This is a genomic window from Paenibacillus sp. J22P51 (assembly GCF_059692215.1).
Window position 1 is genome coordinate 172382 of the sequence record NZ_JCAUAZ010000009.1, and the last position, 51261, is coordinate 223642.

45 protein-coding genes, 9 tRNA genes, 1 other RNA gene and 1 pseudogene (1 of these 56 running past the window's edge) are annotated in these 51261 nt (G+C 46.6%); 8 read left to right on the top strand and 48 right to left on the bottom strand.

Going from position 1 to position 51261, the window contains the following annotated elements:
• Positions 1-2295 carry the 5' portion of a P-loop NTPase gene (locus tag AC58QC_RS19930; protein ID WP_497416845.1) on the bottom strand. Its footprint begins 1359 nt before the window's first position, so 2295 of the gene's 3654 nt are visible here — the first part of the coding sequence; it begins with the start codon at positions 2293-2295; its stop codon lies off the left edge, out of view.
• A gap of 63 nt (positions 2296-2358) precedes the next feature.
• Here AC58QC_RS19930 and AC58QC_RS19935 point away from each other — a divergent pair, with 63 nt between their 5' ends.
• On the top strand, positions 2359-2520 hold the full coding sequence (locus AC58QC_RS19935) for a hypothetical protein (protein WP_497416846.1): 162 nt from the start codon (positions 2359-2361) through the stop codon (positions 2518-2520).
• Between the two features lie 2 nt (positions 2521-2522).
• On the opposite strand, the gene AC58QC_RS19940 is transcribed toward AC58QC_RS19935, so the two are convergent.
• Together AC58QC_RS19940 and AC58QC_RS19945 are read right to left on the bottom strand one after the other, a co-directional pair.
• Positions 2523-4283, bottom strand: coding sequence for a hypothetical protein (locus AC58QC_RS19940; protein ID WP_497416847.1), 1761 nt, complete (start codon positions 4281-4283; stop codon positions 2523-2525).
• 269 nt (positions 4284-4552) lie between these two features.
• Positions 4553-6208: an acyltransferase gene (locus tag AC58QC_RS19945; protein ID WP_497416848.1), complete on the bottom strand. Its 1656-nt coding sequence runs from the start codon at positions 6206-6208 to the stop codon at positions 4553-4555.
• Positions 6209-6367: 159 nt separating this feature from the next.
• Between AC58QC_RS19945 and AC58QC_RS19950 the strand changes: the two genes are divergently transcribed.
• Positions 6368-7201, top strand: coding sequence for a helix-turn-helix domain-containing protein (locus tag AC58QC_RS19950; RefSeq protein ID WP_497416849.1), 834 nt, complete (start codon positions 6368-6370; stop codon positions 7199-7201).
• 52 nt (positions 7202-7253) lie between these two features.
• Positions 7254-7559: pseudogene (locus tag AC58QC_RS19955) on the top strand (DUF8487 domain-containing protein); the annotation flags it as partial.
• 168 nt (positions 7560-7727) lie between these two features.
• On the opposite strand, the gene ssrA reads toward AC58QC_RS19955, so the two are convergent.
• The 12 genes from ssrA to AC58QC_RS20015 form a co-directional block, all read right to left on the bottom strand.
• Positions 7728-8092, bottom strand: a transfer-messenger RNA (tmRNA) gene (gene ssrA / locus AC58QC_RS19960).
• A 164-nt stretch (positions 8093-8256) separates the two neighbouring features.
• On the bottom strand, positions 8257-8739 hold the full coding sequence (smpB, locus tag AC58QC_RS19965) for an SsrA-binding protein SmpB (protein WP_497349404.1): 483 nt from the start codon (positions 8737-8739) through the stop codon (positions 8257-8259).
• A gap of 96 nt (positions 8740-8835) precedes the next feature.
• On the bottom strand, positions 8836-11820 hold the full coding sequence (gene rnr, locus AC58QC_RS19970) for a ribonuclease R (RefSeq protein ID WP_497416850.1): 2985 nt from the start codon (positions 11818-11820) through the stop codon (positions 8836-8838).
• A gap of 27 nt (positions 11821-11847) precedes the next feature.
• The gene (locus AC58QC_RS19975; RefSeq protein ID WP_497416886.1) at positions 11848-12648 is read right to left on the bottom strand and encodes an alpha/beta hydrolase; all 801 of its coding nucleotides are present in this window, start codon (positions 12646-12648) and stop codon (positions 11848-11850) included.
• An 82-nt stretch (positions 12649-12730) separates the two neighbouring features.
• A complete protein-coding gene (secG, locus tag AC58QC_RS19980; protein WP_056611230.1) occupies positions 12731-12967 on the bottom strand; it encodes a preprotein translocase subunit SecG in 237 nt (78 codons plus the stop codon).
• A gap of 105 nt (positions 12968-13072) precedes the next feature.
• Positions 13073-13783 carry a M50 family metallopeptidase gene (locus AC58QC_RS19985; protein ID WP_497416851.1) on the bottom strand — a complete coding sequence of 237 codons (711 nt, stop codon included), beginning with the start codon at positions 13781-13783 and terminating at the stop codon, positions 13073-13075.
• A gap of 124 nt (positions 13784-13907) precedes the next feature.
• The gene (eno, locus tag AC58QC_RS19990; RefSeq protein ID WP_497366059.1) at positions 13908-15200 is read right to left on the bottom strand and encodes a phosphopyruvate hydratase; all 1293 of its coding nucleotides are present in this window, start codon (positions 15198-15200) and stop codon (positions 13908-13910) included.
• A 37-nt stretch (positions 15201-15237) separates the two neighbouring features.
• Positions 15238-16776 carry a 2,3-bisphosphoglycerate-independent phosphoglycerate mutase gene (gene gpmI, locus AC58QC_RS19995; RefSeq protein WP_497416852.1) on the bottom strand — a complete coding sequence of 513 codons (1539 nt, stop codon included), beginning with the start codon at positions 16774-16776 and terminating at the stop codon, positions 15238-15240.
• A 1-nt stretch (position 16777) separates the two neighbouring features.
• Complete coding sequence (gene tpiA / locus AC58QC_RS20000; RefSeq protein ID WP_497416853.1) at positions 16778-17530, bottom strand: triose-phosphate isomerase; 753 nt, start codon at positions 17528-17530, stop codon at positions 16778-16780.
• Between the two features lie 32 nt (positions 17531-17562).
• Positions 17563-18744: a phosphoglycerate kinase gene (locus AC58QC_RS20005; protein WP_497416854.1), complete on the bottom strand. Its 1182-nt coding sequence runs from the start codon at positions 18742-18744 to the stop codon at positions 17563-17565.
• 166 nt (positions 18745-18910) lie between these two features.
• Entirely contained in the window at positions 18911-19918 is a 1008-nt protein-coding gene (gene gap / locus AC58QC_RS20010; protein WP_497416855.1) for a type I glyceraldehyde-3-phosphate dehydrogenase, read from the bottom strand.
• A gap of 82 nt (positions 19919-20000) precedes the next feature.
• Positions 20001-21023, bottom strand: coding sequence for a sugar-binding transcriptional regulator (locus AC58QC_RS20015; RefSeq protein ID WP_497416856.1), 1023 nt, complete (start codon positions 21021-21023; stop codon positions 20001-20003).
• A gap of 265 nt (positions 21024-21288) precedes the next feature.
• Here AC58QC_RS20015 and AC58QC_RS20020 point away from each other — a divergent pair.
• Together AC58QC_RS20020 and clpP are read left to right on the top strand one after the other, a co-directional pair.
• Positions 21289-21360: transfer RNA gene (locus AC58QC_RS20020), tRNA-Arg, on the top strand.
• A 165-nt stretch (positions 21361-21525) separates the two neighbouring features.
• On the top strand, positions 21526-22107 hold the full coding sequence (gene clpP, locus AC58QC_RS20025) for an ATP-dependent Clp endopeptidase proteolytic subunit ClpP (protein WP_065851305.1): 582 nt from the start codon (positions 21526-21528) through the stop codon (positions 22105-22107).
• A gap of 73 nt (positions 22108-22180) precedes the next feature.
• On the opposite strand, the gene AC58QC_RS20030 is transcribed toward clpP, so the two are convergent.
• The 25 genes from AC58QC_RS20030 to AC58QC_RS20150 form a co-directional block, all read right to left on the bottom strand.
• On the bottom strand, positions 22181-23944 hold the full coding sequence (locus AC58QC_RS20030) for a copper amine oxidase N-terminal domain-containing protein (RefSeq protein WP_497416857.1): 1764 nt from the start codon (positions 23942-23944) through the stop codon (positions 22181-22183).
• A 212-nt stretch (positions 23945-24156) separates the two neighbouring features.
• The gene (locus AC58QC_RS20035) at positions 24157-24426 is read right to left on the bottom strand and encodes an HPr family phosphocarrier protein (RefSeq protein WP_028555561.1); all 270 of its coding nucleotides are present in this window, start codon (positions 24424-24426) and stop codon (positions 24157-24159) included.
• A gap of 147 nt (positions 24427-24573) precedes the next feature.
• Complete coding sequence (whiA, locus tag AC58QC_RS20040) at positions 24574-25506, bottom strand: DNA-binding protein WhiA (protein ID WP_065851303.1); 933 nt, start codon at positions 25504-25506, stop codon at positions 24574-24576.
• Between the two features lie 5 nt (positions 25507-25511).
• Complete coding sequence (locus AC58QC_RS20045; protein WP_497416858.1) at positions 25512-26495, bottom strand: gluconeogenesis factor YvcK family protein; 984 nt, start codon at positions 26493-26495, stop codon at positions 25512-25514.
• A gap of 31 nt (positions 26496-26526) precedes the next feature.
• On the bottom strand, positions 26527-27414 hold the full coding sequence (gene rapZ / locus AC58QC_RS20050; RefSeq protein ID WP_497416859.1) for an RNase adapter RapZ: 888 nt from the start codon (positions 27412-27414) through the stop codon (positions 26527-26529).
• Between the two features lie 73 nt (positions 27415-27487).
• A complete protein-coding gene (locus AC58QC_RS20055; RefSeq protein ID WP_497416860.1) occupies positions 27488-28435 on the bottom strand; it encodes an ROK family glucokinase in 948 nt (315 codons plus the stop codon).
• Between the two features lie 160 nt (positions 28436-28595).
• Positions 28596-29543 (bottom strand): thioredoxin-disulfide reductase, encoded by a 948-nt coding sequence (trxB, locus tag AC58QC_RS20060; RefSeq protein ID WP_497246645.1) that lies wholly within the window; start codon positions 29541-29543, stop codon positions 28596-28598.
• Between the two features lie 136 nt (positions 29544-29679).
• On the bottom strand, positions 29680-31416 hold the full coding sequence (locus AC58QC_RS20065) for a tetratricopeptide repeat protein (RefSeq protein WP_497416861.1): 1737 nt from the start codon (positions 31414-31416) through the stop codon (positions 29680-29682).
• Positions 31417-31725: 309 nt separating this feature from the next.
• Entirely contained in the window at positions 31726-32676 is a 951-nt protein-coding gene (locus AC58QC_RS20070) for a ribose-phosphate diphosphokinase (RefSeq protein ID WP_497271841.1), read from the bottom strand.
• A gap of 74 nt (positions 32677-32750) precedes the next feature.
• The gene (hisJ, locus tag AC58QC_RS20075) at positions 32751-33557 is read right to left on the bottom strand and encodes a histidinol-phosphatase HisJ (protein ID WP_497416862.1); all 807 of its coding nucleotides are present in this window, start codon (positions 33555-33557) and stop codon (positions 32751-32753) included.
• A 26-nt stretch (positions 33558-33583) separates the two neighbouring features.
• On the bottom strand, positions 33584-34240 hold the full coding sequence (hisIE, locus tag AC58QC_RS20080; protein WP_497416863.1) for a bifunctional phosphoribosyl-AMP cyclohydrolase/phosphoribosyl-ATP diphosphatase HisIE: 657 nt from the start codon (positions 34238-34240) through the stop codon (positions 33584-33586).
• Positions 34237-34995 (bottom strand): imidazole glycerol phosphate synthase subunit HisF, encoded by a 759-nt coding sequence (gene hisF, locus AC58QC_RS20085; RefSeq protein ID WP_497416864.1) that lies wholly within the window; start codon positions 34993-34995, stop codon positions 34237-34239. Before hisF ends, hisIE begins: the two co-directional genes overlap by 4 nt.
• Positions 34996-35024: 29 nt before the next feature.
• Positions 35025-35630 (bottom strand): imidazole glycerol phosphate synthase subunit HisH, encoded by a 606-nt coding sequence (gene hisH, locus AC58QC_RS20090; RefSeq protein WP_497416865.1) that lies wholly within the window; start codon positions 35628-35630, stop codon positions 35025-35027.
• Between the two features lie 2 nt (positions 35631-35632).
• Positions 35633-36241, bottom strand: a complete 609-nt coding sequence (gene hisB, locus AC58QC_RS20095; RefSeq protein WP_497416866.1) for an imidazoleglycerol-phosphate dehydratase HisB — start codon at positions 36239-36241, stop codon at positions 35633-35635.
• Positions 36242-37528: a histidinol dehydrogenase gene (gene hisD, locus AC58QC_RS20100; protein WP_497416867.1), complete on the bottom strand. Its 1287-nt coding sequence runs from the start codon at positions 37526-37528 to the stop codon at positions 36242-36244. It abuts the gene before it with no gap.
• A 39-nt stretch (positions 37529-37567) separates the two neighbouring features.
• Positions 37568-38203 (bottom strand): ATP phosphoribosyltransferase, encoded by a 636-nt coding sequence (hisG, locus tag AC58QC_RS20105; RefSeq protein ID WP_497271829.1) that lies wholly within the window; start codon positions 38201-38203, stop codon positions 37568-37570.
• A 41-nt stretch (positions 38204-38244) separates the two neighbouring features.
• Positions 38245-39420 carry an ATP phosphoribosyltransferase regulatory subunit gene (locus tag AC58QC_RS20110; RefSeq protein ID WP_497416868.1) on the bottom strand — a complete coding sequence of 392 codons (1176 nt, stop codon included), beginning with the start codon at positions 39418-39420 and terminating at the stop codon, positions 38245-38247.
• Positions 39421-39727: 307 nt separating this feature from the next.
• A complete protein-coding gene (locus AC58QC_RS20115) occupies positions 39728-40675 on the bottom strand; it encodes a peptidoglycan-binding domain-containing protein (protein WP_497416869.1) in 948 nt (315 codons plus the stop codon).
• A 163-nt stretch (positions 40676-40838) separates the two neighbouring features.
• Complete coding sequence (locus AC58QC_RS20120) at positions 40839-41327, bottom strand: acyltransferase (protein WP_497416870.1); 489 nt, start codon at positions 41325-41327, stop codon at positions 40839-40841.
• Complete coding sequence (ppaX, locus tag AC58QC_RS20125) at positions 41324-41983, bottom strand: pyrophosphatase PpaX (protein WP_497416871.1); 660 nt, start codon at positions 41981-41983, stop codon at positions 41324-41326. The genes AC58QC_RS20120 and ppaX overlap by 4 nt, the downstream gene beginning before the upstream one ends.
• Positions 41961-42935, bottom strand: coding sequence for a prolipoprotein diacylglyceryl transferase (gene lgt / locus AC58QC_RS20130; RefSeq protein WP_497416872.1), 975 nt, complete (start codon positions 42933-42935; stop codon positions 41961-41963). The genes ppaX and lgt overlap by 23 nt, the downstream gene beginning before the upstream one ends.
• A 37-nt stretch (positions 42936-42972) precedes the next feature.
• On the bottom strand, positions 42973-43914 hold the full coding sequence (gene hprK / locus AC58QC_RS20135; protein WP_477593196.1) for an HPr(Ser) kinase/phosphatase: 942 nt from the start codon (positions 43912-43914) through the stop codon (positions 42973-42975).
• A gap of 157 nt (positions 43915-44071) precedes the next feature.
• A complete protein-coding gene (locus AC58QC_RS20140; protein ID WP_497246621.1) occupies positions 44072-45202 on the bottom strand; it encodes an ABC transporter ATP-binding protein in 1131 nt (376 codons plus the stop codon).
• 112 nt (positions 45203-45314) lie between these two features.
• On the bottom strand, positions 45315-46430 hold the full coding sequence (locus AC58QC_RS20145) for a PucR family transcriptional regulator (RefSeq protein ID WP_497416873.1): 1116 nt from the start codon (positions 46428-46430) through the stop codon (positions 45315-45317).
• Between the two features lie 132 nt (positions 46431-46562).
• The gene (locus tag AC58QC_RS20150) at positions 46563-47414 is read right to left on the bottom strand and encodes an NlpC/P60 family protein (RefSeq protein WP_497416874.1); all 852 of its coding nucleotides are present in this window, start codon (positions 47412-47414) and stop codon (positions 46563-46565) included.
• 292 nt (positions 47415-47706) lie between these two features.
• Between AC58QC_RS20150 and AC58QC_RS20155 the strand changes: the two genes are divergently transcribed.
• From AC58QC_RS20155 to AC58QC_RS20165, 3 genes are read left to right on the top strand one after another with little or no spacing between them, the layout of a single operon-like run.
• Positions 47707-48303 carry a gluconate 2-dehydrogenase subunit 3 family protein gene (locus AC58QC_RS20155; protein WP_497416875.1) on the top strand — a complete coding sequence of 199 codons (597 nt, stop codon included), beginning with the start codon at positions 47707-47709 and terminating at the stop codon, positions 48301-48303.
• Entirely contained in the window at positions 48300-49862 is a 1563-nt protein-coding gene (locus AC58QC_RS20160) for a GMC family oxidoreductase (RefSeq protein ID WP_497416876.1), read from the top strand. Before AC58QC_RS20155 ends, AC58QC_RS20160 begins: the two co-directional genes overlap by 4 nt.
• Before the next feature lie 51 nt (positions 49863-49913).
• On the top strand, positions 49914-50213 hold the full coding sequence (locus AC58QC_RS20165; RefSeq protein WP_497416877.1) for an MTH1187 family thiamine-binding protein: 300 nt from the start codon (positions 49914-49916) through the stop codon (positions 50211-50213).
• Between the two features lie 95 nt (positions 50214-50308).
• Here AC58QC_RS20165 and AC58QC_RS20170 read toward each other — a convergent pair.
• From AC58QC_RS20170 to AC58QC_RS20205, 8 genes are all read right to left on the bottom strand, one after another.
• Positions 50309-50381 (bottom strand) — tRNA-Lys (locus AC58QC_RS20170).
• Between the two features lie 10 nt (positions 50382-50391).
• A tRNA-Tyr gene (locus tag AC58QC_RS20175) sits at positions 50392-50473 on the bottom strand.
• Positions 50474-50517: 44 nt separating this feature from the next.
• Positions 50518-50590: transfer RNA gene (locus AC58QC_RS20180), tRNA-Phe, on the bottom strand.
• 44 nt (positions 50591-50634) lie between these two features.
• A tRNA-Asp gene (locus AC58QC_RS20185) sits at positions 50635-50711 on the bottom strand.
• Between the two features lie 27 nt (positions 50712-50738).
• A tRNA-Thr gene (locus AC58QC_RS20190) sits at positions 50739-50814 on the bottom strand.
• 7 nt (positions 50815-50821) lie between these two features.
• Positions 50822-50897 (bottom strand) — tRNA-Val (locus AC58QC_RS20195).
• 19 nt (positions 50898-50916) lie between these two features.
• Positions 50917-50993: transfer RNA gene (locus tag AC58QC_RS20200), tRNA-Met, on the bottom strand.
• A gap of 27 nt (positions 50994-51020) precedes the next feature.
• Positions 51021-51112 (bottom strand) — tRNA-Ser (locus AC58QC_RS20205).
• Positions 51113-51261 lie beyond the last annotated feature (149 nt).

A 51261-nucleotide genomic window follows, 5' to 3' on the forward strand; every position in this document is an offset into this window, starting at 1 on the left:
CTCGAATTTCGCCCAGAGACACCAGAGCAGACCTGCATTCGGATTAAGTATTGCGCCTTCTTTGGCTATCCAAGCGGCAGTGTAAGGTGTATTTCTGTCTCCAATATTATTTCGATTCTGCTCGATATCCGCCCAGCGGTACCACAGCCCTGCATTATGCTTAAAGTATCGATTGCATGCTTCATGACACAGTTGCACGGCACTTCCCGGCGTATCGGTATCACCAATAAGCTTATTTTTCAGTTGAACCTTGATATAATCAGTCCAAGACTTCAGTCTAAGCAGATTCTGTCGTAAGGCAACTTCATAATATCCAATGGCCGTTTCATATCCTTTCGTCTCATAGATGTATTCGGGAAGTAATGATAGAAGTTTCGACTCGAAGCTGTCCAGTTGAAGGATAGAGATTTCACCTGCTGCATACAGCAACCGCTTGTAGATATAACCTACATCTACCTCGTACTTGTCGGATGATTCTAGTAAGATCTCATACATAATCGTTGAGATTCGTTCGTGTCGAGTGCTAATCGTGTCCTTCAACGTCTCAAAAAATACTTCACCCGACAAAGCCTTTTTATACTTCGGAATATCGCGTTCATCAACGCCGAGGATCTTTGAGAAGAGCCGGGTTGTGCAGGCGTAGGCTCTATTCTTCCTGGCTCCGATGGTCTCGATCAACGACACTACCGCTAACGCGTTGATCATGTTATCACCATTTTCGAAGCCTTTAATCTTATCCATTACGGTCCGAATAATGGTCTCGAGATCCTTCCCCTGCGTTGTCTTCAACATGCCGGCTAGCAAAAAACCATTCGTGTCCCGATACAGCCCTTCCGACACCTCGGCTACACTTGCCTGCTCGGCTACCGCCCCGTTCTGAACTAGGAGTTCCGCGATGCCTTGTGCCTCGCTTCTTGCCAATTTCTTTATAGGGAACTCCCTCATGTAGCGCATGTACTCATTAGACAGCTTAATTGCACTACCATTACTTGCGGAAAGCCATTCGTTTATTCTGGCTGTCATTAGTAGTTTGATCGGCACCTTGCAATTAATGAAAAACCGAAACACAACTCCAAAGTTCGTGACTTCGGATGCATCATCAATCAGAAAGACGGAAGGCGTCTTCGGGTCGAATCGCAATTCAACCTTATTACTACGGATGTTGGATTCTTCGTTCCATTCTTTGTTGAACTCATAGATCGAATAACCCTGCTCTCGCAGTGCAAGCGCAACCTGATACATGATTGTAGTCTTCCCTTCGCCGCCTGGACCGGTGATGAGAGCCGCTTGGAAGAAACTTGGCTTGAGATGTGCGATAATCTCTTGCGTAAGTGCGCGCTCGGCAGTATATCCATGGCATACGAGATTCCACTGCACAGGTCGTCCCTCGTAGTAAGCTTGGATCAGCTCCGGCGAAGGTGCGTCCAATAAATCGTCCGTGATTTGCCGCCAATCATCGGCGGAACGCTGATCACGCTCGTACCTATCGACCAACATATCCTTAATGTCCGTTAACTTCCCGTCAAGGAGCGCAACGCCATCCTTAAGTTCGCCCTGAATGCCAACAGCAATTTCCCGGATGCCATCTAACTTTTGATAAAGAGAATCACACGTATCCATTAAATGCTGAAGGGTAACCCTTGTATCAACGATATACTCAGCATGCAGTTTATTCGCGACCTGCTGATTATCCTTAATCTCGCCAGCGAAGAATCGAGTTGTATAATCGAAGCACCTTGCCCTTACCGCTTCTCGGTATTCCGGCGAATCGATCGTCAAGTGGGAAGGCAACTCTGTAAGCACATTTTCAACCTGAATACTTGCAAGAAGATCTGCATCTGGCTTAATTAGAGTACCGATCCCCTCGAGCGAGCGGATTGGGAACCCTGGATTCGGGTCAGTCTCGATTTCCCTCAGACATCGCTGAAGACGCGCCGCTTGATCTTCGAGCATCCCTGGCAGATACGGGTCACGATACTCACCCCCATTGGATGCCACGCTGCTTCTCAACTCGCTTGTTATTCTTAATAGGGCCTTATAATAAGAGCGGCATAAAGCTCTTGCAATATCATGATTCATAAAATGTTGTTCATTCAACACGCGTGCTCGGCGATTAGCTGTCAGCTTCTCAGACAAAAATTCGGAAACCGGCTCCCCAGTGAATTTTTCAACCACTTTGTCTGTGACTTTCTCCAATATTTTGCCGACTATAAGCGTAACTGTAATAGACATTTCGCTCCCCCCAATGCAACACCTTGTAAATAGACGTTCGGTTTCATAACCATTATCCACCATTTTTTGTATGTTGGCCAGATGTAACCTAATATTGCTCTTCCATAAAGGAGCCCCCCTATTAGCATGGGATTACTTGCGTCATTTATGAAAAGGTTCACCCCATATGATCTTGAAAAAGAAAAAAGCACCCTCAACGGATGCTTTTTCTTTCTGTATGGAGGTAAGCCGTGGCTTGCCAAATCCACAATTCGCCGCCGCGTGATGGGATCCCCGGATATTTTATGAAATCACCTATCTTCTGATAATTTGGAATAGGATAAATGATGAATTTCTGATATAAACAAATGAATGACGCGCGGCATGCCAAAAATCACAAACCCCAAACTAATTAATGGTTCAAGTGCCATCGACTCGCTTGCTTCACCAGCTTGGGTAAAAAATAGTTGTTGGGCAACAAACCATGTAACATATCCCCAATAGAGGAAAAGCCGTCCCACTCGATCAAACCGTCCTACCGATTCAGCTCCCCCCATACGCTCTTCAGATAATAAGAGGTCCCATAAAAGAGCTACCGCAATGACCAATTTTTCAATCAGATTCGCCATATCATCTGGAATGCTCAAGTTCCACACGTTCTGAACCACGATACCAGCTACCAAAAGCAATAGAAGATACCCCGGCCATGCGTGCTTCGTCTTGATCATAAACTGACGAATAAAAAGATAAATCGTCGCCTGTAGAAACAAGTAAACATCAGCAACGGCAATATGTTGGTTCATCAGTTGATCTAGAATAAATCCACAACTAAAAAAGAAAGTCGCTATAAGCGCAAGCGATATAAATCTTGAAGTTTGTCGTTTAATGAATAGATAAATACTCCATATGGCGAAGAGGACCGCCATTCCGGCGTCCAACTCTCGTAAACCAACGCCCTGCCACTGATGTCCCAACACCAGTTGACTTAAGGGTGCAATGCCTATGCTTAGTAGTATCCAGCTTCCGGATAGTGCTGCAAAGAATGCAAAATCATATGCTTTTGAAAAAAGTGACAGCACTGCAGCCGAAATAAGCCAAATTGGACCTATGGAACCTAGGAGAATCTCTCCTATTATTCTCCCATCGATAGGTCTACCAGTAATTCCTATAGTAATGATCGCAAAAGTGGGAAGAAGCAGTATAAGTCCAGCGAGGAAAAACCAATGCTTAAATTGAGGCGAGAAATCAAGTATTCGTCTGGGGATGAACTTAACAAAACAAATAAGAACAATAAGGAAAAGAACCAAGGCAATCCAACTACTATTCAGAATGAGTTCACCCTTCCAACTCCTCCAAACATAAAACCCCACTTTCACTAAAGAAGCAGCCAAAAGAACAATGACAGCCGCTCGATCACCTATTTTTGTAATGGTTGCACTGAGCTTGCTGGAGATAGTCTCGGATACTTCTGCAAGATCCAATCCGGATAGCAATAGTAGAGGTACTGTCAAAAAAGTAGTTAGTACAATTAACTGAGTACCGAGGGCGTATAACCCCCGAAAGTTGCCCAAGCCTAGAAATCGTATTTCGAATACTGCAGCCAAGAACCAAGTAGCAAGTACGCTAAGGGAAATAATCAAAACATCCTTATATCCAGGATATTGCGGCTTCGGTTTTATTCCGCGCCATAACACGTATCCAGATCCAAGCAATAAAGGAATAAGTGCCCACCTTATTTCCCAGCTCAATTCCAAAAGAATCCCCAAGATTACTGCTACTAAGCATAGCCGCAGCCAGATCTTACAGCGCATTACTCCCGCTAAGATATAGATTATTGCGCTGATTAACAAATTTGTGATCAGCAGGATAATTACAGGTGAGTGACTAATTTCATGATTCTCGCTCGATAATGAAAGGGAAATTCGTTCTTCGGCTAATCCAAAAAAAGCGGAAATAATTATGCATAACACTACCTGAATGAGCCCGTAAATCAAAAGTAAACGATGATGACTATGCAAGGAAAACAAATTAAGCAAACGCGAGCTTCCTTCCTTAGGTGAATCCTGACCCATATTAACCTCCCGCCCCAACAACGGTATTTCTTATTTTTTCATCCCGATACAATTAAGTTCAATAAACTAATATTCGATTAGAAGGAAAAAAATGCGTCAGTACCGTCAAGGCGTCACCAAGACGCAACTATCTGTACTGACGCATTAATGATAAGAAGCTTGGTTTAGATTACAAGCGTGTCGAACCCCTCTCGACTAACGGGCAGCATAGTTCAATTAGAGGATAAAATCACATGTCGTAATCATTCTATTAGAGGTGAATTCTGCTATTAGGATATAGGCATAGGAGCTTCTATTCGATGAACGCCCTTAGGTCGATATCCTAAATGTTGGCTGATGCCGCATACGTCTGCTAGTAAATAGATGATGCTAAGCCACATTTCTGTACCTTGCAGTCCTGTTGATTCCTGCTTAACTAGTTGAAAACTAAATCCACGTTCATCAACCCAGAAATCCAGAACCTTCTCCAGATGACACATTGCCCATTCTTTAATTTCCTCTTTGCGATAATCCGTTTGTTTGATACAAAGCCATAATGGATGAATAACGTCGAGTACATTACATGCGTTCAGATGGTCAAAGCGGAAAAATTGTTGATTTCTACTATGAGCTAGAACGGTGTCTATTGTCTTATCCGGGTAGGGCAACGGGATATCGAACTGGGCGAAGGTGGCGCGTGTTAAGCGGTAGAAGCCGTTAACCGGTTGGAGCCAAGTTTCTTCATCAGTTGGTGATCCCCACAAACCTGAGGTTCGACTAACATGAGTCTGCAGCCATCCGAACAGATCATCTGGCCGTTTTTTTGAATCAAAATGTTTAAGATTCAGGTATAATCCAGTTGCGTAACAGTCAATCCAGTCACCGCAATGCCATGCCTCTTTGTCCCACGGTAGAGTGTCCAATTTTGCATATAATTGTTCTGTGCTCATTTTTTCAACGACATAAACGGGATGAAGTAGGCTTGCACCAAGGAGCTCTAATGCATATCCCACCGCTAGCAAATGATAACGAGAAAGATGGTCAGAGAGTAAATGCGGCTCATTCGAAACAACATCGGGCGGTGACCAAGGGTCAGGTAGTAGTCCAGTACTTACATCTTGAAAACCTTGTAATTTTACAATGAGTTCCTCTTTACTCCAATCTGGTGGTAGTGTGTTAAACATAGCTGCAATTTCAACAGCATCACAATAGGCTCGTACGGTTCGTTTAAATCCTGGACGGTCATGAAAAAATGTTTCATTGGGTGTAGAAACTAAGTAGTGACTAAGTAAGGAATCAAGTTGCTCCTTCACTTTATTACCGAAATTCTGCAATCTTTGCTCGATCGGTTGTTTGTCCTTATTCGATGCTCCTCCGTTGTTAAGCCTGCTGCGAATGACCTTAGCTGGGTTCCCCCCGACGATACTATATGCGGGTACATCCTTTGTCACGATAGCACCTGCGGCAATAATGGAATGGGATCCAATTCGTACTCCATCGAGAATGACCACATTCGCTCCTACCCAAACATCATCTTCAATACGAATACCTTTCGAAGTACAAGGTTGCTTGAAAATAGGTTGGTCAATGGCTTCGTAACCATGATTAAATCCATAAATACTTGCATGCGATGCAATTCTTACACCGTCGCCCATAGAGACTTTACCTGATAGAATTGCATAGGAGTTAATGCTGCAATCCGCTCCCATCTTAAGGGAAGAAGTACGGATGATAGCTCCTCCAGCAATGTAACTACGATCTCCCATGTGAATTTCATCCGGATAAAAGATCGCCTGTGGTGAAACGAAGCAATCGTTACCAAAGATATAGGAGAAAGACTCTGCCAAACGTTGTTGTAATTGTTCTTGCTCGTGACTCTCTATTTCGGTTTTTGATATCCAAGGCATATAATCTAATTTACGACGGGTTTCTTGATTCGGCTCCATGTAAGTTCCTCCGGATTGGTCTCATTTGTCAAACTGACCTTCAGTTTATCATCAAGTTAGATCCATAAACATGGAAATTAAGCGTATGAAACTTGTCAAAATCGCCTTTATATCCTATGCTCAGACTAACACTAATTTACTGGACAATAGGGAGCCAATATGGAATCTAAGTTAAGTGATATGGCAATCCGGATTCATTGGATTATGGACAAGCAGACGTTTCCTGGCTGGAATGACGTGCGGAAAACCGTTGGAGTTCATAGCTTTTATTGGATTCATGAGGGGAAAGGGACATTCCGAACGGAACAGGATATTTCGGTTGAATCGGGCATGTTGTTATATCTAAAACCAGGTCTAGATATGGTCATGGAGGGTGATCGAAGTGATCCACTGCGAATAACAATGGTATTGTTATCGCTTATTTCCGTTACCTTGAATGCTCAAGGAGCATATGAGGCAACGGAAATTACTGAATTAGACTTGCCATTTATGATGAAATATGAGGACAGTATGGCCCAAAAATATGACTTCGCATTCAAAGAGTTAGTGGAGCGATATGTTCCTGGGCAACTTGATAGTGAGCTTCTGACCAAATCATTACTATTTAATATTCTGAGTGAATTACATAAACATAGAAACGCCAACCTTATAAGCAAAACATCTGCCATGGGCATTTATTTGAAAGTAAAGGATGAATTGGAGAGGAACTACAAAGAAGAAATTAAATTACATGAACTAGCTGATCGATACCAAATTTCAATTTCATATCTTCGCAGTCTTTTCCAAAAACATACAGGGAAGAGCCCAAAAAACTACTTGAAAGATGTACGTAACGAACATGCAAAAAAGCAATTACGCTATACAGAGCTGACGGTAAAAGAGATTGCTGAATACTGCGGATATGCGGATGAGTTTCATTTTAGCAAAAGCTTCAAGCAATCCAATGGGATACCGCCAAAGCAATATCGAAATAAAAGAGAGCACCGAGTGTAATGCCAGTAAACAGCTAGGCTTTGTATTCGAAGCCTAGCTTGGCAAAGGAAAGCTACTGGTGTGCAGTATGGACCTGTTGAAGCAGACGAATCGTCCCGAAGCGAATCAACTTTTCCATAGTATATTGGCGTATATGGATTCCGCAGTGTTTGAACCATCAGTTTCTGTAACCGTCGTTGTGCTACAACACAAGGGCTACCACTTAGCTAGCTCCCTACGCTCACGCTCCGGTCCGCGCGGACTGAACCCTCGAGGGGTTCTTCTCCCTGCCTTCAACCATACAAAAGAAAAAAGCACCCTCAACGGGTGCTTTTTCTTTCTGTATGGAGGTGAGGGGAGTATTGAAATGTCCATTTAACTTACTAACGAAGCCTAATCACCGATGACTACCCTAGCGGTACATTTCAATGCCGTGCTCCCTCTGCTCACGCTCCGGTCCGCGCGGACTGAACCCTCGAGGGGTTCTTCTCCCTGCCTTCACCCCTACAAAAGAAAAAAGCACCCTCAACGGGTGCTTTTTCTTTCTGTATGGAGGTGAGGGGAGTCGAACCCCTGTCCGAAAATATTGCCACACAGGCATCTACGGGTGTAGTCACAGTTTTGATGTCACCCGAGCATCGCCCCGTAACCGGCTATGCGTTGGGTCAGCCTGATTGTCTTCCTACGTTCGACCCCAGGCGGAGACCAAACGTCGTATCCCACTATAGTTGAGCCCCTATCCCAGTCACATGGGCGATGCTGAGTAGAAGCACGCTAACAGGTTATTAAGCTGCTAAAGCGTAGTTGTTTTGTGTTTTGCCATTTAATAGGCTTTAGCGTTTTATAGTGGACGCGGCCCCACTACCCGCAACCCGCGCTCAAACTATCCCCGTCGAATCCAAGAACACCCCCGGATTGCCTTCGGAACCGCCATAGACGGTGAAGGTTAAAGGACAAGCATTAGAGCCAAGTTACACTTGAAATCTCTTCGTTACAGTTATTAGTATACCATAAGTAATAGAAATATGAACCCTAGATTCATGGAAGACAAGGTGTTACCTTCCAATACTCCCAAGCTATCTAGCAATCTTCTGCTTCTCACGCAAAGCACGTTGGATATCGCGTTGTGCGTCTTTCTTAGCAGCGGACTCACGCTTGTCGTATTGTTTCTTCCCTTTACCAATGCCAATGAGAAGCTTGGCGTAGCCGTTCCGGATGTACACTTTCAAAGGAACGAGTGTATACCCTTCTTGCTTCGCTTGGCCTAGCATTTTGGCGATTTGCACCTTCTTCAGAAGCAACTTCCGCGTCCGAGTTGGATCATCCGGATTGCTGCGATTGCCTTGATCGAAAGGACTAATATGCATATTGTGTACAAAAGCTTCGCCATTTCGAATCGTCGAAAAGCTGTCGCCGATGTTGGCTTTACCTGCCCGTAAGGATTTGATCTCCGTGCCGGTCAGGACAAGACCGCATTCATACGTATCTTCAATGAAATAATCGTGTGAAGCCTTTTTATTCTGGGCGAGTAGTTTGCCATCGGCCTTCTTAGTTGCCACGTGAGATCCTCCTCCCGCACGCTAAATGCAGGTAAATCTTGCTACAATGTGCAACCTATTGTAGCAAGATCAAGCCCGAAAAGCAAGAACCGGCGACTATCTCCGCCGCTTCTTGCTGCCATCGCCGTCGTCACTCCGACGACGGCCGCCCTTGGCGAGCGCGTTCACGCCGCTCGCCCAATCCATGCCGCTGCGCTCCGCAGCAGCGCCACCGCCACCGCCCGCTTGGGCTTCGCCCCCAAGCGAAACACCGCGCTTGCCTTCGCCGCCGCGGCTAACCCCGCTGTCGGTCCGCCCTGCGCCGACTGCCTGCAACCGTTGGCTCAAGCTGCCGCCTTCGCCAATCTTACCGCCTTTGCCGCGCTTGTCGCTCCAAGGCTTACTGCCACCCTTGCCGCGGCGCGACTTCCCTTGACCTGCTGCATTTCCTTGGAAGGCCCCGCCTTGGCCTTCCCCAATACCTGCAATATTCTCTGCTTTGCCATCGCCTCCAGCAAAGCCATCAGCTCTACCTTGTCCTTGGCCTTGGCCTTGACCTCTGCCTCTGGATCTTCTACGGCCTTGCTCTGTTCCTGCCGTTCCTTCTGCAGCACCAGCACCCTCAGATTTCCCGCGAGCTGCCATCTCAATCCGGCGAGCAGCACCATTATCGGCACGCCCCCGCTTTTTCCCTTGATTTCCTGTCGTTTGATTGCCAGCAGCATCGCCCTGATTCGCAACCCCGCCTTGCCCAACCACAGGCTGTGCCTTCGCAAAGCCGCCTTTCCCTTTGTAACCGCCCTTGCCTTTTTCCGTTCTACCTCGGCCTTTATCGGATCCACCCTTATCAGATCTGCCGTTATCCGACTTGCCACGGAAGCCTTTAAACCCGCCTGCGCCGTTGAACTTACCACCACCACCACCGCCACCGCCGCGGCTATATCCACCCTCTTTACGAGGCTTCATATCCAGCAATTCAAAATCAATCGTATGATCATCCATATTCACGCGAGCGACCCGCACCTTGATGCTGTCACCGAGTCGATAAATTTTGGATGTGCGTTCACCAATTAACGCATGCTGCTTCTCGTGATGATTGTAGTAATCATCGGTCAAATCACTCAAACGAATTAAGCCTTCTACCGTGTTGTCCAGCTCGATGAACATTCCAAAGCCCGTTACGCTTGAGATAATACCCTCGAACTCTTCGCCGACTTTATCCATCATATACTGTGCTTTCTTCAGCGCCTCTGTCTCGCGCTCCGCATCAACAGCAATACGCTCCCGTTCAGAGGATTGCTGCGCGATATCATTCATTCGCGAAGCCAAATAATCGTGACGTTGATCAGACAACGTACCGCCATTCTCCAGCACTTCACGAATAACACGATGAATAATCAAATCCGGATATCGACGAATCGGTGAGGTGAAATGAGAATAATACTCCGCAGCAAGGCCGAAATGTCCCAAGCTTTGCGCATCATACTTAGCCTGCTTCATCGAGCGCAACATCACTTTGCTAATCACCGTTTCCTCTGGTGATCCCTTGATATCTTCTAATAACGCCTGCAAGGAACGCGCATGGATCGCTCCTCCCTTGCCTCCCCGCATCGTATAGCCGAACGTTGTTACAAACTCCATGAAATTCATCAATTTCTCGGAATCCGGATCTTCATGCACACGATATAGGAAAGGAACTTTTAGCCAAGTGAAATGCTCCGCAACGGTCTCATTCGCGGCTAGCATGAACTCTTCGATCATCATTTCCGCGACAGAACGCTCTCTTTTCACAATATCGGTAGGCTTACCGTCAGCATCTACAAGGATTTTCGACTCTTCAAAATCAAAATCAATCGCTCCACGCTTCATCCGTCTGGAACGCAGCCTGGCTGCGAGTTCTTCCATGCGTTTGAAGTCTTCCATCAAATACGCATATTTCTCCACGATTTCTGGCTCTGCCTCACCTGTCAGCAGTTTGCGTACGTTCGTATAGGTCATCCGTTCACTTGTTTTGATCACACTGGTGAAAATCTCATGATTAACAACCTTCAAATCCTGGTCAAATTCCATCTCACAAGACATCGTTAAGCGGTCAACACGCGGGTTCAAGGAACAGATCCCGTTGGAGAGACGGTGCGGCAGCATCGGAATCACACGATCGGTCAAATATACGGAGCATCCGCGGTTATACGCTTCAATATCAAGCGCGGTACCTTCCCGCACGTAGTAGCTCACATCGGCAATATGCACGCCAAGTCGAACGTTGCCATTCTCCAAAAGCTCCACATTAACAGCATCATCCAAATCCTTGGCATCTTCACCGTCGATCGTCACAATGGTTTTCGCACGAAGATCACGACGACCTTGGCCGATGATCTCTTCTTCCGTAATCGAATCTGGTGCCGCGTCTGCTTCCGCCAGAACTTCCGGTTGGAAAGCCTCAGGCAATTGATGTTTTCGTATAATGGCCAAAATATCTACACCCGGATCATCCTTATGACCCAGAATCTCAATAACTTCACCTTCTGCCGCGGAACGGCCTTCTGGATAGTTCACGATCTTCACAACAACCTTCTGGCCCGAGACGGCTCCCATAAAAGCATGCTGCGGAATGAAAATATCACGATTCATCCTTTTATCATCTGCAATGACGAAGGCGTACGTTTCTTGGCTTTGGAAAACACCCACAACTTGCGTATTTGCCCGCGTGATAACACGCACAACTTCGCCCTCTAGACGGCCGCCGCCTTGGCTTCGCGCTGTAACCTTTACGAAAACAATATCACCGTTCATCGCCGTATTCAGGTCGTTTGCATTAATGTACACGTCTGGGTGCTCGCGGTCTTCAGGGATTAAGAACGCAAAGCCCTTCGCATGGGCCTGCAACTTGCCTCGCACCAAATTCATACGTTCCGGAACGCCATAACGATCATTGGGGCTCCTTACAATATGGCCGCTTTCTTCTAATTTATTAAGCATTTTGATAAAATCTTTAAACTCATTTGCGCTTCCAATCCCAAAATGCTTCTCAAGCTCTTTATAGGACATAGGCTTATACGCCTCTTCTTGCATTAAACTTACAATTTCATTCTCTTTTATCATAAATCCATTCACCTTCTTGTTGTTGTTCTAGTCCGCCGTTCTCAAGTCCCTTACTCCATAGTATGCCACTTGCAGCGAAAGGATAAACGCAGAAATATCCGCATAAATCTGCTCCCGCTCTTGATCCAGCAATAAACCATGGGAGGATTCCTTATAAAAACGCAGTTCCGATACCTGTGATCCTACGCTATTCTGTATAAACGCAGCGCTGCTAGGATGGACGACTCCATCCTTAATTCCTTGCCCGATCCAGATCGGGGCATCAACCCGCGGCAGCAACTTCTTTACTTCCTTAACTAGCTTTCTTAAGCTGACGACACAGCGAATCGGCGTTTTGGTATATGCACATGACTCGTCTAACAATGTGGAGATCTTCTTGGGTTTCTTCTTTATGTATGGCATTACATACTGCATAACCCCAGCTAGCGCCAATTTCCTTGTCGTAAAGAAAAATGGTGTAGCCAGTGAGATGATGCCCGCCGCAGCGCGTTCTCCCCCCAACTTCAAAGCGAGCAGTCCGCCCATGGAATGTCCCATGATAACAACTCGCTTACAACGAGCGGCAAGCTCATCGTAACTCTCCAGCACATGCCCATACCAATCCGTCCATCCGGTGCGTCTCATATCCTCAGGCGAAGTGCCATGCCCTGGCAATCTGACCGCTTGAATCGTGTACCCCTCATCTCGCAAGGTGTAGCCAATTCTTCTGAATTCCGATGGAGAGCCTGTGAAGCCATGAATCATCAAAATGCCAGTTCCTTGCTTCTCGCCATGACCTTTCCAATAGAAGGGCTCTGTCGACTTATAAATCCGTTCTTCGATAATGATGACTCATCCTTTCACCAACACTTGTACAAAAATGAAAAAACAGCAGGAGTATAGTTCCCCTGCTGTTATCGTTTTATGTGTGTTAGCTTTTCACTACGTAGGCTACGACAATGGAAAGAATAAAGAATGCAGCAGCAAGACCCATTGTTGCGCGCGACAAAAATAGTTCCAAACCACGAGCTTTTTGTTTACCAAATAAGTGTTCTGCGCCACCGGAAATGGCACCGGACAAGCCTGCGCTTTTCCCTTTTTGTAAAAGGACAATCGCGATTAATCCAACCGAAGCTATGATTAACAAAATTTTCATAAAGATTAACATATTAGCACCCCAATTGCCTATTCTTTGCCTTATACAACTAGCATGAGTATTTTAACATAGTTCGTCCACGAATACAACCAAAAGGCCTAAACGATGCATTCGTTACTAATCGCGATAAGATCCCAACGTAGTAGGTCCACTTGCACGTCTAGCTCTCTTGCTTCGCCCTAAGAAGGCACTCACCGCTCGCTTCGCACACCACAGCGCGAATAACGTAAACCCGATCGCCCACACAATGGCAGGTATCCCCGTGTGGTTGGCCAAATTAGTCGCATCACCAGCGCTCCGGCTGTTTTGCACCGCATATACGATCAAAGAAGCTGGACCAAACACCGACTCCTCCAAACATAAGAATGCAAGCAGCAGATAGTAGAAGTCACGCAGCCATTTCGGTGTAATGGCTAGAACCACAACAGTCAGAACAATAAACCCGACTAAGAACATGATACCATACCCATTACGCACGAATAGCACCAAGGACAGAATAGACAAAACAGCCATTACTTGTAAGCCAAGTCGCTGTTTCCCTCTTGCGTAGGCCGAGAATAAAAACCAAGCAAACACCGAGGCCGTCATATAACCCGCCAGTGACACAGGGATGATCGACCAAGACTTCGTTATCGTCGATAAGGTGACACCGCTTTGATTACTGTACAGCTCGATATACATGACTTTACCGGACAAAGCCAATGTAACTGCCGCGTGCCCGAACTCGTGTACCATCGTGTCGATGTTCCGAAAAAAGGAAGAAGGGAGCCAGTGCGTGAGCACCGCAGAACCTATCAGAAATAAAATAGTTTTCAACCAGTTGCTCATACAGCCGACGCCCCCTTGATTACATAAACGAGCAGGTGACTGAATCACCTGCTCGCTAATGGTCTTATTTAATTAGTATACGCTATAGCAGCGAGACTTTGAACTACGTTCAAAAATCTATGACTTACTTGAAGTTTCTCAAGTTGTAGAATGCTTTTTTACCAGCGTATTGAGCTACAGTGAACAACTCGTCTTCGATACGAAGAAGTTGGTTGTATTTCGCTACACGGTCCGTACGGGACGGAGCACCTGTTTTGATTTGACCAGCGTTCGTAGCAACCGCGATATCAGCGATTGTGCTGTCTTCGCTCTCACCGGAACGGTGGGAGATAACTGCTGTGTAACCAGCGCGTTTTGCCATTTCGATCGCATCAAAAGTCTCAGTAAGCGTACCGATTTGGTTAACTTTAACCAAGATGGAGTTACCGATGTTTTCTTCGATCCCTCTGGATAGACGCTCAGTGTTCGTAACGAACAGATCGTCACCAACGAGTTGAACTTTGTTACCCAATTTCTCAGTAAGCAACTTCCAACCTTCCCAATCGTCTTCGGAACAACCGTCTTCAACTGTGATGATTGGGTATTTATCAACCCAAGCCGCAAGGAAGTCAACCCACTCAGCGGATGTGAAGGATTTGCCTTCGCCTTCAAGGTGGTATTTACCATCTTTGAAGAACTCCGTGGAAGCAACGTCCATACCCAAGAATACGTCAACACCTGGTGTGAAACCAGCTTTTTCGATCGCAGCAAGGATTGTTGTGATTGCTTCTTCATTGGATGCGAAGTTAGGAGCGAATCCGCCTTCGTCGCCAACAGCTGTGTTAAGACCTTTTTCTTTCAATACGGATTTCAAGCTATGGAAAATCTCAGCGCCGATGCGAAGAGCTTCTTTGAAAGTTGGAGCGCCAACTGGCAGAACCATGAACTCTTGAACGTCAACGTTGTTGTCGGCATGTGCCCCACCGTTGATGATGTTCATCATTGGAACTGGAAGTGTTTTGGCATTGAATCCACCAAGGTAAACGTACAATGGCACGTCCAAAGCGTCAGCAGCTGCGCGAGCAACAGCCATGGAAACAGCTAGAATCGCGTTAGCGCCTAGTTTAGCTTTGTTAGGAGTACCGTCAAGCTCGATCATTTTGTTGTCGATGCCAACTTGATCAAGAGCGTCTAGACCGATGATTTCAGGAGCGATGATTTCATTTACGTTCTCAACGGCTTTCAGAACGCCTTTACCAAGGTAACGGCCTTTGTCACCATCACGAAGCTCAACAGCCTCATATGCGCCTGTGGAAGCGCCTGAAGGGACGATAGCACGGCCGAATGCGCCGGACTCTAGGTATACTTCTACTTCAACAGTTGGGTTACCGCGGGAATCCAATACTTCGCGTGCGTAAACATCAGAAATAATTGTCATTGTGATAAACACTCCTTTAATAATATGAATTTAGTTATTACTTGTTTAGGATTGTTGCACCAGTCATTTGCTCCGGTTGCTTCACTTCTAAGAAGTCTAGCATTGTTGGTGCAATATCTGCCAGAATACCGCCATCTCTTAGTGTAACAGATTTGTCTGTCACAATAAAAGGAACCGGATTCGTTGTATGTGCTGTGTTGCGTGAGCCATCTGCATTCGTAACCACATCTGCGTTGCCGTGATCTGCTGTGATGCAGACTACGCCGCCTTTGGCTAGGATCGCTTCTACCACTTTACCAAGACACTCGTCTGTCGCTTCGATCGCTTTTACCGTTGGCTCAAGCAATCCAGAGTGACCTACCATGTCAGGGTTGGCAAAGTTCAAAATAATCACATCATGACGCTCTGCTTCTACTTCTTTTACCACCGCGTCCGCTAATTCGTAAGCGCTCATCTCTGGTTTCAAATCATACGTCGCAACCTTCGGTGAAGGAATCAGCAAGCGAGTTTCGCCTGGCAATTCAGCATCTCGACCACCGCTGAAGAAGAACGTTACGTGCGGATACTTCTCTGTTTCCGCTGCGCGAAGCTGTTTCAGACCGTTCTGAGCCAGCACCTCGCCAAGCGTGTTATCCAGATTCTTCGGTTTGTACGCTACGAACCCATCTACGGATTCGCTGAACAGCGTCAGACACACGTAGTAGAGGTTCTTAGCCACTTTAGGACCACGATCAAACCCGCGGAAGTCTTCATTCGTGAAGACTTGGGAAAGTTGAATCGCACGGTCAGGACGGAAGTTGAAGAAGATCACCGCATCGCCTGATTCTACAAGTCCTACCGGCTTGTCGTCTTCACCCACGATAACCGTTGGCATAACGAACTCATCATAGACGGATTTCTCGTAGGATTCAACGATCGCTTTCATCGGATCCGTGTAGGTTGGACCGTCGCCATACACCATGGCGCGGTAGGATTTCTCCGTACGCTCCCAGCGTTTGTCGCGATCCATTGCATAATAGCGGCCTTGTACAGTCGCGATTTTGCCTACGCCGATTTCTTCGATTTTGTTCAGAAGGCTTTCCATATACCCTTTAGCAGAATCTGGAGCCACGTCGCGGCCGTCCAGGAATGCGTGGATGTAAACGTCATTGAACTCTTCTTTTTTCGCCAATTCCAATAGAGCAAACAAATGCTCAATATGACTGTGTACGCCGCCGTCAGAAAGCAAGCCGTACAGGTGAAGCTTCTTACCGTTATCTTTGGCATGACGAAGTGCGCCGACAATCGTTTCATTATCGAAAAATTCGCCGTCACGAATCGATTTCGAAATCCGCGTCAGATCCTGATACACAGTACGGCCTGCGCCAATGTTCAGGTGTCCTACTTCAGAATTCCCCATCTGACCTTCTGGCAAACCTACAGCCTCACCGCAAGCGGTGAGGGTTGTGTGAGGGAACGTCGACCAGTAACGGTCGTAGTTCGGCTTATTCGCATGAGCAACCGCATTCCCCTGCTCTTCTGAGCGGAGTCCGAAGCCATCGAGAATGATGAGTGCTACCGGTTTCGGTCTGGACATGTTACTTCGCCCCCTGGACGAGCTGAATGTAGGAAGCGGACTCTAAGCTCGCTCCGCCTACAAGCGCACCGTCGATGTCAGGCTGTGCCATGTACTCAGCAATGTTGTTCGGCTTCACGCTGCCGCCGTACTGGATGCGAACGACATCAGCAACCGCTGCACCGTAAAGACCGCTCACCAGTGTACGAATATAACCGATCACGTCTTGTGCATCTTCAGCAGTGGAAGATTTACCAGTACCGATTGCCCAGATTGGCTCATATGCGATAACGACTTGTGCCGCTTGCTCTGCGCTAAGACCAGCAAAAGCTGCTTCTGTCTGTACTTTACAAACGTCTTTCGTTTGACCCACTTCACGCTCTTCCAACTTCTCGCCTACGCAAAGAATTGGTTTCAAGCCGTGTTTGAAAGCCGCAACGACTTTCTTGTTTACGATTTCGTCGGACTCAGCGAAGTATGCTCTACGCTCGGAGTGACCGATGATCACATACTCAACGCCAAGGTCTTTCAACATAACGCCGCTGATTTCACCTGTGAACGCGCCATTATCTTCAAAGTGAAGGTTTTGTGCGCCAACATGAACGTCTGTACCTTTTGTAGCTTCAACAAGTGCAGGTAGGTTCGTGAATGGGGAACAAATTACGCTCTCCACTCCATCAACTGTGCTGCCTTTTACTTCGTTCACGAAGCTGATCGCTTCGGAAACGGTTTTGAACATTTTCCAGTTACCTGCGATAATCGGTGTTCTGCTCATAGTTAGACTCCTTTTTATGAAAAAATAATTTCTTATTTATCGTTTAATGCTACTACGCCTGGCAATGCTTTACCTTCCATGAACTCCAAGGAAGCTCCGCCGCCTGTGGACATGTGGTTCATTTGCTCAGCCAAGTGGAATTTCTCAGTTGCTGCTGCGGAATCGCCACCGCCGATAACTGTGTAACCTTCAGTCGTTGCACAAGCTTGCGCTACAGCGCGAGTACCATGGGAGAAAGGCTCGATTTCGAACACACCCATCGGTCCGTTCCAAACAACGAGCTTGGATTTCGCGATAACGTCTGCATAAAGCTCACGTGTTTTCGCTCCGATGTCAATGCCTTCCCAATCTGCAGGAATGCTGTCGATATCAACGATTTGCGTGTTCGCATCTGCGCTGAACTTATCCGTAACAACGATATCTACTGGAAGCAGGAAGTTCACACCTTTTTCTTTTGCTTTCGCAATAAAGCTAAGCGCTAAATCAAGCTTCGAGTTGTCCAGAAGCGATTTACCGATTTCATAGCCTTGTGCTTTCAAGAATGTATAGGACAGACCGCCACCAATCAAGACGTTGTCTGCAATGTTCAGGAGGTTTTCAATCACGGCAATTTTGTCTTTTACTTTGGATCCGCCAACGATCGCTGTGAAAGGACGCTCTGGGTTGTTCAACGCTTTCCCTAGAACATCAAGCTCTTTCTCCATCAATAGACCGGAAACAGCTGGAATATACGCTGCGATGCCTGAAGTCGAAGCATGTGCACGGTGAGCAGCACCGAAAGCATCATTCACGAACAGATCAGCTAGATCAGCGAAAGCTTTGGACAACTCAGGATCATTCTTCTCTTCACCTTCGTTGAAACGAACGTTTTCAAGCAAGAGTACATCACCATTTTCAAGCGCATCCACTTGGGCTTTCACGATTTCACCAACGGATTGATCCGCTTTCATCACGTTTTGACCAAGAAGCTCAGCCAATTTCGCAGCAACTGGCGTTAACCGAAGCTCTTCAACCACTTGTCCGTTTGGACGACCAAAATGGGCAGCGAGAATAACTTTTGCGCCTTGCTCTACTAAGAATTTAATCGTAGGAAGCGTTTCTCTGATACGTGTATCGTCGGTGATTTGACCGTTTTCTACAGGTACGTTGAAATCAACGCGAACAAATACTCTTTTACCAGCTACTTCAACATCGCGAACACTTTTCTTATTCATCGTAAAAGCCTCCTAAAAGTTTTCGTCAGAAAACTGACTTCGTAAGCATAAGCTCTCTGGCATGTATGGTTATCTTCCGGTTCTATCCTTTTATAGGGTAAATCGCACATAAAGAGGAGAATCGCTTCTCCCCTTCATGTGGTTTTCCAGTTGATGCTTTATGAAATTACAGACCTTTTTTCGCGATGAAAGCTACCAAGTCAACAACGCGGTTGGAGTAGCCCCACTCGTTATCGTACCAGGAAACAACTTTCAACATGTTGTCGCCAACTACCATTGTGGACAAAGCGTCGATTGTGGAAGAAGCTGGGTCACCATTGAAGTCGCTGGATACAAGTGCATCTTCTGTGTAGTTCAAAATGCCTTTAAGAGGGCCTTCAGAAGCTTGTTTCAAAGCTGCGTTTACTTCGTCAACTGTTACGTTAACTTTAAGCTCAACTACCAAATCTGTTACGGATACGTTAGGTGTAGGAACACGCATAGCCATACCGTTCAATTTGCCTTTAAGCTCAGGAAGAACTAGACCGATTGCTTTAGCTGCGCCAGTGCTGGAAGGAATGATGTTCTCAGCTGCTGCACGAGCACGACGAAGGTCTTTATGTGGAACGTCAAGAACGGATTGGTCATTTGTGTACGAGTGAACAGTTGTCATCATACCTTTTACGATTCCGAAGCTATCGTTGATAACTTTCGCGAAAGGAGCTAGACAGTTCGTTGTACAAGAAGCATTGGAGATGATTGTGTGTGCAGCTGGATCGTATTTGTCTTCGTTAACACCAAGTACGATTGTGATATCTTCGTCGGAAGCAGGAGCGGAAATGATAACTTTCTTAGCTCCACCTTTCAAGTGAAGTGCTGCTTTTTCTTTCGCTGTGAAAATACCAGTGGACTCGATTACGATTTCAGCGCCTACAGAAGCCCATGGCAGGTTCCCAGGGTCACGCTCAGCAAAAACCTTGATGGAACGACCGTTAACGATCAATTCACCTTCACCAGCTTCAACTGTAGCGTCTAGTTTACCGTGAGTAGTGTCATATTTGAGCAAGTGTGCCAAAGTTTTAACGTCTGTCAAATCGTTTACTGCTACGATTTGTACATCTTTGTTGTTCAATGCTGCGCGGAATACGTTACGACCAATACGTCCGAAACCGTTAATACCTACTTTTGTTGTCATAGTCATTTCCTCCTAAGATTACATAAATATTATATTTCAAAACGCAGCCATGAAAGGCATACGTTATGATGGCAACTTTCAGCTATACATGCTTCATGATTTCTAGGGCTGCTGCCTCATCTGTGACAAGCACATCTTCTTGCCCATGCCGCAGTACAGAAGCGATCGCTTCACCCTTGCTCTTCCCGCCAGCAACACCAATCACAACCTCAACACGCTGCAGATCTTCCAGCCGTAATCCGACTGTCGGCATCTTATGAACCACATTTCCTTGACGGTCAAAATAATACCCAAGCGCCTCAGCAAGTGCTCCATCTGCTCTCAGACTGCTCGTAGTCTCGCTATCTACTTTACGTCTGCGTGCCATGACCATAGCATCTCCGATACCATGTACAACAATGCGACAACTCCGCACCGCGTTCACAACTTCCTGAATTTGCGGGTCCTGAATGAGCGATTGATACGCCTCTTCTCCCAGATGATCCGGGACATGCAGCAGTCTGTATTTCCCGCCTGTTTTCTTGGCCATAATGGAAGCAATGGTGTTCGCTTGCATATCCACACTTTCACCAAGTCCACCGCGTGCAGGGACGAACCAGCTGCCTTTCATCGAAGAAGATATCGCCAAGTTATTGGCAATCTGCGCCATGGTCGATCCACCCGTTACCGCGATGATATCATCTTTGGCGACATATTTACGTAAGGCGGCCGCACCAGCGCGTCCAAGCTCCTTCTTCGTAAATACCGAAGTGTCGGAATCTCCAGGAACGATAATCACATGCGAGAGGTGAAAAGCCTTAGCAATACTGTCTTCCAAATCCGTCAGACCAAACGCCATCTTAATGATGGGCTGCATATCCTCCAGCAGCTGACGACCAGACTCGCTGATCTTCATACCGCTTGCGTCAGATTCCAGAAGCCCAAGCTCCTTCAGGAAATCGACTTCACCGCGGAGTACGCGTTCCGTCATGTCGAGTGAGGACGCTAGCGTCCTTCGTCCGACAACGCCGGATACCAAGATGTGTTGCAGAATCGAGTAGCGTTTCTTCATGATGTCCATTAGATCAGGCATGAGCTGTTTCTGAATATCTAGAATCTCTCTCATAGGACGACTTCTAACGCTCCCGATCCTTTGTAGGACGTTTTGTGTCCCGGGTATACATTTTGCGTCCCACCCGGGCGAAAAAAAAGTTCCTTGCACAAGTCGTAATTTTTGTTTCACATTTACAATTCTTATTATAACCATTCTTTTCTCAACATTCAACATTTGTTCAAACATTTTTCTCCAATTCGGGCTGAAAGGGCTTACCATCTTGCTTTTTCTGGATAGCTGACTTATAATAACCCTTGCTTCTCTTTTTTTAAACTATGCGCCCGTGGTCCAATGGATATGACGTAGGCCTCCGAAGCCTGAGATAAAGGTTCGATTCCTTTCGGGCGCGTCCAGTACATTTAGAAGTTATTCATACGTAGTAACCCTAAATCAGCATCGCAGCTGATTTTTTTTGCGTTTAGTTTGACCTTTCTTGACCTTCAGACGTTTTTTCGTTATCATACTTGTAGATACTGTAAATAGTATGTAACCCAACCCCAAGGAGGTCATTCTCATGAGTTTTATTCCTATGGTCGTCGAACAGGACGCGCGCGGTGAAAGAGGATATGACATCTACTCTCGCTTGCTGAAGGACCGCATTATATTCTTAGGCACGGGTGTCAACGATGTTGTGGCGAATTCCATCATTGCTCAGTTGCTCTTCTTAGCCGCTCAAGATCCTGATAAAGATATCTCGCTTTACATTAACAGCCCAGGCGGCTCTATCACAGCCGGTATGGCGATCTTCGACACGATGCAATTTATCAAACCAGACGTATCCACGATCTGTGTAGGTATGGCCGCTTCGATGGGCGCTTTCTTACTAACAGCAGGTGCCAAAGGCAAGCGTTACGCGCTTCCGAACAGCGAAGTCATGATTCACCAGCCGCTTGGCGGCGCAGAGGGTCAAGCCTCCGACATCGAAATTCGTGCGAAGCGTATTTTGAAAATGAGAGACAACCTGAACACCATCCTTGCAGAGCGCACTGGACAATCGTTCGAGCGCATCGAAAAGGATACTGACCGTGATAACTTCATGAGTGCTAAAGAAGCAGCCGAATACGGACTCATCGATAAAGTCATCGAGCGCGTCTAATTTTATACAAGAAAAACCAGCCTGATCTTCATGCTCACCTGAGCGCCGAAGATCGGCTGGTTTTTTATTTTACTTATTTCTTATCTTCCAATGGGTAGAAAATCAAATCAATCGGAAACGCCGAGCCCGCTGGAGGCGTGAACTCGATATCTAAGGCATCTTCGGTACCGGTCGTGCGTGCTAGTACTTGATACCCATCGAAAGCCGTAATGACACCGGAATACGGTACAGGAATGATCTCGCCGTTGATTTTAAATGGCCCCTTGAACACGCCGCCTCTAGCCATGATCATCACAGCCATTTTGCGCGGTTTATCCGCATGGATTTTGTAGACTACGCCATAATTCCCGCCATTCTCCACATTCATCTTTCGCATCACATCGTAGCCTTTGACGAACGGATCCGTCTTATTGTCACCGATCGTTAATACGGAAGATTTGGTGAAACTCGTGGCATCAATTTTCCACTGAATTTCTGAAACTGGGAATGTCCCTCGAACATGGCCGTTAAAGGCGAGTAAAGGCAACTCCTTCACCGTCGTTGGCGTCAGCATTTTGTCCGTTGCGATAAAGGACATTTGTAACTCGCCGTCCGTTTCGACATCATAGAACAAATTCACACCTTGACCTGGATAGAATTCAGGTAGTTTCGCATACACATAGCTTGCATGAGGCAGAACCGTCATCTCTTCTGAGTACACGTTGTTTAGAAGGAAATCAACCGACGCTTCGCTGCCAATCAAGTTCGCATAAACGGAAGGATATACCTCACCTTTATTCGTCGTTTTGATCGTAACCGGTTTATCTGTGTTATTCGTTGCGAAGATCGCCATCGTCATCTTCTTTTGCGTACCATTGATATGGTCCGCGTACAAGCGCGCTTTGCCATTAATATTATCTTGATACAAAATACCGCTCGATGTGAACTCTTCCGGGCTGTCACTCACAAGCAGCGTGCGCCCTTGCACTTCTTTGACTTCCTTCGGAAGCATAGGTAATTCATTGAAATGCGACCAAATGGTCGACCAGTTCGATTTGATAAAACCACCAACTGGCTTCATATAAATCGGATACTCGACTTCGGATAAATACGGTTCATTTACGACAGTCACGAAGCTTTTGAACAACTTACTCACATGACCATGACGATCCTTTACAGTTAACGTAACCGGATAGGAACCTGCTTTGAAGAAAGCTTCTTGCTTCCCTGTCCAATCGTACGAGGCAATCCCTTCAGCATCTGGATCATAGCTCAGATCTAAATATTTAACAGGCTCACCGAGCCTGTAAGTAGGCTTCGCAGTACTAAATTTGGCAACAGGACGAGAATTACTATCTTGATCAATGTAGATGCCCTCAGGCGCCTTAAAATGCACAATCTCTACACGTCGCAATTCACTGTTATATGTGTACTTTGCACCCATGTAATCAGCTAACCAAGTCAGCTTCACCAGCAACTTACCATTCACGATAGCGGCTACTGAATTAAAGGGTACATCCACCCCATTCGTTGTTACTGTCTTGTGATCGGAATCAAGGACAATATTATAACCTGGAGGCGCCATTTGAATCGTACGTGATAAATCATTCCACTCGACTTGGAAGCCTAATGTATCACCTAAGAACTTGGCTGGAACGAAAGTGCTTCCATCAATAATGGTAGATGGGGATTCGAGATGAACTTGCTCCTGATTCACGAAAGCTTCTGACTTATCGATATAAAGTAGAATAAAGGACGAGCTTGTTGATACCGCATGCGCGGCTGGTGCTGTTATCGTACTGACTAGAAATACGAGTAACGCCAGTAGGGCAATCATTTCTTTCTTTACTACACTCATTTCACTTCGACTCCTTCTTCAAGCTTTGGATAGAATCACTACTTAGAAATACAAATAGCCTTATCCATCATGACCACGTTTATTAGACGTAGCCAAGCGAAAAAGGTTGCCCCATGCCACTAAATGTTAACAATTTTGACACTTTTAGATGGATTGTGATTTACTTCGATAAACTGCAAAAAAGCCCCCTCGAAAGGTAGGCTTTTAAAGAATTATTGGTTTTCCAATTCTTCCTTACTGACTAATGTGACTAAAGCGTTTACAGCCTGCTCTGCATCCGAACCTTCTGCACTTATGAAGACTTCGGTCCCTGTGCTGATCGCAAGACTCATAATTCCCATGATGCTTTTCGCATTCACTTTCTTCTCATCTTTCTCAACAAAGATCTCAGATGAAAACTTATTCGCCTCTTGAACAAACAATGCCGCAGGTCTGGCATGAAGTCCTGTTCTCAACTTCACAACGACTGGACGTCTGGACATGGAACTAATTCCCCCTAGTGTGGAGCTTATATGGATTACTATTAATAACAGCGTTTACCTTATGTTTTAATATTATAGCATTTTTCCTTCAAGTACACTAGAAAAAATGCGAAAAACTTATACAAACGTTGTGCAGCTCTAATTTTTCTACGAATTTCGGTGTTTTTCAGCCAATTCGTCTATTTTCCGTAGGCGATGATTCACACCTGACTTACTGACACTACCCGAAAGCATGTCTCCAACTTCCTTCAAATTCAAGTCAGGATGCTGAAGTCTAATCTCGGCAACCTCTCTCAACTTCTCAGGTAAGCTATCAAGACCGATCTCCCGCTGCAGCAATCGAATATTTTCGATTTGTCTGACAGCTGCTCCGATCGTTTTGTTCAAGTTCGCCGTTTCACAGTTCACGATGCGATTAACGGAATTCCTCATATCCTTCATAATCCGGACATCCTCGAAGCGCAGCAGCGCCTGATGAGCCCCAATGATATTGAGAAACTCGATAATTTTCTCGCCTTCCTTGATGTACAGCACGAACCCTTTCTTGCGTTCAATGAAACGGGCGTTCAAGTCAAACTTGTTCGCAAGCTGCGTCAATGCTTTGCAGTGCTCTTCATAAATCGAAGCGATTTCCAAATGATAGGAAGATCCCTCCGGATTATTGACAGAACCGCCAGCCATGAAGGCCCCCCGGAGATAAGCACGCTTACAGCAATTGCCGCGAATAATGTCCTTATTAATACCCGTCGTGAAAATAAAACCCTCAGAGACGATTTTCAAATCACTGAGCAGCTCCTGTACTTGACCGGGCACCCTAACAATGTACACATTATTCTTCTTAAGACGCATTTTCTTACGTACGAGCAGCTCCGTATGTGTATTATACGTCTTCTTGATCAGCGAGTAAATTCGCCGTGCAATCGCTGCATTCTCCGTTGATACGTCCAACACGACACGCTGACTCGTTAGCTGAACAGCGCCATTCATTCGAATGAGGGCTGATAGCTCCGCTTTTTCACAACACGGCTCCGAATCATTGATTAAGGTTAATTCTTTTTTGGTTGTTGCCGCAAAGGACAAGGGACTCACTTCTTCCTTAACAGCCAGCTTTCGACGAGCTGATAGATATGGTCACTCAATTTCTCTGCATCATGACGAAGATAGGTACGGAATAGGACAAGTCGATCCGCTATGACCCGATATCCTCTTTTCGTCACTTCATCCAAATCTAAATGGACCGCTTTCGAACCTTTTTCCGCGTATTTGGCTTGCACCTGCGGTGGAATTTCACCATTATTCACGATTACATAATCAAACAAATGCTGACCTAAGTGATCGTAAATCGCATCCAGATGATCACTGACAGAATAATCATCGGTTTCACCTGGCTGTGTCATGACATTACAGATAAACATTTTCACAGCATGAGATGCAACAATCTCCTCAGCAATCCCTGGAACAAGCAGATTCGGCAGCAAACTTGTATATAAACTGCCCGGACCACACAAGATGGCATCTGCCTCGCGTATAGCTTGAACAGCTTCTGTGAGTGGTGTCACACCTGCTGGTTCAATGAACACTTGCTTGATCCGTCCATCGGCCTTCGGTATTTTGGACTCTCCAACAACTAAAGTCCCGTCCTCCATAATGGCTTTCAACACAATGGCTTGATTCGAAGCTGGAAGCACTCTCCCGCGAACTGCGAATACGCGATTCATTTCTTGCACGGCGGTAACAAAATCACCTGTAATATCTGTCAGTGCAGCTAATATTAGATTTCCCAGACTATGCCCGGCTAAACCTGTACCGTTTTGAAATCGATACTGAAGCATTAAAGACAATAAGGGCTCAACATCAGCTAATGATGTTAACACATTTCGAATATCTCCCGGAGGCGGCATCTGCAGCTCACTTCGCAAGATGCCGGAACTCCCTCCATCGTCTGCAACCGTCACGATAGCTGTGATATCAACCGGCTTTTCTTTCAGTCCTCTCAGCATGACCGAGAGCCCTGTTCCACCGCCAATAACGACTATTCTGGGCTTACGTTGTAATTGACCAAGATCCATACTTCTTTCACCCTCTTAATCGCATAGCCGCCTATAAGCGGTCCCGCTCGGCATCCCGATGACTTAGTCGCACGGTCTCGGTCTCGCTGTTCCCCATGACCTTACCTAGATATTCCGTAATCGCAACCGATCTATGTTTGCCTCCTGTACAGCCAATGCCAACAACAACCTGGCTCTTGCCTTCCTTCTTATACTGAGGCATTAAGAAATTCAGCATATCCAACAGCTTCGTCAAGAATTCTTGCGTCTCCGTCCACTTCATCACGTAGTCATACACATCTGGATCTTGACCCGTTTGTGGACGAAGTTGCTCAACATAGTGGGGATTAGGCAAGAAACGCACATCAAAGATGAGATCAGCGTCAATAGGAACACCATACTTGAACCCGAAGGAGATTACATTTATAGATATGCGATTAGTTTCTAGATTGGTGAACCGGGAAATGATTCTTTCCTTCAATTGCACTGGCTTCAAGCTGCTGGTATCAATCACCTGCGTAGCCAGACCCTTGAGTTCTTCAAGCAACTTGCGTTCAAGTCCTATTCCTTCAAGCGGTGCCCCGTCGGGTGCCAATGGATGGCGACGACGGCTCTCCTTGTAACGTTGAACGAGCGTCCCGTCCGTAGCGTCCAAGAACAAAATTTCATAGCTTAGCGTGTAATTTTCTTGGATATAACGCAAGGATTCTTGGAGCGCAGTGAAAAATTCACGTCCGCGCAAATCAATAACCAAGGCGACTTTACCGATTTTCCCCATCGATTGCACGATTAATTCGGCAAACTTCGGAATCAGGACGGGAGGTAAGTTGTCAACGCAGAAGAATCCTAAATCCTCCATGCTTTGAACAGCAATTGTCTTGCCAGCACCCGACATCCCTGTAATAATGACCAGTTTCGCTAAAGGGTGGTTTTCTTCCATGAATGACACCTTCCTTTGGGGTGCTTTCGCAGATCAGATCTCTTCTGTTCATCTGCGAACCCGGTCTATCCTTCTATCGCAAATTCAGACCTGCCGCTCCTACAACGCCTGCATCATTGCCCAATGTAGCAGCAACAATTTCAACACCTTCAGCAGCTGCTTCTGGTGTGAACTTGATAAACGTTTCACGAATAGGCTGGAATAGAATTTCTCCGGCCTTCGATACACCACCGCCGATAATAAAACGCTTCGGGTTAATAACAACAGCCAATGCTGCCATCGAGCGACCGATATAGTAAGCCGCACGATTCACGATACGCAAAGCGACTTCATCGCCACTTTTCGCATCATCAAACACATGCTTAGCTTCAATTTTCTCATGAAGGGCTAGTGATGTACGCTCTCCGCGTTCAACCGCTTCCTTCGCCATACGAACGATGCCTGTCGCGGAGGAAACTGTTTCAAGACAGCCCATTTGACCGCATCCACACTGAATCGCTTCAATGTCAGGAACGATGGACATATGTCCAAGCTCTCCAGCCATACCAGCAGAACCCTGATAAATTTTACCGTTAATAATGATTCCGCCGCCAACACCCGTGCCAAGTGTATAGCACACACAGTTCGGAATGCCCGCTCCAGCGCCTGACCAAGCTTCGCCTAGCGCAGCTACATTTGCATCGTTATCAATTTTAACTTGTTTACCCAGAAGTGCTTCAAGCGTCTTTTTCGCTGGAACGTTATGCCATTGCAGATTAGGAGAGAATTTCACAAAGCCTTCTGGAATATCCATAAATCCAGCTAACCCAGCGCCAATCCCAGCTACTTGCTCCCACGCATAATCAGATTCTTCGACAATTTGACGTACATACTGCGCAATACGCTCTAGAACTGACTCTGCACCAAGTTCAGGTGAAGTAGGTCCTTCTAACGTCTTGAGCAGTTTACCTTGCTCGTCACAAATACCTACTTTAATATTCGTGCCGCCTAGATCTACACCGATATAAATTTGATTGGACATTACAAGGTCACCTCATGAATAATCATAAAATTTTCGGGCATATGCTCCTGTTCCCACTATAAGACAAGCCTGCTGGGAGGTCAAGATTCATCAGCACCCTGTCTAAATGAGAAAACGTGGAAAGCGTAGCCCTCCACGTTAACTGAAATGCCATTACGATTTACAACGAAATACTCCAGTCGTGTACGCTGTTACCTTCAAGGAACTTCTCTGCTTCCAACGCTGCAGCACAACCGCTTCCAGCAGCTGTGATAGCTTGACGATACTTCGTATCTTGCACGTCACCACAAGCGAATACGCCTGGGATGTTCGTTTCTGTTGTACCTGGCTTCACGATGATGTAGCCATGTTCATCTGTGTCGATTTGTCCACCGAGAAACTTCGTATTCGGCGTATGACCGATGGCTACGAAGATGCCGTCTGTTTCAAGGATTTCATCTTCACCTGTTTGGTTGTTTTTCACTTTAAGGCCGGTAACACCTTTATCGCCCGCTACAACTTCTAACGGCGTGTTATTCAGAGACCACTTTACCTTCTCGTTTCCACGAGCGCGATCCTGCATAATTTTCGAGGCGCGAAGCTCATCGCGGCGATGAACCAAACGTACTTCCGTCGCGAAGCGAGTAAGGAAGTTAGCCTCTTCCATAGCAGAGTCACCGCCACCAACGACGATAATCTTTTTACCACGGAAGAAGAAGCCATCACACGTTGCACACGTACTTACGCCGCGTCCGATGTTTTCTTTCTCATTCGTGATACCAAGCAATCTAGCTGATGCACCTGTTGAAATGATCAGTGTTTCTGTTTCGATCTCGCCTAGACCTTCTACTTGCAGTTTAAACGGGCGGTTCGTCAATTCGACCGAATTAACCCAACCTGTTTTGAATTCAGCGCCAAAGCGTTCTGCCTGCTTGCGCATGTTTTCCATTAATTCAGGTCCCATAATCCCTTCGGGAAATCCTGGAAAATTCTCTACTTCGGTAGTTGTGGTCAACTGTCCGCCTGGTTCTGGTCCTTCAATAACAAGTGGGCTTAGGTTCGCGCGCGCCAAGTAAATAGCCGCTGTAAGACCGGATGGTCCTGTTCCTACTACAACTGATTTGTACATATGATTTCCCTCCTAGGTGCTTTCCTGAGGAAAGCTATCTTTAATAATCTTGATTGTTCCTCAGTCTATCGGGGAAGCAATCAGTTCATCTATATGTATGAAAGCCGAGACTTTCATGATGCAACAAGCTCGGCTATCAAAGACTCGTAAACTTATTGAAAATCGCATCCATTTTCTCACGCAATCCACAGGTGTCGTCGATCAACTTCACATGCCGACTGACCGTGGAAACCGTGACGCCATAGCGTGTAGCTACTTCCTGATAGGAAATCGTACGGCGATGCATTTTGGCAATCAAATATTCTAACGCTGCTGCCCAGCCTTCAGATTTGTGAATCTTAGGCACATTCGGGTACACCTTCGTCAGAAATTCAACCCAAAGAATTTCTAAGTCATACTGTTGAACCATATCGTAACGCTTGTGCATATGCGATAGCGCCGTTTCCATTACTCGCTGCCAGCTTGCATCCCATACGGGAAGATGAGGCGAGTACGGAGAAGCCTCTACCATGATGTCCTTATTTTCGAGATAGGCTGGAAGGGACTCGCGAATGCCCATGCTTCGCAGAACGAAGATGGCAACCTTCTTCAAGTAGTCATCCTCTTTAGGATCCAGAATGAAATCCTGAAGGGCATCTCTCACTTCGTTGTCTGCAATCAAGCCAAAGGCTTGAATGACTTGAAGCTTCGTCTCCACATCGCCATGGCGTAACGCCCAGAAGAAGGATGACCGCACAAGCGGGTCTTTCTTCAATTGATCCGGAATCCCTTGCGTAGATTTCTCAAGCGCGCGGAACTGCTCTTCAAACGGCAAATGATAGTGATAGCTCCAAGTAAGCGGAAGAGCTGACTTCTCTCTTACACGCAACTGCTCTAAGTAGAACTTAGAAATTTCAGCACCTGGATCCAGCTTCTGAACCTGCTTCCATAAGCGGTGCGCTTCAGCGAAACGACCGATATGGCACGCAGCAACAGCCGCATAATGATACAGACAAGGATCTGTGCCTCCGTCACCCGCCTTCAGCAGACGCTTAAACAAATGGTACGCTTTCTCATGCTGAGCAAGAATACCCATGGTCGTTGCCAGCTTGAAGACATGCTCCTGCTGGAACGGAAACGTCTTGCCTAGAAGCGAGGTAAGCTCAGCAAGTTCCTTCTTATTGCCGAAATGCTGATGGAAAATCGCCATATTACAGAGTGCATGCAGATTACCAGGATCGATAACCAGCACTTCTCGTATCGTTTCCATCGCCTTTTCGAATTGACCCATATAATAATAAGCCAAAGCTAGATTGTTCCGAGCGGCTGTGAAATCAGGCTGATTCTTCACCAACTTCTCCAGCTGCCTTACAGCTTCTGCAAACTTACCTTCCTCCAGCAACGCACGCGCTTTATCATGCTCGAACAGCCCTTCTCGACTCTTGATGCTAGTGAGAGGGGCGGGACGATCAAGCTCGTAGCTCAGCATTTCCATCATTTCTTCGGATTCGTCCATGAATTGCCCTGTCGGGTCATTCTCCAAATACCGAACCAATGCTTGTTCTGCCTGCTCGAAGTTTTCCATGTTGGCATAGTTGTTTGCCATATAAAAGTGACATTCTGTCATCTCGGGATCAATGGTTTCAAGGATATGCTGCAAAATTTGGTTCGACTCGTCATAATTGCCCACTTCGGAGAGAACACCTGCGAGATTGCAGTGATTTACAGGATTATCCTGTTCATACTCTGCAGCCCGCCGGAAATATTTCAATGCCTTATCATAATGAAACCGATCCAAAGATTGAACCGCTCTCTCGAAAAAGAATGCGGCATCCATGTTAATTGAAATAACTTTTGGTTTTGGCGCTTCGGATATGCGCTTTTTCTTTTCCATAGCAAGACACCTCCGGCAATTTGATTACCATCAAATTATACCATAGATCTCCTAGAAGCCAAAAACATTATCCGAAGGTAAGATTTGGTCTTGAAGTTACTCTTGATCTTGGCCTTTGATTCTATTCAAATCGAGGCTTAAAAAGTCGCCTTTCAAAACCGAGAAGGTTGGACGATAATCCGTGGAACGAGGAACGGAGCGTAGGCGAGCCTACGTGAGTACCGCAGTTCCCGGATTTCGTTCAAGATTCGACGCCGAATATGCTTCCCCGAATAATCCACGTTTTCAAAGTCAGCTTGTAAAGCTTCCTTATACGCCACCGTATTTGAATAGGGAGGATAGGGAACCACCATCGGTAATAATACGAATTGCATCGGACAACAAAGGTGCTACTGAGAGCACATTAAACTTAGGGGAATGATCCTCTGGAATTGCAATGGAATCCGTAATAATAACTTCCTTAATGCTCGGGTGATCCAAGCGCTGCAATGCTGGGCCAGAGAATACAGGATGCGTAGCACAGATGTAAACATCAAGCGCACCGCGTTCTTTGAGACTTTCCACGACGTTAACGATCGTAGTCCCTGTATCGATCAGATCCTCGATAATAATCGGCGTACGTCCAGCGACATCACCAATCACGTGAGTAATCACGGATTCGTTGTGCTCTGGGCGTTTCTTAATCATCATCGCGAATGGCGCATCGAGAATGTTAGCCATTTTCTCAGCTGTAGTTGCGCGACCTGCATCTGGAGATACGATGATTGGGTTTGGCAAATTCTTTCTTTTGATGCAATCACTAATCAGATCTAGCGCTGTCAAGTGATCCACCGGGATATTAAAGAAGCCTTGTATCGCTGGCGCATGAAGGTCAATCGTAACAACACGAGTTGCACCTGCTGCACCGAACAAGTCCGCGACTAATTTAGCTGAAATCGGCTCACGCGGAGCTGCTTTACGTTCTTGACGAGAATAACCATAGTAAGGGATGACAAGGTTGATCGTTTTTGCAGATGCTCTTTTCGCCGCATCCATCATGACGAGAAGCTCCATCATATGCTCATTAATCGGATGGGAGAAGGTTTGTACCAGAAACACGTCACAGTTACGAATGGTTTCTTCGTAAAGGCAATAAATTTCTCCGCTTTTAAAACGCGATAATTTAATTTGTCCTAGCGGCTGGCCGAGCTCTTTACAAATACTTTCCGCAAGCTTCGGATTCGAAGATCCGGAAAAAATTTTAACATTGTCGCTATGCATGGTTAATGGTTACCTCCGAAGGTTCATTAAATAGATTATATAGTCCTACTCATTATACATGATATGTGTCGAATTTAAAAAGTCACAAGATGTCGTTTTCGTGCAGAAAATGTGGCTATTTCGTTAAATCCAATCGTTTTTAATAGCTCTCTTGCCTCATCCAAATACTGAGACAACCGTTCCGGCTGATGCGCGTCCGATCCAAGTGTCACTGGAATTCCCACCTTATGGCAATATTCCAACATGCGGCGGCTCGGAAACATCTCTTTACACGGATGACGCAGGCCCGATGCATTCAGCTCGATCGCAAGCCCATACTCTTTCACGGTATCCAACGCAGACTTCTCTAGTTCCCACGTATCGCGATCCGGCACGTAACCAAATCGTTTGATCATATCGATATGACCGATATAGTCATACAGTCCGGTTCGGACTGCTTTCTTCACTGCCTCGTAGTATTGGGTATAAACAGCAAAAATATCCTTACCTTCCCAACCTGCCAGCTGTCTAAAATCAGAAATATCCCATTCACCTAGGAAATGCACCGAACCGATCACATAATCCCATGGGTAAGCGTTAATGATGGCTGCAATCTCCGACTCGTAGCCCTCAATATAGTCGCCCTCCAGACCCACACGAATATCGATCTGCTCCTTGTACTTCTCCTTGAGATGAAGACATTCTTCCACGTAACGAGGAAGCTCCTCCATCGGCATTGCCATTTCCGGCCAATACGTTTGCGGGTCGACATGCAAAAGCGGCATATGATCAGAAAGCCCCAACTGGGTAAGCCCGATCTCGATGCCGCGTTTGACGTATTCCTCTAGTTCCCCAGAGGCATGACCGCAGCGCACATGATGTGTGTGATAATCAATCAACATCGTGAATTCACTCCAGGTCGTTTACATTATTTTTTGACGTGTCGATTAGCCAGCTCTTTCATAATATCATCCAATGGCAATTTATTATTACGCAAAAGGACCATTAAATGAAAAATAAGATCGCTCGCTTCATAACGAAGCTCTTCATTGTCTTTATTTTTAGCTGCAATAATGACTTCTGCCGTTTCTTCGCCAACTTTTTTGAGGATTTTATCGACCCCTTTTTCGAAAAGGTAGGTCGTATACGCGCCCTCAGGACGCTCCGCGTCACGGGAAGCAATGACGGCTTCAAGCTCAGCTAAAATAGCGAAACGATCGCCGCCAGTAACAGCAGGTGCAGCTTCTTCAACAGAACCTTCCACTGCAATGTTGGACGTGAAGCATGTATACGTACCGTTATGACAAGCAGGTCCCACTTGCTCCACAAGAACCAATAGCGTATCTGCATCACAGTCGTAGCGAAGTGCTTTTATTTTTTGCGTATGACCAGAAGTCGCCCCTTTATTCCAAAGCTCCCCACGAGAACGGCTCCAGAACCACGTGTCTCCCGTTTGAATCGTACGCTGCAAAGACTCGCTGTTCATGTAAGCAAGCATGAGAACCTCTTTACTTACTGCATCCTGCACGATCGCAGGCACGAGTCCTTGCGCATCATATTGAATTTGATCCACTGAAAATGTCATCGAATTTCAACCCCTTTACCTTTCAGGTCCGTCTTGACCCCGTCTATCGTTAACTCTTTATAGTGAAAAATGGTAGCTGCCAATCCTGCGTCTGCCTTGCCTTCGGTAAATACATCGTAGAAATGCTCTGCTTTTCCCGCTCCGCCAGAAGCAATCACAGGAATCGTCAGCAGCTCGGATACCGCACGTGTCAGCTTCAAGTCAAAGCCATCCTTTGTTCCGTCTGCATCCATGCTCGTCAGCAGGATTTCGCCTGCACCTAGCTCTTCCACACGTTTCGCCCATTCCAGCGTCTTAATGCCCGTCGATTTGCGACCACCATGTGTGAACACTTCCCACTCGCCCCACTCAGGATTGAACTTCGCGTCAATCGCCACAACAATACACTGGGAACCGAACTTCCGTGCACCATCAGAAACGAGCTGAGGATTGAGCACAGCTGCTGTGTTAATCCCAATTTTGTCCGCGCCTGCGCGAAGGAGACGTTTCATATCATCGACACTAGAGATCCCGCCGCCTACCGTGAACGGAATTGTAATTTCACCGGCGGTTTGACGGACAACCTCGACCATCGTCGCGCGCCCTTCAACCGAAGCGGAAATGTCGAGAAACACGAGCTCATCCGCACCTTCTTTATCATAAATCGCCGCAAGCTCTACGGGATCACCGGCATCACGTAAATTCACGAAATTTACGCCTTTCACCACTCGGCCATCCTTGACGTCGAGACAAGGGATAATTCTTTTGGCTAACATGCTCAGCACCTCCTCGAGACTGTCTATTTTTATTTACAAAGGGTCAAAAAGTTACCAAGCAACTGCATACCGATATCTCCGCTCTTTTCAGGGTGGAACTGCATGCCGTAGACGTTATCACGACCTACAATCGCTGTTACAGGTTGATAGTAGTCCGTCACTGCCAACAGATCGCTTTCCCGCTCCGGCTTCGCGTGGTAGGAGTGTACGAAATACACATGCCCTTCTTCAATCCCTTTGAGAATAGGACTATCACTCTGCTTGTAGCTGAGACGATTCCAGCCCATATGCGGTACCTTATAGTCTCCGCGGAAACGCACGACCGACCCAGGCAGAAGCCCTAACCCTTCATGCTGTCCGTGCTCTTCACTGTTAGTGAACAACAGCTGCATGCCTAAGCAAATGCCTATCAAGGGCTTGCCTGACGCCGCATACTGCTTCACAACCTCATTCAGACCCGATTCGCGCAGATGCTCCATCGCATCGCCGAACGCACCGACACCAGGGAGGATTGCGCCTTCTGCTGCCAGAATTTGCTCCGGATCTCCCGTGACGATCGCTTCATAGCCAAGCCGCTCAACCGCTTTGCTCACGCTATGTAAATTACCCATTCCATAATCAATAATGGCGATCATGCCTACAGCACTCCCTTCGTCGAAGGAACCCCCTGCACACGAGGATCAATCGATGTTGCTTCATCCAGCGCACGAGCTAACGCTTTAAACACACCTTCAATCATGTGATGCGTGTTCTGTCCGTAATGAACGATGACATGCAAGGTGATACGCGCTTCAAGGGCAAACTTCCAAAGGAATTCATGCACAAGCTGTGTTTCAAAGCTGCCAACATTGGCAGTTGGATACGCTGCACGGTACTCGAAATGCGGACGGTTGCTAATATCGATGACCACTTGAGCCAATGCTTCGTCCATTGGGACGAATACACTCGCATAGCGTTTGATGCCTCTTTTGTCACCGAGCGCTTCGCGCAATGTCTGACCTAGACAAATCCCGATGTCTTCAACCGTGTGATGGTCATCGATTTCGATATCGCCCTTGGCATCCACTTTCAAATTAAAGTGACCATGCTTGGTGAACAAATCTAGCATATGATTCAGGAAGGGAACATCCGTTTGGATCTCCGAAATCCCTGTTCCATCCACTTCAAACTTGAGGGAAATATCGGTTTCATTCGTTTTACGGGCTACGCTTGCTGAACGTGTTCTAACTTGATCCTGTTCCGCCATCTATGTCAACTTCCCTTCCTTTTTAAGTCGAACCTCTACGGCACGCGCATGGCCTTCCAGCCCTTCATTCCGAGCCAATGTCATGATCATGTCGCCGTTCGCGAGTAACGCTTCCTTGCTATAGTGAATGACGCTTGATTTTTTGAGGAAATCGTCCACATTCAGTGGCGATGAGAACCTTGCTGTGCCATTCGTCGGCAGCACATGGTTCGGACCGGCGAAATAATCGCCGACGGGCTCTGTGCTGTAGGCGCCTAGGAAAATGGCACCTGCATTTTCAATGCGCGGCAGGAGGTTAAACGGCTCCTGCACGAGCAGCTCACAATGCTCCGGCGCTAAGCGATTGACGACATCCACGCCTTCGTCCAAGCTATCCACAAGGAGTATCGCTCCTTTGGTTGCTGTCGAGACGGCGGCAATGGCTTTCTTCGGCAGCACATCCAGCTGCCGCCATAGCTCTAGCCGAACCTCTTCGGCTAGCTCGCGGGAAGGTGTCACCAGTATCGACGGTGACATCTCATCATGCTCGGCCTGCGCCAGCAGATCGGCCGCGACGTACTCAGGATCGGCGTGCTCGTCAGCGAGCACGACAATGTCCGTTGGTCCGGCGATCATGTCGATATCGACGACGCCGAACACGAAGCGCTTCGCCAGCGCGACGTAGATGTTGCCCGGCCCGACGATTTTATCGACCGGTGCGATCGATTCTGTGCCGTAGGCCAGCGCGGCAATCGCCTGCGCCCCGCCTACGCGGTAGATCTCTTTCACACCCGCTTCGGCTGCAGCCACGAGAATATGCGGGTTGATGCCTTCTTCGCCCGCGGTGGACGGAGGCGTCACCATCGCGATCTCGGGCACCCCCGCGACGATAGCGGGGATGGCATTCATGAGCACGGAGGACGGGTACGCCGCCTTCCCTCCGGGCACGTACAATCCGACCCGCTTCAGCGGTCGGATGATTTGGCCCAGCAGACTTCCGTCCGGCTGCAGGTCCATCCAAGAGTTGCGTTTCTGCTTCTCATGAAACGCACGAATGTTAGCGGCGGCTTGACGCAGCGCCGCTAGGAACGCCGCGTCGACCTGCGCGTACGCCGCTTGGATCTCTTCGTCGCTGACGCGTAGCTCAGCGACGTCGACGCCGTCGAACTGCTTCGCTAAGCTTCGCAGCGCGGCATCTCCGTCCTTCCGCACCTCATCGATGATGCGGCGGACGGTCTCATTTTGCTCGGGTGAGCCGTATTCGACTTCACGTTTCAACTGAAATTCGGAAGCAGGCATGATCCGCATTATTCATCTTCCTCTCATTCGTGTTCTACTTACTTCGCTCTATAGCTTCACTGTCGGCAATACCGCCTGCAGCATATCACACAATCGTTGGATGGAGTCATTCTTCATCCGATAACTCACACGATTCGCAATTAAGCGGCTCGTGATTTGAAAAATTTCCTCTTGTTCCACAAGACCATTTTCCTTCAAGGTCTGACCCGTCTCCACCATATCTACGATGCGGTCAGCTAGTCCGATCAGAGGAGCCAGCTCGATGGAGCCGTTCAGCTTGATCACTTCTACTTGCTGTCCTTTCTCACGGAAATATTGGGAGGCTACATTCGGATACTTAGTCGCAACACGCGGGTTGATAACCTGTTTCCAATCCGGCAGCCCAATCACCGACATACGGCACCGTGCGATCCCTAGATCAAGCAATTCGTAAACATTGCGATTTTCTTCCATCAGAACATCCTTGCCTACAACCCCGATATCGGCCACGCCATACTCCACATAAGTAGGTACATCCACTGGCTTGGCTAAAATAAATTCCATTTTCGCCCCTGGCACAGGGATGATTAAACGGCGGCCTTCTTCCAAATCCTCAGGAATAGGCAATCCTGCTTGCGTAAACATTTTCGCTGCTTGTTTATAGATACGGCCTTTCGGCATCGCTACTTTAAGAATGTCATCCACCGTTCCAACCTCCTCCAAACTTCCCTCATCTCGCTGAGAGGTTATACCGTAATCAACCTAATTACTTCGTTATATTCCGCTCTAACCAGATCACTGATCTGATCATTCGTTGTAAGCTGTGTGATGACCACAAGCTCTTCATCCCCGCTTCTCATCGCCTTCGCCAGCTGCAACGCTTCCTCGCGATGCTCCGTATCATAGGCAATGAGAACACGACCTGGTTGTTTCATCTGCTCCTTGCCTGTTACTTCAAGGATGCGATTCGTTTTGAGCGCAAACCCTGTTGCTGGCGCTGGACGTCCAAACTGACTCAATAAGTTATCGTAACGACCTCCACTGCAAACAGGGAAGCCCAAATCAGCCGCATACCCTTCGAATGTCATGCCTGTATAGTAGGAGAAATCTCCAATCATCGTTAAATCAATCACAACATGCTCACTCACGCCATATGCTTTCAGAACATCCCACACTTCGCATAGATGTCGAATAGCGTCCTGTGCAATTGGATGCTGAGAAACCATTCGAGCTTGCTCGCAGATCTCGTCACCGCCACGCAGCCTAAGCACACCATTTAGCTCACGCTCAACATCAGGCGCTAGGGATAGTGTCTTAATAGCTTCCCGGTACCCAACATAATCACGACTGAGCAAATGCTCTTTCAAGGCAAGCTGAGCCTCTGTGCGCCCGTCTAGTGTTTCTTGGAATAAACCGTTCAGGAATCCAACATGACCAAGTGCGATCTTAAATTTTTCTACGCCAGCGGCCTGTAGTGAAGCAATCGCTAAAGCCACGACCTCTGCATCAGCTTCAGATGAAGCGTCCCCGATCAATTCAACGCCCGTCTGATAGAACTCTGAATCTCGGCCCGCTTCTTCTTCAATCGAACGGAAAACATTCGAATGATAAGAAAGACGAAGTGGAAATGCTTGTTCCTTTAAAAGCGAAGAGGCTACACGCGCGATTGGTGCTGTCAGCTCAGAACGCAGAACGAGCGTTTTCCCCTTGCGATCTAGGAGCTTAAACAGCTTCTTATCCTCTGTGGAGCTTGCAACGCCAACTGTATCGTAATATTCAAGTGTAGGTGTAATAATCTGGTTGTATCCCCAGCGTCCCATACAGGCCAATACACGGAATTCTATATTTCTGAGTTTCGTCACCGCATCAGGCAAATAATCTTTCGCGCCTAACGGCTTTTCAAATACTTTTGGCTTCGACACCGTCTCACCTCAATAAGTAGGAGTATAATCTGTTAGCATTAATTTATCTTCAACATACTTTATTGCGTTAACGTGCTACCATACTACCAAAATAAAGAATGTACGGCTATTTTAACACGTATCCTAAGGACCGTCAATCCATCTTCGCCCTGTTCGGCGCCTCATTTATAGGAACATATTAGACACGATAAATAATGAAATTCGTTTTAAGAATGGCATATAAACCCATATAACGTCAACTCTATTCGAAGAAGTGAAAAAGGCATGCTGTCGCGGCAGCATGCCCTCTTCGGATGAATATCCAGAACTAGTCTTCCTCTACCTGCCCATTCGGCGTTTTACCGCCATTTGGCGCTTGACCTCCATTTAGTCCATTGCCATTCCCATTTCCGTTGCCGTTACCATTTCCATTAGGTACCTGCAATTGACCATTGCCATTCCCGTTACCATTACCATAGCCGTTGCCAGTTCCATTCGGCCCAGGCTTTTGTCCATTTTGGCCGTTTCCATTAGGCGCTGGCGTTTGTCCGTTACCATTGCCATTTGGTGCTGGCATTTGTCCGTTACCATTTCCATTTGGTGCTGGCGTTGCTCCACCATTAGGCACTAGCTTCCCTCCACCGTTTGGTGCCGGTGTTTGACCGCCACTTGGTCCTTGACCTTGACCCTGGCCTTGACCACCTTCCTGGCCTTTGCCTCCACCGGTGCCCTTGCCGCCACCTTGGCCTTTGCCTCCGCCATCACCTTTACCGCCACCCTGACCTTGGCCTCCAACACCGCCTTTACCGCCTTCCTGACCCTGGCCTCCACCTTGGCCTTGGCCATGACCTTCGCCGGTGCCTCCACCGCCGCCTTTACCTCCGCCATGCCATTTACCTTTGCCTTTACCGCCGCCTTGACCCTGTCCGACACCCTTAAGCTTCATATAGCCATAGGTGATCGACTCGAGCGTACGGCTATCTACTGCGCCTGTTACCGGCAGCCCATGCTTTTTCTGAAAATACTTTACACCTTGAACCGTTGCATCATCGTAGTAACCGTTGATATCACCAGAATAACTGCCTAGTGATTTCAGCATCCCTTGGATAACATACACATCGGGTCCCTGTGCCGCTTTACCGACAGCCAAACTTGTTGTTGGCAAGGATAAAAGCAGCATGAGAGCTAGTACTACGACTCCCATACGCTTTCCTATAGACCTTCCAAAGTTACCTTTTTTCACGTCTGCGATTTTACTACGATTCCATTGCTGCACTTAACCGACACCTTCCCTTTTCCTATGATTTCACTGCGTCTTTACTATTCCCAATATGCCATTTTTATTAGTCGCTTTCTTCAGATCCTGTTTCCTTTACACAACAAAAAAATGGACCCAACATCACAATGACGTTGAGACCATCTTATTTGCCTTGCTCATACTATGCACTACCCGAACGAATAACCTGCAACGGATTACCTGCCACAAAGCTGTGGGGTGCCACATCCTTATGAACGACGGAGCCCGCGCCAATAATCGCATAATCACCAATCGTTACGCCTGGCAGAATCGTCGTATTAGCCCCGACCATCACATGGGAACCAATATATACGTCACCAAGTCGATACTCCTTCGTTAAATACTCATGCGCCAGGATCGTCGTGTTATAGCCAATTATCGTATTGCTTCCAACATGAATCCTCTCTGGAAAAAAAACATCCACCATCACCATCAAGGCAAATGCCGAGTGCTCACCAACCGTCATTCCTAGAGCACGACGATAAATCCAGTTTTTCAAACGCAAAGAAGGAGAATATCGCGTGATTTGAATAAAAATGAAATTTTGCATGGCCTTCCACTTACTTACAGTTTGGTAAATTTGCCATAGCGCGTTCGGGCCGTCTACTGGATATTTCTCTGTCTGCCTCAATCAGCCTTCACATCCGAAGATATCCCAATTAGCGGCAGCAGGTCAAACATATCATCGACAATATGATCCGGGTTGTACTGCTCTAAATAGGAGCGCCCCTTCCAGGACCAGGATACACCGACAGAAGTAACTCCTGCATTCTGAGCAGCCTCAATATCATAATGGCTATCGCCCACCATCATCGCTTCTTCAGCCGAGCTTCCTAGCTCTTTCAGCGCTGCGATAATGCCCTCAGGACTCGGTTTCGGTTCCTTAACATCATCTACCGTCACAATAGCACTCACATAAGAATCTAAACCGCAAAGTTTAAGACCCATCAATGTAGTCAATCTGATTTTGCTAGTAACAATACCGATCTTGATACCCTTCTCATGAAGCTTTGCCATTACCGTACGTACGTTCGGAAATTCTTTTACAAGCTCATCGTGTTTAGATAGGTTGAACGTACGATACTTAGTTATCAGCGTTTCAACTTCTTTTTTGCCTGTAAAAAACTCCATTTGCTCCACTAACGGACGCCCCATATTGGGGATAATAAGCTCCCGACTAACAGGCTCCGGCGTTTCGCCTTCCAAGCTATGCAGGAACGATTGTACAATCAATTCATTCGTATCTACAATCGTGCCATCCAAATCAAATAGTACCGTTCGAATCATAATTGACTCCTTTATCTGTCTCTTCCTCTTTGACTACTTTGTTTTTCTCAATCGCCAGCGTAGATACGATAGGGTCCGCATACCGTGCGTTGGCGTAACCTTTTTTCCTTCTAATGATAATCATGACCACGGCCGCAATGACGATCAGCAGTGCAAGCAGCTGGGAGAACCGAATATTCCCTCCATACGTCAGCACGCCTGGCTCAAACACCACTTTCATAGGTGACCATAACGCATTCATCAATGAGGCTAACCAACCTGGCCCCGTGATGTCCAAGCTGTCTGTACGGATCCCTTCAATGAAGAAGCGTCCGATGGAATACCAGATGAAATAACTTAGAAATAGCTCGCCTGCCCTTAAGAACGGTCTACGGCGAAGCCAGAATAAAAGCAGCAGCCCTACAAAGCTCCAAATCGACTCATACAGAAACGCTGGGTGGTAGAATGTGCCTTCAATATTCATTTGATTCACGATAAAATTCGGCAAATGCAGGCTGTCTCTCAGAAACGACTCCTCTACCGGCCCCCCATGAGCTTCCTGATTCATGAAATTGCCCCAACGGCCGATTGCTTGTCCAACAATCAAACCTGGTGCGAGAATATCCGCAATTCGGAAGAAGTTATATCCCTTTGCCCGAATATAGAAAGAAGTACCGATAATCGCACCGATCAGTGCGCCATATATCGCAATCCCGCCGTGCCATATCATGAATACTTCCCATAAATTATCTTTATAATCAGCCCATTGGAAGGCAACGTAGTAAATTCTAGCACCAATAATGGCAGAAGGAACCCCAATTAACAATAAATCCATGAAGAAGTCTGGTACGATTTTAAATCGCTTTCCTTCTTTGATCGCCAACATTAAACCCACTAACGCAGCTGTTCCCAAAATAATGCCATACCATCGGACATGAATCGGCCCTAGGGAGAACGCAATACTTTCTAACATAGTTCCACTCCTTCATTTTCTGAGCTACTCATCGCTCTCAATCAAAATCCTCAAAATCTTCATTCAACGATTCCGTCAATTTATTCGTAAACTGCAGCGCCGCGTTGTAGCCCATTCGCTTTAAGCGATAATTCATCGCCGCCACCTCGACAATGACCGCTAAGTTTCGCCCTGGTCGTACAGGTATCGTAACGAGCGGCAAATCGGTGTCGATGATCCGCGTTAGCTCCTCATCCAAGCCTAAACGATCATATTGCTTTTCTTGCTGCCAATTTTCCAATTTAACAACAACCGAAATTTTCTTCACATTACGAATCGCTCCCGCACCGAATAATGTCATGACATTAATGATGCCTACACCGCGAATTTCAAGCAAATGGCGGATCAACTCCGGCGCATTTCCCGTCAGTACTTTATCGCCGTTTTGTCTGATTTCTACTGCGTCATCCGCAATGAGTCGGTGACCCCTTTTTACTAGCTCTAGCGCGGTTTCACTTTTCCCGATCCCACTGCTTCCAGTAATCAACATACCTACCCCATACACGTCGACAAGTACACCATGAATGGTTGTGCTAGGTGCAAGCTTATTTTCGAGAAAGCCTGTTAACCGACTTGCAAAAATCGTTGTAGATAACTGTGTTCTAAGCACCGGCAAATCACGCTTTGTCGCCTCTTCCAGCAATTCAACGGGAACTTCCAGTCCACGAGTTACAATAATACATGGTGTTTCCTCTGGAGCACATAGCTGCTCAACCCGATTTCTCCGAACACCTGTCGTCAACATTTCGATAAACGTAATTTCTGTTTTACCCAGCATCTGAATACGCTCTTTGGGATGGTAGTTGAAATATCCAGCCATCTCCAGACCAGGACGATACAAATCGCCCGTTGTGATCGGACGCTTCAGCCCACCCTCACCTGCTAACACTTCCATATGTAGCTGTTCCATCATTTCGGAAACCTTTACTTTTTTGGCCATTGTCGTAACTCCTTCAAATTTGCTTATGTACCATGTGCTTGTTATGTTGTACGCAGGCTTCCAATAGTTTCATCGTAATAGAATACCTAGTTGAAATCAACTACTGTGTTCATATACAAAAAGACCAGCCGATAACGGCTGGCCTTTCAGTACAATCCTATAGGTTTGGATTAACCAAAATGGATAGTGTTGTTTCTTTATCGAAGAAATGAACTTTGTTCATGTCTAGTGCCAATTTAACGTTTGTACCTTCTTTGATTCCGGAACGACCGTCAACACGAGCGATTACTGTGTTTGCGCCGATACCGTTCAAGTACAAGTACATTTCGTGACCCAAGTTCTCAGTCAATTCAACGTTAACGTTGAATACTGTGTTCGGGGAAGCTTCCAAGAATACTGGCTCTTCGTGAATATCTTCTGGACGAACTCCCAGAATCACTTCTTTGCCAACAAATCCTTTGTCTTTCAGAACTTGTGCTTTACCAGCTGGAACTTCTACATTAACAGTACCCGCTTTGAAGAATACGCCGCCGCCTTCGGATGTCAAAGTTCCGGACATGAAGTTCATGGATGGGGAACCAATGAAGCCTGCAACGAACATGTTCACTGGGAAGTTGTAGATTTCTTCTGGTGTAGCAGCTTGTTGAATAATACCTTTATCCATAACAACGATACGATCGCCCATTGTCATAGCTTCGATTTGGTCATGCGTTACGTAGATTGTTGTAACACCAAGACGTTTTGTAAGCTTTGTGATTTCCGCACGCATTTGTACACGAAGTTTCGCATCCAAGTTGGAAAGCGGCTCATCCATTAAGAATACTTGTGGCTCACGAACAATCGCACGACCCAAGGCAACACGTTGACGTTGTCCACCGGAAAGTGCTTTTGGCTTACGATCAAGCAAGTGAACGATATCTAGAATTTTCGCTGCTTCGCGAACGCGAGCATCGATATCAGCTTTTTTGAATTTACGAAGTTTCAATCCGAATGCCATGTTTTGATAAACTGTCATATGCGGATAAAGAGCGTAGGATTGGAATACCATCGCGATATCGCGATCTTTTGGAGCTACGTCATTTACAAGGCGGTCTCCGATGTAAAGTTCACCTTCAGTGATTTCCTCTAAGCCTGCGATCATACGAAGAGTTGTGGATTTTCCGCAACCGGATGCACCAACTAGAACTACGAACTCTTTGTCAGCAACTTCAAGATGGAAATCTTTAACTGTTGATTCTTCTGCACCAGAATATCTTTTAACGATATGATTTAAACGTACGCCTGCCATGATTTCATTCCCCCTACAATTTATCGTTCAAATGCTTTATTTATCAACATTTCTATATACACATCTTACCCTACGAATGGCGGACTGACTATGCACAATCCCTACAAAAAAATCACTTTCTTTTCGTTACTTTGTACAATAGCAAGGCCAAACGTACCAAAACCGCATGATTAAACGTTCTAACATCCAGTCCAGTCTCGTTTTTGAACTTGTCCAACCGATATAGCAATGTATTTCGATGAATATATAGCTTCTTCGCCGTTTCACTGACGTTACAGTCTAGTGTAAAGAAATGCTCCAGCGTCGTTACCGTCTCGCTATCCAGCACATGATCCGTGCCGCGGAGCACCTGCTCGAGGAATTCGGTTTTCTCCTCTTCCTCAATGAGATGCAGCAACTTTTCAAGACGAAGCTCCCAGCGCAGATGAATAAAGCTGCCTACGTGGAAGGAGCGGCCCAACATGATAGTCTCACGCAATTTGAGCACAGTGGCGAACATAGACTTCGCAGGCTTCACTGGGAAATCAATGGCTAAGTGACATTCGCCAACCCATTCATTCGCCAGCATTTCATACAAGCCTGAGCCTAGCGCATCGAGCGTCTGCTCAACACTTTCTTCCTCGTCTCCATCACGTTCCTCACTACCGCTGGTAATAAGGACTTCCGGCGCTAAGATCAGCCACTCCTTCTCTAGCAAAGGAATAAGAATAATCTCCGCTTCGAAAAACGATTCCAACAGCTTCTTAAGCTCCGTGTAAGAAACACGTTGATTTTGAGGATAGTCTCCATACAGTAATAGCGGAATTTTAGTTGAATACAACGATGATTGCGAAGCAAGCGCATCAGGCAGCTCAGCATGACTCGTGCCACGTTCCATTTGCAGAAGGAGCCACTCTCTTAATTGATTCGACTTTCTTTCATCTTCCGATAGATAAGAGCCGAATTGCTTCTTCTCCAATGTTTGTTTGGATTCAATCGTGAGTTCGATTAGCTTGCGTTCAGATACAGACAGCTTACTCACACCCACTTGTAGAACACGAACCTCTCTATGTTCTTGAGAAACAAAGAAAAGAACCTCCTGGCCTCGGTTAACACTTCGACTGAATCCTTCCTGACGCTCTCCCTGATCCTCCACAAGCTGGTGCCATTCGGACTCAGGTATCAGGCTTATCTGTACCGGCGACTGTAAAACCGCTTCCAATCGCTCCTTGACATGCTCCCAAATCATCTGCCTTCACTCCTTATTGCCTATAGCATCTTCTATATTTTTCTCTCTATTGTACCATATGTATGCCCACTCCTGTGAATGGTAAGGAACCCTCCAGTCATAATTGACAAGAGGGTCCACTTTGATGAGGTTCTATTTGATTACGCGGCGAGCCGTCACGTAGTGATCAGCCCACCATTCTTTATTGATCGAGGTGAATTTGACACCACCTTCACCATACGTATGAATCATCATGCCGTCACCAACATAGATACCGACATGTCCAATGTTCTTACCGGAAGCTGGCGTTGTGAAGAAAACCAAGTCTCCGGTCTGCAAATTGCTTTTGCTAACGAATGTTCCTTCCTTGGCTTGATCACGTGAAACGCGCGGCAGTGTAATCCCATATTCAGCAAACACTGTTTTCGTAAAAGAAGAACAATCCATCGTCTTCGTTTGACCGTACTTTGCACCAAAAACATAAGGAGTACCCAGATATTTTTGAGCAGTTAGGATTAACTCGGCTTTCAAACGATCCTTTGATGAAAGAACGCTTCTTCCGCCAATAAAACTCCCTTTCAGCTCACTTACATTACGGGTGACGACTTCGTCTTTGCTCTGGGATGCCATGACCATTTTCCCTTGGCCCACATAGATCCCAGCAAACGTTGGCTTGGAGCCACTACCAAAGAACAAGACGTCACCTGGCTCTGCTTTATCTATTTTCGTAATTTTCGTTGATTTCATGTTGAATTGCCCGATTAATGTTCTTGGCACATTGTAATTTAATGTTTCATAGACGTAGTAGATCAATCCAGACGAATCAAACCCTGCAGATGGTGTTTCATCACTTTTGGAGTAATCAACGCCGACCATTTTTTTAGCCAAAGAAACGGCATCCATATCATCATTTGCGGCATAGGCGGAAACGGCAGTTGTCGCTGATAATGCGATCGTAATCGCAGCTGTAATTCCTAATGTGCGGTGTGCAAGACTCTTTATCATGGTATTTCCTCCTGTAAGTGCTCTCTTAGGTGAATTGGGTAAAATGGAAAACTTCTCAGTTACTAGAACAAGATTACCATGGTAATGAAAAGACTTTCATTCCTAAAATATTTCCTATCATCCATGACATTGGTAATGATGCCAATTCCTTCTTTAGATTGGACCCTTATCTATTAAATCCATTGGAAAAATACAACTTCATAACTGCCACCCTCATATTCTTCATAGATTTGGAAATAATTGTAGTAGCACTTTTGGGGTTGTATTCTAGTTAACTATGGAGGTGACAAGCATGAAAGATCATAATCATTATCCAACCTACGATGTCATGGAAGAAAGCAAGAATTGGGATGCTCACACCAGATCCATTGTGAACGCTCGGATCATTCGTGAACATGCTTACGGATATTTAACATTCGTTGAGGCGGAAACGCTACGGGCTTGGTGTTCACTGCTTATGGACGATCATCGCGGGGAAATCATTCAATACATCATTAACCATATTGATCAAGTACTATCAGAAAATAAAGGTGAAGGCCAACGGAAGGTAGGCACGCCTCCGCTTCGAATGCTTTTACGCCAGGGACTGAAAGCGATCGATGAAACGGGCTGGTTCGCCAATAGTCAGCCTTTCTTCCAATTAGATGAAGCGAATCAACGGAACATTATGCTCCAAATCAGTGATAACAGCTATCCAACGACGAAGAATTGGGAGGGTATTCCTCCAAAAGCCTTATTTCAAAAACTCCTTCAGCTTAGTGTAGAAGCTTACTACGCACATCCTTTGGTGTGGTCTGAAATTGGTTTTGGAGGACCTGCCTATCCTCTCGGATATACGCTTAACACTCCTAGTCAATTAGAGTCCTGGGAGGCTGCGAAACGATCATGAAATGGCGCTATGAAGATGAATCGGTGGACATTGTCATCGTAGGTGCAGGTGCTGCAGGAGGGGTTCTAGCTAAAGAGCTTAGCGAAGCAGGGCTCGGAGTGGTCGTCATTGATGCAGGACCTTGGCGTGATCCTGAGAAGGATTTCGCGAGTGATGAGTTGAGTATGAAGCGCTTAGCTTGGGAGGATACACGCCTTGTTGATGCTGCCCAGCCATTCGTCACCGGAAAGCATCAATCGGGAAAAGGCATTGGCGGTGGCACCCAGAATTTTACTGGCGTTTTCCTGCGATTTCATGAATCTGATTTCAAAACAAAATCTATAGATGGCGTTGGGGAAGATTGGCCCATTCATTACAAGGACTTGGAGACCTACTACACGAGAATTGAAAAAGAAATCTCCGTATCCGGCCCTAAGCATTTCCCTTGGGGAAACTTTCAGGGTCCCTATCCCTTTCCAGAGATAGCATCCTTTAGCCCCAATGCTCAGTTATTTCACAAAGGTTGCAGATCCCTAGGTATTCAATCTGCTCCTACACCACTAGCTATCCTTTCTACACCGTTAGACGGGCGTTCCGCCTGCACAAACCGGGGTTTCTGCCTGCAAGGTTGTATGCCTAATGCGAAATTTAGTACTTTGATCGTGCACATTCCTCAGGCGGCTCAGGCAGGCGCAGAAATTCTTCCGGAGTGCAGAGTCACTCAAATCGAAGTTAATGACTTTGGACATGCTTGCGGGGTTCTCTTCGTCCATGAAGGCACCACTTATCGTCAACGGGCCAAAACAGTTATTCTTTGTTCACATGTTGTAGAAACAACTCGTCTTCTGCTTCACTCGGCCACACCTCAGTTCCCTGATGGATTAGCCAATTCCAGCGGTTGGGTAGGCAGAGCGATTATGACGCATAGCAGCAACGACGTTTACGCCAAGTTCGAAGAGGAAGTTCGTTTGTACAAAGGAACACCCGTGCTGGCATCCACACAAGATTTCTATGAAACAGATCCACGCAGAGGCTTTGTACGCGGCTATACCTTACACGCTCACGGTTCAAGGCCAATCGAGATGGCGGAAGGCATCCGTAAAGCTACTGAAGCCCCTTTGTGGGGGGCGTCATTTAGACAAGCTATGCAGGATTACAACTTCTATGGCCGTCTCAAAATGGTAGGAGAAGTGCTCCCAGCTTGGAACAATTACATAGCACTTTCGGATGAAAAAGATGAATATGGCATGCCTATGGCTTCCCTAACCTTCAATTATTGTGACAACGATCTCAAGCTTCTTGATCATGCCGTTGAAAATATGAAATTGATTCTCCGCGCAGCCGGTGGAGAGATCTCCTATGTTGTTCCCGATACACAACATCTAATGGGTGGTTGCCGGATGGGGAACAATCCATCAACATCCGTAGTTAACTCGTATGGTCAAAGTCATGACATACCGAACTTGTTCATATGCGATGCTAGCTTATTTGTCACCTCCAGTGGAGGCAACCCTACGCATACCATCATGGCACTAGCAGCGCGAACAGCCGATTACATCATTGACCTTGCAAGCTCCTGATTGTTATTCTTAACAGAAAGCCTATTAAAGGAAGGAGCCTGTGATAATCCCATGGCCATTGCAGAATTTACTATCATCCCTATCGGTACAGCCACAACAAGCCTCAGCGGTTATGTAGCTGATCTTCATAAAGAATTGGAACGACATCCCGATATCCGCTTTCAAATGACACCTATGGGCACCATTCTGGAAGGCCCCTTAGATCGCTTATTCGAGGTTATACGTGCCGTCCACGAGGTGCCCTTCTTACATGGAGCTGCGCGTGTCTCCACTTCCATCAAAATCGATGATCGCCGCGACAAACCCGCCTCTATGGAACAGAAAATGCAGTCTGTCGCAGACAAGCTCTGAACAGCAAAAAAAAAGCATCCTATTGCAGGATGCTTTTTCTCTATATAATGGAAACAAAAAAAGACCTTACGGTCTTGTATGTTTGTTTATAAAAGTGAGTCATGTAGGATTCGAACCTACGACACCCTGATTAAAAGTCAGGTGCTCTACCAACTGAGCTAATGACTCGTAGGGAAAATGGAGGCTGATGGATTCGAACCACCGAACTCGAAGAGAGCAGATTTACAGTCTGCCGTGTTTAGCCACTTCACTAAGCCTCCAGATACGAGATACCCGTATTGCTTAAGCAATACAACCATCTCAATGGCTTTGGACGGAATCGAACCGCCGACACGAGGATTTTCAGTCCTCTGCTCTACCGACTGAGCTACAAAGCCAAAAGATTATTTATAGCATGTCCAACATTAATTGAAATAAGAAATGGCGGAGCTGACGGGATTCGAACCCGCGGTCTCCTGCGTGACAGGCAGGCATGTTAGGCCACTACACCACAGCTCCATGCTACAAAAAAGTTTACCATAAAAATGGTGCCGTCGAGAGGACTTGAACCCCCAACCTACTGATTACAAGTCAGTTGCTCTACCAGTTGAGCTACAACGGCATAAAGATGGTGGAGGCTGACGGGATCGAACCGCCGACCCTCTGCTTGTAAGGCAGATGCTCTCCCAGCTGAGCTAAGCCTCCATCTGGTGTTTTGGTTTTATGGTAGCGGCAGAGGGGCTCGAACCCCCGACCTTACGGGTATGAACCGTACGCTCTAGCCAGCTGAGCTACGCCGCCACATAAAAGTGTATATATATTTGGAACTGGCGGAGAGAGAGGGATTCGAACCCTCGCACCACTTACGCAGTCTAACCCCTTAGCAGAGGGTCCCCTTATAGCCACTTGGGTATCTCTCCAAGATATATATACGATTCAGGAATAGTATTCCCTGAAAACTAGATACGAAACTCACGTAAAGTTAGATTACTTAGGAATTTTGGTTAAGCCCTCGACCGATTAGTATTCGTCAGCTGCATACGTTGCCGCACTTCCACCTCGAACCTAT

Bases quoted from the DNA above. Each gene is read 5' to 3' on its own strand.
- AC58QC_RS19935 (WP_497416846.1), top strand. From the start codon at position 2,359: ATGGGATTACTTGCGTCATTTATGAAAAGGTTCACCCCATATGATCTT.
- AC58QC_RS19940 (WP_497416847.1), bottom strand. From the start codon at position 4,283: ATGGGTCAGGATTCACCTAAGGAAGGAAGCTCGCGTTTGCTTAATTTG.
- AC58QC_RS19945 (WP_497416848.1), bottom strand. From the start codon at position 6,208: ATGGAGCCGAATCAAGAAACCCGTCGTAAATTAGATTATATGCCTTGG.
- AC58QC_RS19950 (WP_497416849.1), top strand. From the start codon at position 6,368: ATGGAATCTAAGTTAAGTGATATGGCAATCCGGATTCATTGGATTATG.
- rnr (WP_497416850.1), bottom strand. From the start codon at position 11,820: ATGATAAAAGAGAATGAAATTGTAAGTTTAATGCAAGAAGAGGCGTAT.
- secG (WP_056611230.1), bottom strand. From the start codon at position 12,967: ATGTTAATCTTTATGAAAATTTTGTTAATCATAGCTTCGGTTGGATTA.
- AC58QC_RS19985 (WP_497416851.1), bottom strand. From the start codon at position 13,783: ATGAGCAACTGGTTGAAAACTATTTTATTTCTGATAGGTTCTGCGGTG.
- eno (WP_497366059.1), bottom strand. From the start codon at position 15,200: ATGACAATTATTTCTGATGTTTACGCACGCGAAGTATTGGATTCCCGC.
- gpmI (WP_497416852.1), bottom strand. From the start codon at position 16,776: ATGTCCAGACCGAAACCGGTAGCACTCATCATTCTCGATGGCTTCGGA.
- tpiA (WP_497416853.1), bottom strand. From the start codon at position 17,530: ATGAGCAGAACACCGATTATCGCAGGTAACTGGAAAATGTTCAAAACC.
- AC58QC_RS20005 (WP_497416854.1), bottom strand. From the start codon at position 18,744: ATGAATAAGAAAAGTGTTCGCGATGTTGAAGTAGCTGGTAAAAGAGTA.
- gap (WP_497416855.1), bottom strand. From the start codon at position 19,918: ATGACAACAAAAGTAGGTATTAACGGTTTCGGACGTATTGGTCGTAAC.
- AC58QC_RS20015 (WP_497416856.1), bottom strand. From the start codon at position 21,023: ATGAGAGAGATTCTAGATATTCAGAAACAGCTCATGCCTGATCTAATG.
- clpP (WP_065851305.1), top strand. From the start codon at position 21,526: ATGAGTTTTATTCCTATGGTCGTCGAACAGGACGCGCGCGGTGAAAGA.
- AC58QC_RS20030 (WP_497416857.1), bottom strand. From the start codon at position 23,944: ATGAGTGTAGTAAAGAAAGAAATGATTGCCCTACTGGCGTTACTCGTA.
- AC58QC_RS20035 (WP_028555561.1), bottom strand. From the start codon at position 24,426: ATGTCCAGACGTCCAGTCGTTGTGAAGTTGAGAACAGGACTTCATGCC.
- AC58QC_RS20045 (WP_497416858.1), bottom strand. From the start codon at position 26,495: ATGGATCTTGGTCAATTACAACGTAAGCCCAGAATAGTCGTTATTGGC.
- rapZ (WP_497416859.1), bottom strand. From the start codon at position 27,414: ATGGAAGAAAACCACCCTTTAGCGAAACTGGTCATTATTACAGGGATG.
- AC58QC_RS20055 (WP_497416860.1), bottom strand. From the start codon at position 28,435: ATGTCCAATCAAATTTATATCGGTGTAGATCTAGGCGGCACGAATATT.
- trxB (WP_497246645.1), bottom strand. From the start codon at position 29,543: ATGTACAAATCAGTTGTAGTAGGAACAGGACCATCCGGTCTTACAGCG.
- AC58QC_RS20065 (WP_497416861.1), bottom strand. From the start codon at position 31,416: ATGGAAAAGAAAAAGCGCATATCCGAAGCGCCAAAACCAAAAGTTATT.
- AC58QC_RS20070 (WP_497271841.1), bottom strand. From the start codon at position 32,676: ATGCATAGCGACAATGTTAAAATTTTTTCCGGATCTTCGAATCCGAAG.
- hisJ (WP_497416862.1), bottom strand. From the start codon at position 33,557: ATGTTGATTGATTATCACACACATCATGTGCGCTGCGGTCATGCCTCT.
- hisIE (WP_497416863.1), bottom strand. From the start codon at position 34,240: ATGACATTTTCAGTGGATCAAATTCAATATGATGCGCAAGGACTCGTG.
- hisF (WP_497416864.1), bottom strand. From the start codon at position 34,995: ATGTTAGCCAAAAGAATTATCCCTTGTCTCGACGTCAAGGATGGCCGA.
- hisH (WP_497416865.1), bottom strand. From the start codon at position 35,630: ATGATCGCCATTATTGATTATGGAATGGGTAATTTACATAGCGTGAGC.
- hisB (WP_497416866.1), bottom strand. From the start codon at position 36,241: ATGGCGGAACAGGATCAAGTTAGAACACGTTCAGCAAGCGTAGCCCGT.
- hisD (WP_497416867.1), bottom strand. From the start codon at position 37,528: ATGCGGATCATGCCTGCTTCCGAATTTCAGTTGAAACGTGAAGTCGAA.
- ppaX (WP_497416871.1), bottom strand. From the start codon at position 41,983: ATGATTCGAACGGTACTATTTGATTTGGATGGCACGATTGTAGATACG.
- lgt (WP_497416872.1), bottom strand. From the start codon at position 42,935: ATGTTAGAAAGTATTGCGTTCTCCCTAGGGCCGATTCATGTCCGATGG.
- hprK (WP_477593196.1), bottom strand. From the start codon at position 43,914: ATGGCCAAAAAAGTAAAGGTTTCCGAAATGATGGAACAGCTACATATG.
- AC58QC_RS20140 (WP_497246621.1), bottom strand. From the start codon at position 45,202: ATGGCAGGCGTACGTTTAAATCATATCGTTAAAAGATATTCTGGTGCA.
- AC58QC_RS20145 (WP_497416873.1), bottom strand. From the start codon at position 46,430: ATGATTTGGGAGCATGTCAAGGAGCGATTGGAAGCGGTTTTACAGTCG.
- AC58QC_RS20150 (WP_497416874.1), bottom strand. From the start codon at position 47,414: ATGATAAAGAGTCTTGCACACCGCACATTAGGAATTACAGCTGCGATT.
- AC58QC_RS20155 (WP_497416875.1), top strand. From the start codon at position 47,707: ATGAAAGATCATAATCATTATCCAACCTACGATGTCATGGAAGAAAGC.
- AC58QC_RS20160 (WP_497416876.1), top strand. From the start codon at position 48,300: ATGAAATGGCGCTATGAAGATGAATCGGTGGACATTGTCATCGTAGGT.
- AC58QC_RS20165 (WP_497416877.1), top strand. From the start codon at position 49,914: ATGGCCATTGCAGAATTTACTATCATCCCTATCGGTACAGCCACAACA.